Source organism: Sphingomonas sp. PEI4, assembly GCF_056679955.1.
Map to the genome: position 1 here is coordinate 3,322,501 of NZ_CM155258.1, position 57,671 is coordinate 3,380,171.

The window sequence follows — 57,671 nt, forward strand, 5'->3', positions numbered from 1 at the left end:
CAAAAGGGAAACAGCCCTGACCTACAGCTAAGGCCCCCAAATCGTATCTAAGTGGGAAAGCATGTGGGACTTCCAAAACAACCAGGAGGTTGGCTTAGAAGCAGCCATCCTTTAAAGAAAGCGTAACAGCTCACTGGTCTAAACAAGAGGTCCTGCGGCGAAGATGTAACGGGGCTCAAGATACGTGCCGAAGCTTAGGGTGTGCCATTTATATGGTACGCGGTAGCGGAGCGTTCCGTAAGCCTGTGAAGCGATCTGGTAATGGGTCGTGGAGGTATCGGAAGTGCGAATGCAGACATGAGTAGCGATAAAGAGGGTGAGATGCCCTCTCGCCGAAAGACCAAGGGTTCCTGCGCAAGGCTAATCCGCGCAGGGTGAGCCGGCCCCTAAGACGAGCCCGAAGGGGGTAGTCGATGGGAACCACGTTAATATTCGTGGGCCTGGTGGTGTGTGACGGATCATGTGTGTTGTCATCCCTTATCGGATTGGGATGGCTTCGAAATGGTTCCAGGAAATAGCCCCACCGTATAGACCGTACCCGAAACCGACACAGGTGGTCAGGTAGAGTATACCAAGGCGCTTGAGAGAAGTGTCCTGAAGGAACTCGGCAAATTGCCTCCGTACCTTCGGAAGAAGGAGGCCCTCACTATGCGCAAGCACTTTGAGGGGGCACAGGCCAGGGGGTAGCGACTGTTTAGCAAAAACACAGGGCTCTGCTAAGTCGGCTTCAAGACGACGTATAGGGCCTGACGCCTGCCCGGTGCCTGAAGGTTAAGTGGAGGGGTGCAAGCTCTGAAATGAAGCCCAGGTAAACGGCGGCCGTAACTATAACGGTCCTAAGGTAGCGAAATTCCTTGTCGGGTAAGTTCCGACCTGCACGAATGGCGTAACGACTTCCCCACTGTCTCCAGGACATGCTCAGCGAAATTGAATTCTCCGTGAAGATGCGGAGTACCCGCGGTTAGACGGAAAGACCCCGTGCACCTTTACTGCAGCTTCAGAGTGGCATTAGGAAGAAACTGTGTAGCATAGGTGGGAGGCTTTGAAGCATCGGCGCCAGCTGATGTGGAGCCATAGGTGAAATACCACCCTGTTTGTTTCTGATGTCTAACCTCGTTCCGTAAGCCGGAACAGGGACCCTCTGTGGCGGGTAGTTTGACTGGGGCGGTCGCCTCCTAAAGAGTAACGGAGGCGCGCAATGGTGGGCTCAGGACGGTCGGAAACCGTCTGTTAGAGTGCAATGGCATAAGCCCGCCTGACTGCGAGACTGACAAGTCGAGCAGAGACGAAAGTCGGTCATAGTGATCCGGTGGTCCCTCGTGGAAGGGCCATCGCTCAACGGATAAAAGGTACGCCGGGGATAACAGGCTGATAACCCCCAAGAGCTCATATCGACGGGGTTGTTTGGCACCTCGATGTCGGCTCATCACATCCTGGGGCTGGAGCAGGTCCCAAGGGTTTGGCTGTTCGCCAATTAAAGTGGTACGTGAGCTGGGTTCAGAACGTCGCGAGACAGTTTGGTCCCTATCTGCCGTGGGCGTCGAAATTTGAGAGGAGTTGACCCTAGTACGAGAGGACCGGGTTGAACATACCTCTGGTGTACCAGTCGTTCCGCCAGGAGCGCAGCTGGGTAGCTATGTATGGACGGGATAACCGCTGAAAGCATCTAAGCGGGAAGCCTCCCTCGAGATAAGATTTCATAGAGCCGTCGGAGACCACGACGTTGATAGATCGGATGTAGAAGTGCGGTAACGCATGGAGCTAACCGATACTAATTGCTCTATTCGCGCTTGAGAGTCTCACACCATCAATGACAACACTGGGTCACCAGCTAGCCATCAGATGCGTGCGGATGATTACCCAAGTCGAACGCCAGATTGCCAATCCCCTCGCCGTCGAGGGATTGGTTCAAATACACCAGCACTCGGTGTTCCGAGAGGCTGGCAACCAAAACGTGCACGGTATCGATTTTAAAACCCCACCAAGGCGAAAGCCAAAGTGGGGTACCCAAGCATTCCCCAACGTATCGTCGCACCGGCTCCATTGCCTGGTGGCTATAGCGTCGGTGTCCCACCCGATCCCATTCCGAACTCGGCCGTGAAACCCGCCTGCGCCAATGGTACTATCGCTCAAGCGATGGAAGAGTAGGTCGTCGCCAGGCATTGAAGCCCGTGCGACGATACGAACAAGGAACGCTCAAAACCCATTCACCATGTCTCATACCCCCTTCGCTAACGCGAATGTCGCGGGGTGGAGCAGCCCGGTAGCTCGTCAGGCTCATAACCTGAAGGTCACAGGTTCAAATCCTGTCCCCGCAACCAACCCCTCACATACCACAACCGCCGCCCTCACGGGCGGCGTTGTCGTTCACGGCAAACGCCAGCTGCTGTTGCCCTAAAGACCTGACGGAGTCTCGCAGGTTTGCGCGATGAATGCGCGTGGTGATTGATAGCGCAAAGCGCGGATGCACCTCGTTATCATGGGCGAACCAGCTGGGCAGTTGGTCGATAACGCTTTGCGCACTTGGCTTGGGGTTCACGCGGACATAATCGCGCTTGAGGACTGCTGACCGGGGGCCTTCGCAGGATCAATCCAATGCAGCCGTGTATTGCGTGCGGTATAGCAGCCGCCGTTGTCGGTGAGCCAATCGATCGGTTCGGGCACTCGGTTTACGCGGGCGTAGCGATGCTCGACCGTGGCGACCATCAAGTCCTGGGCGTCCTCGGCGGTGATGCCGGCCGTCGTTGCGACGTGTCCCATCGCCTCGCGGTCGCAGCAGTCTAGCGCGAAGGCGCGACGTACCCGCCCTTGTCGCAGGTGATCTCAGCGCGTTGTCATCGCTATCGGTGCATATCTTGCGAGGCGGGGTTGCGCGGTGTTTGGACGCCAGCGTCGAGGTGGGGGTGGCACTGTGCTGCTTGCTGCCACACTGCACGGAGCGATGGCTGATCGAGCTTTATCGGGATGCGGCCAGGCAGGCGGACGAGATTGGCAGGGCGCAGGGGGTAATGCCGCGTTCAACGGGATTGTCCGCCAGCCGCGCCGTGCAGGCTGTTATGAAGAGGTGCCTGAACCATGAGTATGAGACTACCGCGAGCGGCCGTTGCTCGCGTATTGAGCGGCGATCTGGATGAGACAGTAGCGGCGATCAGGATGAGACTCTGCGGCCGTGACGGGAGCGAGATTGTCGCGGCGCGACAGGCAATGCAAGGCCAACTTTGGTCTTGATCGCCGCTCCGCGACAGACGGTGTCTCAGCTTGATTGTCGCTGGAGGGCTGCGCGGCGTCGGTAGCTCTCGACGTTCATCTCGAAGATGGTGGAATGATGAACGAGGCGATCGACAGCGGCGAGCGTCATGGCGGGGTCAGGGAATACGCGCGACCAGTCGCCGAATGGCTGGTTGGCGGTAATGAGGGTTGATCGGCGTTCGTAGCGGGCGCTAATCAGTTCGAAGAGGACGGAGGTTTCGGCCTGGTCCTTGGTGACGTAGGCGAGATCGTCGAGCACGAGCAGGTGATATTTGTCGAGCTTGGCGATCGCACTTTCGAGGGCGAGCTCACGGCGCGCGATCTGCAGTTTCTGGACGAGATCCGAGGTACGGGTGAACAGGACGCGCCAGCCCGCCTCGATGAGTGCCATGCCGATTGCAGCGGCGAGATGGCTCTTCCCGCCGCCCGGTCCGCCAATCATGATGAGGTTGGCCCCCTTCTCGAGCCAGCTGTCGCCGGCGCAGAGCGCCATGATGTGAGCCTTCGAGATCATCGGCACGTTGGTGAAGTCGAAGGTGTCGAGGGTCTTGCCTGGTGGCAGGCGTGCTTCTGCCAGGTGCCGCTCGATGCGTCGCCGGTCGCGTTCGGCGATCTCATGCTCGGCGAGCGCGGCGAGGAAGCGGGTGGCCGGCCACGCCTCCTTGTCGGCGCGTTCAGCGAACTGGAGCCAGGCCTGCTTGATGGCAGGCAGACGCAGTTCGTTGAGGATGAATGCGAGGCGCTGGGTGTCGACAGCGGGGTTCATGCGGCCGCTCCCGTCAGCAGAGTGTCGTAGACGGCAAGCGAGGGCAATTGCACCGAGACGACCGGCAAGCTGGCCGGGTCTGGTGAGAAGCGTGCTCGTAGCTGCGTGAGGTCTGGCAGGCGCCTGGCGTCCAGATCCGCTGCCAGAACATCTGCCAGCTCTGCTTCGCAACCCCGCTCATGCGCGAGCGAGAGCAACTCGACCATGATCTTGCAGGCGACGCGCTCGGGCAGTTGTTCGATAAGACGGTCGAATGTCCGGCGATACGCTTCGCGCGGAAAGATCTGGTCGCGGTAGACGAGGTTCATCAGCGCCATAGGTTTGCGCCGCAGGCTGTGAATGACGTGCCGGTAGTCGACGACGTGTCCGTGCTTGCCGTCGCTGGGCGTTCGTCCGCGACGGAGCGTCATGAGACGCGTCGCGCCGAGGAAGATATCGAGGCGGTCGTCATACAGGCGGACCCTCAGCCTGTGGCCGATGAGGCGCGACGGGACCGTGTAGAAGACCTTCTTCAGCGTGAAGCTGCTGGTCGAGGTGACGGGGACAATGCTCTCCTCATAGTCGCCGGTGCGAAGCTGCGGGAGCGGCTGCAGCGTTGCGCGCTCGGCATCGATACGAGCCGCGTTGCGTCGGTTCTTGCGCGCGACGATCTCGTCGATGAAGGCGCGATAGGCGGTCAAATCGTCGAAGTCGCCGGATCCGCGCATCAACAGTGCGTCGTTTACGGCATATTTGAGATGGCCGTGGGGGCTTTCGATAGCGCCGTTCTCATGGGCGACACCGCGATTGTTGCGCGTCGGCTCCATCGCATAATGCTCGCAAAGCGCATCATATCGCCGCGTCAGGTCAACTCTGGCGTCAGCGTCGAGATTGCGGAATGCGGCCGACAGGCTGTCACTGCGGTGTAGGCGTGGCGCGCCGCCTACCGCCCACAGGGCGTTCTGCAGTCCCTCGGCCAAGGCGACATAGCTCTCGCCGCCGAGGATGACATGGGCGTGCTCGAAACCCGACCAGACCAACCGGAAGTGATAGAGGAGATGCTTGAGCGGCTCGCCGGCGACCGTGACGGGCACATCGAGGTCGCCCATATCGGTGAAGTCCGACAGGCCCATGTGGCCGGGCTCGTGGGTCTGACGGAAAATGACTTCCTGGTCCTGACCATGCCGCGCACGCCATGTCCGGATGCGCCGCTCCAGGGTCCTCCGGATACCGGGCGACAGATCCGAATGCCGGCGAAGCATCTCCTCAAATATGGCAACGGCCCGCAGGCCGGGAGCCGCCTGGAGAAGTGGGACAATCTCGGTGTCGAAGATCTCTGCCAGCGGGTCTGGTCGGCGCCGACCTCGCGGCTCCGCCTTCTGGGACGGGAGTTTGCCGCCCTTGAGCAGTCGATAGGCGGTCGCCCGGCTGATACCGGCCTTGGCCGCTGCCACGGGCACCGGGTCGCTTTGACGATGTTTCATAAAGAGCCTCGTTTGATGATCGTTGACGTGTCGACCGCTCACCTGCGCTCTTCCCCCAAGGAAAAGCCCAGATGTAGGCCGGTCACGACCACCAAAGCCCTTCGAAAGGGCTTCCGTTTGGGGCTGTCGGCTCCGGGCTACGCCCTACGCCGACAGCCCCAAACGGAGTCTCATCTTGATTGACGCTGCTGTCTCACCTTCATCGCCGCGCAGCACTCGCGTTCCTGAAGGCAGGCGGATCGTCAGTGTCGAACGCATGTCGAGGGCCTTCATCAAATACCATCTGGACGACGGGCGTGCGCTTCACCAGTTCAAGGCCGAGGAGCCGCACGCCACACCGCATGACCATCCTTGGGGGTTCGAGACGGAAGTCCTCGAAGGCGGCTATGTCGATGAAGTGTTTCATCTGGATTCGGGCGGGGGCTGGCATAGCGAGCTTGCGCACCGCCTCCCCGGCGAGCGGTATCATGTCGACGCTACGCATATCCACCGCATCGTCGAGCTACCGACAGGGGAATGCTGAACGCTCGTTCGTGCCGGTCCCCCTGCGCGGGAAACACGGTTCTGGCGGTTTGGGGACACGGTTCAGTCGCGTGCCTGGCATGAGCGGAATGGACGCTTAACCTTTGACGAACAGAACGGAAGTGTCGCCGTATTCATCACACGTCGGTGCTTATATAAAAATCCAGTCGACAACAGGAATGCCAATCGCGCCAGACAGTAATATACCCACGAAGCTAAAGGAGGTGATATACGTTAGCTCGACACTGTATATCGCGTTGCTGCTGGTTGGGAATGTGCAGTTTTACGATCTGTGGCTTTAGCTCGTTGCCGCGTAAACCTAGAGGTAGGCCAGTCTTGTCGGTTTGGAGCTGTGCTGCGCCGCTTTCGATACGCGCTATTCGTTTTCCGTCGAGGGTTAGCGTTGCCGATTGGCCCCTGTAGTCGATCGTTGCGACCCGCCCGTCGTCGGTCCGTCGGCTTAGCGTGGTACCTCGCGCCGCAGCATGATTGGGGCGGATGTTCCAGTATATGAAGTTCGCATCCTCGTGGAAGCCGACCAGGCGCCACGTATAGTCGACCATCACCAGCGCGGTGGGCGAATAGCCGGGTGCGTCTTCCTGCGTGAAGTGGCCGGTCAGCGGATCGAGTTGCTGGCGCATCGACGGGTCCGCCTGGATCGCGTCGCACCATGCGGTCATCATCGTCCCGAACTCGGCGGAGCGACCGTAATGATCGAACCAGCGCCCGGCGCGCAGGGCGGTGAGGGCCTGCGACGCGCCGCCCCAGCTGTTGGCGGGGTTTGGCCGGACGAAACCGGGATCGTCGAGCGCGATCGAGGCTAGCGGGACGGGAGCCCAGAACGCCTTTGGATTGCCGAGCTGCTGCTGCCAGATCCGTTCGAACATCGGCTGGTCGACAACGTGCTCGCCGCATACCCGGCTGATGACGTCGCCGCGCACGCGGACGAACCGGTCCTGCGGATCGCGGTCGTAGAAGGCTGCGTCGGTCACGTCGTACAGGCGTGCGAGGATTAGGCGACGGATCGTCTCGGCACGCTCCTCCCAGCGGTCGGCTTCGGCAGTGCGGCCCAGCGCGCGTGCCATCGCGGCCAGCGCGCGGCGCCCGCCGAACACGGTCGCCGACAGGTCCGGGCAGAGACGTGGCAGCGACGCGATCGGATGATGCGTGGCGGCGTCCTTGTTCGGGCACTGGTTCGGCATCCCGGCCCAGCGTGGGCTGTTGTCGTGTCCGGTGTCGTAGGTGCAGAACCCCTCGATCAGGCCTGTACCGCGTGTGTTGCGGTGGCGCACGAGCCAATCGTCCCACGCCGAACATGCGCGATACGCCTGTGCGAGCAAGGCCTCGTCGCCGGTGACGCGGGCGAGTTCCCAGGAGGTGGCAGCGATCGGCACGACCATCTGAATCTGGCCGAAGCTTGTTTCCGTGATCTTGTTGTTCGCGGGCAACTGGCCGTTTGCGCGTTGCAGATCGAAGAACGTCGTGTGGCTGTTCCGCGCGACGTCGGGACGCCAGTGGCGATAGACCAGCGCTTCATGTGGCCCGCATTCCTGCCAGATGCCTTGATAGGTCGCGCCTTCGATCAGGACCGGTGCGCTGACATAGGGCATGGTCCGGACATTGGCGGCCAGCACCGCCAGCGCCTTGTCGTACCCCGCCTGCCAGCGCGTGTTCGCTGTCTTGAAGAGCGGCGTGTCGGTCGGCACCGCCGAGACCGCGGCGCGGGGCAGGGCGAGCGTAGCGGCGGCGGCGGTCGTCCCGGCGAGGAAGTGACGGCGGTCCATCAGGATCTCCCGGCAGGAATGGGCGTGTCGACGGTCACGCGATCGACGTCGATCGATCCGCCGGGCCTGTCGCGCGTGAACGTGAACAGCGCGGGGCGTGACCCTTTCCACCAGGAGAAACGGGCGAGCGGTATCGGCGCGCCGATCGGTACGAAGGTCTTGCCGTCAAGGCTGTAACTGTACGTGACGCGCTGATCCTCGGCGACGTCGGCGCGCAGGTCGATGCGGGTGCCGGTGAGCACAGGTCCAGCGGTTTCCACGCCTTCGCGCGCGACCGTCACGCTGGTTTTCCCCTCCGCGCGGACGAGCCCGATCCAGCTGGCGCGAACGCCGAACAGCGACAGGCCGGCACGTTGCCCGTCGACCATCCGGCGCGGATCGATCCGCGCGGTGATCCTGCTCGACGGGCCTTGCAGGATCTGGGTCAGGGTATTGCGTGCGGTGACGAGGTGCTCGGCGGGCAGCGCGGTCAGGCGCAGGAAGCCGGGACGAGCGCTCAGGCTCCACGCGCGGTCGTCGGGATTGTGGTTCCACTCCCATTGCGGGCCGAGCGTGCGGGAGGAGAAATCGTCGGAGGCTTGCAGGCGGTACGGCGCGGGGCTGTTCCGCGTGTCCGGCACCGTATGGCGGTCGACCGGCTGGCCGGCGGTGGAGCCGGGTATCGGCGCGCCGATCAGCGGCCAGCCATCGACCCAGCGCAGCGGTTCGAGATAGCTGATCCGGCCGAATGCGCCGGTCGAGTTGAAATGCACGAACCAGCCTTGGCCGGACGTCGTCTCGACCCAGCCGCCCTGATGGGGGCCTTCCAATTTGGTCGTGCCTTGGCGCAGCACCACGCGCTGTTCGTAGGGGCCGCGAATGTCGCGTGCGCGCAAGGCGACCTGTGCGCCCTTCTCGACGCCGCCGAACGGCGCGAGGATGTAATACCAGCCGTCACGCTTGTAGAGCTTGGGCCCCTCGAGGATGGGGAGGTTGACCTTGTCCTCGACGATGGTCGTGCCGGGATCGAGGACGCGGGTGCCGTCCGCGCTCATCCGGTGGAGGATCAGCGGACCTGCGCCATGCCGCGAATGGACCAGCCAGGCGGTGCCGTCGTCGTCCCAGAACGGGCAGGGGTCCTCCAGCATCGGTTGGTCGATCACCTTGATTGGTGTGCTCCAGGGTCCTTCGGCACGCGTCGCGGTGGCCATGAAGATGCCCTCGTCGGGAGTTGCCCAATAGACGTAGAAGCGTCCGTCGTGATGGCGGATCGAGGGCGCCCAGACGCCTCCGGCATAGCGCGTGCCGCCGACCGGCTTCGAGATCGCGTCGGTCAGCGTGTGGGGGCCGGGCATGTCGTATTCGGGCGCGAACGGCAGGCGTGGCAGGACGTGGCCGAGGATCCGCCAATGCACCAGATCGCGTGAATGCAGAATCGGTATGCCGGGCGAGAAGTGGAAGCTCGACGCGACGAGGTAATAGTCGTCGCCGACGCGGATGACGTCGGGATCGGAATAATCCGCGAAGATTACCGGGTTGGTATAGGTTGCTGGCGCCGCGCCGATTGCCGGAACCGCGGCGATTGCGAGCGCGAAGACGAGTGCGAGACGCGTCATGCAGCGAGCCTGTTGCCATAGCCGATGATGACGGTCGCCAACACCAGCAGCGCGACGCCGCCCCAGACGGTTGCGCGGACCTTGGGTGCCGCATCCCGCCACTCGCGGAAGGCGAAGCCCCAAAGCGTGCCGAAAATGATGATCGAGGCCATGTGCAGCGTCCAGGACGAGAAGCCGAACCGCCCCATCTGACTCTCGCCCATCGTGTAGAAGAAGAACTGGAAATACCAGGCGAGGCCGGCGACCGCGCAGAGCAGGAAATTGGCGACTAGCGGCGTGCGGCCAGCGCCGCTGCCGACGTCGCTGGTCGGGCTCGCGCGCCCGATCCACTGGCCGGCGCTGCGATTGCGCGCGATCAGGATCATGCACCAGATGCCGTTGGTAACGAGGCCGCCGAACATCACGAGGCACAGCACCGGGAGGCCCGTCCAGAGCGGTCCGGTGCCGGCGGCGGCGGATAGCGTGCGAACCGGTTCGCCCGCCGCCAGCCCGAACGCGAAGCAGGACGACATGATGCCAGAGAAGATCGCGACGCCTATCCCCTTGCGGAAATCGAACTCGGCGACCGCGGCCTGCTTCGCCTCGATCGATAGTGCCGCATCCTTGCGCGCACCCGCCAGCGCGACGACGACGATCCCGAGCAGGGTCACGCCGAGGCCTAGCAGGACGATGCGCCCGCTGATCGTGTCGAGCAGTTTCGCCGCGAAATCTCCCTGGAACAGCGGCGGGATCAGCGTGCCGAAGACGGTGCACAGCCCGAGCACCACCGCCATCCCGAGCGACAGGCCGAGATAGCGCATCGTCAAACCGTAGGTGAGACCGCCGAAGCCCCAGAGCATGCCGAACAGGATCGGCCACAGGATCGCGGCGCGGGGCGCCGCGGCGAGGACGCCGAGCAGATCCTCGGTCTGCAACGCAGCGAACAGCCATGGCGCGATCAGCCATGAGACGATCCCGCCGGTGAGCCAATAGATCTCCCAAGACCAGCGCTTCACGCCGCGATAGGGGACGTAGAAGCTGGCCGAGGCGAGCCCCCCGAGCCAATGAAAACCGACGCCGAGCAGCGGGTTGGGGGTCATCGCACGTCTCCGTCGAGAGCGGGGGCGAGATCGAGCCCGAGGCGGTAAAGCCGGTTCGCGGTGCCGGCGAACAATGCGCGGCGTTCGCCTTCGGACAGATCGGCGACCGAGTCGTGGAGCATCGCCAGCGTATCGTCGAACGAGGCGAACAGGCGGTCGGTCGGGAAATCGCTCGCCATCATCGCACGGTCGGTACCGAACAGGTCGATCGCGCGGCGGACGCGGTCGCGGGCTGCGCGTGCGTTCCACGGACGGATTGCGAAACCGAGGCCGGACAGCTTGATCGCGACGTGTGGCAACCGGGCGAGCGCGCGCAGACCGTCGAACCAGTCGGCTTCGCCATCGACGCCCATGCCGGCATGGTTGAGGAACACCGGAATATCGGGGTGCCGTTCGATCGTTTTGGCGAGCGCCGCGAACTGGCCGGGATAGGCTTGCAGATCGAAGGACAGGTCGTGATCGGCGAGGCGGGCGAAGCCGTGCTGCCAGCGTTCGTCGGTCGGCATGTCCCGGGGCGTGTAGGTGTGGTTCGGATCGGGATGCCAGTTGACGATCTGGCGAACGCCGCGAACCGTGGGACGCTCGGCCTGTGCGGCGAGTTGCGCGTCGATATCGGGCGCGTCGAGTGCGGCGAAGGCGATGATCGCGGTCGGCAGGGGCTGCGCTTCGGTGACGGTCTGTACCCAATCGGTCTCCGCGATCGCCTGAGATGGCGCAGCGCCGGCCTCGACATGGACCGCACCGACGACGTTCCAGCGTGCTGCTTCCTCGAGATAGTCGGCGGGGCCATAGTCCTGCGCGATCGCCGATACATTGCCGTTCGGGCCATCGTCGGCGAAGGGCGGCGTCAGCCACGCATAATCGAGCCGACCGCGCTGCCAGAAATGGACATGGGCATCGACGAACGGAACGGGATCGAGCACGGCCATGCCGCTATCCTCTCTGAAACAAGGCGGCCCCGGTTTTTTACCGGTGACCGTAAGACGTCGGGTCGGGGTCGGCGGCGTGTCAGAAGGTCGTGCGGCCCCCCGACGTATCGAAGGTCGACGCGGTGGTGAAGCTGCACTCGTCCGACGCCATGAAGCAGATCATCGCCGCGGATTCGTCTACTTCGCCAAGCCGACCCATCGGGATCTTGCCGCGCATGTAATCCACCTGGCTCTGCGGCAGTTGCTCGAGGATCGGGCTTTCGAAGGTGGCCGGCGTGATCGCGTTGGCGACGATCCCGCCCGGACCGCCTTTGCCGGCGAGTTCCTTGCCAAGAGACTTGGTGAAGCCGATCACCGCCGCCTTCGACGCGGAATAGGCCGAGGCGTTGGGGTTGCCTTCCTTGCCTGCGACCGATGCGACGTTGACGATCCGGCCATAGCCGTTTGCCAGCAACAGCGGCACGACCGCGCGGTTGCAATAGAACAGCCCGTTGACGTTGATGTCGATCACGCGCTGCCAGCTGTCGATCGGATAGTCGTGCACGGGGGCGGTGGCGCCGGTTATTCCCGCCGCGCAGACCAGGATGTCGATCGCGCCCAGTGCTGCATGGGCGGCCGCTGCCGCCTTTTCGACTGCCGCCGCATCGGCGACGTCGAGGGCCTCGACATGCGTTGCGCCGATCTCCGCGCCCGCGCTCGCGAGCTTGTCCGCATCGAGATCCCAGAGCGCGACCCGGCCGCCTTCCGCGACGATCCGTGCCGCGACCGCCTTGCCGAGACCGGACGCACCGCCCGTGACGATCGCCGTCCGACCGGAGAAGCGCCCCGCGTAGAGGCTCACGCGGTCACCGCATTGCGCGGGTGCCGCCACGCCACGACCGTCTGCGTCTGCTCGCCGAGCCCGTCGATTGCCAGGTGCATCGTGTCACCGGCCTTCAGGAAGATCGACGCAGGCTTCTTGCCCTCGCCGACGCCGGGCGGGGTGCCGGTGATGAGCAGGTCGCCGGGCTCCAGCGTGACGTATTCGCTGACATACGAAATCAGTTCGTCGATCGCGAAGATCATCGTCTTCGTGTTGCCGGTCTGCATCCGCTCGCCATTGACGTCGAGCGCCATCGCCAGGCCCTGCGGATCGCCGATTTCGTCGGGCGTCACCAGCCACGGGCCAGTCGGGCAGAAGGTATCGTGCCCCTTGCCCTTGGACCATTGCGTACCGCGCTGCTTCTGGTTGAAGCGCTCGGACACGTCGTTGACGAGCACATAGCCGGCGACGTGATCCATAGCATCGGCCTTGTCGACATAACGGCAGGTCTTGCCGATTATGACGCCCAACTCGACCTCCCAGTCGCTATGCGTCGAGTCCCTCGGCAGCATCACCGCGTCGTTCGGGCCGGACAGGCTCGACAGCGGTTTCATGAACATCATCGGCTCGGTCGGGATCGGCAGTCCCGATTCGATCGCGTGATCGCGGTAGTTGAGGCCGATCGCGACGATCTTGCCGATCCCGGCGACTGGCACACCGTAGCGTGGCGCACCCTCGACCAGGGGCAACGTGGCGGGATCGATATCGGCGAGGCCCGAGATCGCATCGACGGTCAGGTCGGGGATCATCGCGGATAGGTCGCGGATATGGCCTTCGGCGTCGACCAATCCCGGTTTTTCGGCGCCCTTTGGGCCGTAGCGGCAGAACTTCATGGACAGATCCTCAGTGCGTATAGGGGCGGTGAAGCGGGATATCGGGGTTCAGCGCGACGCTAAAACCGGGCTTGTCGAGCTGGCTCGCCTTGATGCGGCCGTTGACGGGTACGGGCTCGCCGAGCAGTTGCGGCGCGAACATTGGCACGATTTCGGTCGGGCCGGGATGCATCATCAGGAACTCCGCGAACGGCGAGTTATGGCGGGTGATGACGAAGTGATAGCTGTACACCGACGAGCCGTGCGGCACGACCATCTTGCCACGCGCATCGGCCAGCGCGCTGATCTTGAGAAGTTCGGTGATGCCGCCGCACCAGCCGACATCGGGCTGGATGATGTCGCAGCAGTCCATCTCCAGCAGCATGCGGAAGCCCCAGCGGGTAGCCTCGTGCTCGCCGGTCGTCACCAGCATGCCCTTGGGGACGTTGCGCTTGAGTTCGGCATAGCCCCAGTAATCGTCGGGGCTGATCGCCTCCTCGATCCATTTCAGCCCGTGCTCGTGGCAGGCGATGGCGAGGCGCGTGGCGTAGTCGACGTCGAGCGCCATCCAGCAATCGTACATCAGCCAAAAGTCGGGGCCGCATTTCGCGCGCATGTCGGCGAGCAACACGACGTTCTTGCGGAGCCCTTCCAGTCCCTCGGCAGGGCCGTGATGGAGCGGCAGCTTGCCGCCGATGAATCCGAGCTCCTTGGCGATATCGGGTCGCGCGCCGGTCGCGTAGAATTGCAGTTCGTCGCGGACGGGGCCGCCCAGCAACTGGTGGACGGGCTCGTCGCGCAGTTTGCCGATCAGGTCCCATAACGCCAGATCGACGCCGGAAATGGCGTTGATGACCAGTCCCTTGCGGCCGTAATATTGCGTCGAGAAATACATCTGGTCCCAGATCTTCTCGGTCTCGGCGGGGTTTCGTCCTTCGAGGAAGCGGGCGAGATGCTTCTCGACGATGTAGCAGGCCGGCTCGCCCCCGGTCGTCACCGCGAAGCCGATCGTGCCGTCCTCCGCCTCGATCTCGACGACCAGCGTGCCGAGCACGTTGATCCCGAAGCTCTGCCGCGATTGGCGGTATTCGGGATAGCGCGCCATCGGCGTGGCGATGTGATCGTCGATCCAGTGGCCCGCGCCCTGATCGTGATAATCCGCACCACCGCCACGAACGGTGAAGGCGCGAACATGCTTGATACGAGGCAAACCCATGCCATTCCTCTCTATCCCGCCCTCGCGAAAGGGCGGATACGGTGTTCCATCATGCGGTACGCGTTTTCACCCGAATGCTTGCCAGATGCTACGCGATCTTCCATATTATGGGAATGGATGTTATTAAATGAGATATGATCCGTCAAACGCTTCTTCGCAACAGTCGCAGCCGGATGCCGCCGCGCGGGCTTCATCGGGAAGCCAGACACTGTTGCGCGGCCTCGACGTGATCGAGGCGGTGGTCGATGGTCCGGTGACGCTGGCGGAGCTGGCGAGCCGGCTCGGGCTGACGCGATCGACCGCGCACCGGCTGGCGACTGCACTGATCGAGCGCCGCTACATCACCTTCACGCCGCGTCTCGGCTATCTGTCGGGGCCCAAGCTGCTTGAGTTGGGTTTTGCCGCACAACGCCAGACCGATATCGTCCAGGTCGCGCGCCCGCATCTCGAAAGCCTGGCCGCGTCGACCGAGGACACCGTGCATATCGGCGTGCGCGACGGCGATCGTGCGCTGTATCTCGACAAGATCCCGGGGCGCCGGCGCGTAGAGATTAGCAGCCGGGTAGGGGACCGCCAACCGCTGACCGCGACCGGGCTCGGCAAGGCGCTGTTGCTCGACGACGCGCCGGAGGGCTGGGAGGCGATGGTGGCGGAGGATCGGGGCAGCGGCGCACGACCGATCGATTTCCCGACATGGCAGGCGCGGATGCAGGGCTATGTCGCCGGCGGTCATGCCTATGATCTCGAGGAGAACGAGGATCTGATCCGCTGCGTCGCGGCGCCGGTGCGCGATGCGAGCGGCCGGATCGTCGGCGCGATCAGCGTGTCGAGCGCGGCGCAGTACATGGACGACGAGCGGATGGCGCGGCTGACCGGCGAAGTGCGCGGAACGGCACAGGCGATCAGCCTCGACCTCGGCTGGTCCGAACCCGACCCCAGATAAGGAACAGATATGCGACTGCTCGACGGCAAGACGGTATTGGTGACGGGTGCCTCAGCGGGGATCGGTCGCGCCGCCGCGATCGGTGCCGCGCGACACGGCGCCGACGTGGCGATCAACTTCTCGCGCGACGAGCAAGGTGCAGCGGAGGCGGTCGCCGAGATCGAGGCGCTGGGGCATCGCGCGATCGCGGTGCAGGGCGACGTCGCCGATCCGGCTACCGCGAAGGCGTTCGTGGGGGCCGCGGTCGAGGCGTTCGGCAAGGTCGACGTGTTCGTCAACAATGCCGGCATCTGCCCGTTCCATGCGTTCCTGGACATGCCGGTCGAGACGTTCGAGCGAACGATGCGCGTGAACCTGCACGGTGCCTATTTCATGGTCCAGGCGGCGGCGAACCAGATGGTCTTGCAGGGACATGGCGGGGCCATCGTGGCAGTTTCGTCGATATCGGCGCTGGTCGGCGGCGAGTACCAGACGCATTATACGCCCACCAAGGCCGGGCTGCATTCGCTGATGCAATCGACGGCGATCGCGCTGGGGCGGTACGGTATCCGTTGTAACTCGGTTCTTCCGGGTACGATCCTGACTGATATCAACAAGGAGGATCTGGCTGACGCGGACAAGCGTGCGCGGATGGCCGCCCGCGTGCCACTCGGTCGGTTGGGCGAGCCGGACGATCTGGTTGGTCCGATCGTGTTCCTCGCGTCCGATCTCGCACGTTACGTCACCGGCGCATCGTTGCTGGTCGACGGCGGCGCGTTCGTGAACCTGCAATAGCGATGGGTCAGGCCGCCTCCACGCTGGATTTTCGCGAACGGGCGCGACGACGCCTGCCGCATTTCCTGTTCGAATATATCGATGGCGGTTCCTACGCCGAGACGACGCTGCGCCGAAACGCGGCGGATCTCGAACAGATCATGTTGCGACAGCGCGTGCTGCGCGACGTCGGCACGATCGATCCGTCCACGACGCTGTTTGGTCAGAAGATGGCGCTGCCGGTCGCACTCGCGCCGATCGGGCTGGCGGGGATGAACGCGCGCCGCGGCGAAGTGCAGGCGGCGCGTGCAGCAGCCACGGCGGGGGTGCCGTTTTGCCTGTCGACCGTATCCGCCTGCCCGATCGACGAAGTCGCGCGCGCCACCGAACGACCGTTCTGGTTTCAGCTCTACATGATCCGCGACCGCGGTTTCATGAAGGATCTCATCCTGCAGGCGAAGGCGGCGAAGTGTTCGGCGCTGGTATTCACCGTCGACATGCCGGTGCCGGGATCGCGCTACCGCGACTATCGATCGGGATTGGCCGGATCGGCGGGAAGGGCGGGTGCACTGCGTCGGATGTGGCAGGCGGCAAGGCGACCGCATTGGGCGTGGGACGTCGGCGTCCGCGGTCGTCCGCATCAACTGGGCAACATCGCGCCGCTGCTTGGCGACAGCACGGGGCTGGAGGATTTCTTCGCGTGGATGCGCGGTAATTTCGACCCCACCGTGACGTGGCGCGATCTCGATTTCATCCGCCAGAACTGGGACGGGCCGCTCATCATCAAGGGCATTCTCGACGCGGAAGATGCGTGCGAGGCCGCCGAGTTGGGCGCGGACGGCATCGTCGTATCCAATCACGGTGGTCGCCAGCTCGACGGCGTGCCCTCTACCGCGATGGCGCTGCCGCCGATCGCAGCCGCGGTCGGCGACCGGCTGACCGTGCTGGTCGACGGCGGCGTGCGGACGGGGCTGGACGTCGTGCGGATGCTTGCGCTCGGCGCCAGGGGCGTGATGCTGGGTCGAGCCTGGGCGTTCGCCTTGGCCGCGGACGGCGAAGCCGGCGTCGCGCGGATGCTGGCGCTGGTCGAAGCAGAGATGCGCGTCGCGATGGCCCTCACCGGCTGCACCGATCTGACGAAGATCACGTCGGACATCCTGGTCCGCTAACCGCGTCGCGCGGATAGCGGCACCGATCGCCCTTTCTGCGCACATGCGATGCCGGGCGGCATCGAACCGTTCAATCATTCGGCCGAGGCGGAAATAGGGTTTCGCCCGATTTACTCGACTCATCGTACCCGCTTGACTCAGTAAATCTCACAAGATAGATATTAGTCTCAATATACGGGATTTAATGGTAAGGCGATGATATCGCTACCATAGGATCGCGACAGAGCGGGCTACCCGCCGAGACAATGGGACGACAACGACACCGGTTGCGTAGCGGCAGGTGTTTTTAGGGGAGGATTGCGATGCATTTGACTGTTGCCCGCCGCCGGCTGCTTGGCGGTACCGTTCTCTCGGCGGTCGCCGGGATCATGCTCTGTGCACCCGCGAGCGCACAGACGGCGCCGCAACCAGGAGCCAGCGAGCCTGCCGCCCCGGTTTCCACACCCGCTGCCGCGGCCGATCTGCCCCAAACAGGCACGTCAAATGCGGGTAATGAAGACATCGTCGTCACCGGCTCGCGCATTGCCCGCACCGGTTTCGACGCGTCGACCCCCGTCAGCGTCGTCGGTGCCGAGGACATCAAGCTGTCGGGCAACGTGAACATCGAAAAGACGTTGTCGCAAATACCGCAGGCGGTCGGCTCGCAGCTCGGCAGCGCTACCTCGAACACCGTCCCGGGCGGCTTTGCCGACGTCAATCTGCGCGGCTTCGGATCGCAGCGGAACCTGGTTCTGGTCAACGGTCGCCGTTTTGCGATCTATGGCCCGGAACAGGTGGTCGATCTCAACACCATCCCGTCGACGCTGGTGCAGCGTACCGAGATCGTCACCGGCGGCTCGTCCGCGGTCTACGGTTCGGACGCCATCACCGGTGTCGTCAACTTCATCATCCGTGACGATTTCGAAGGTGTCGAGGGTCGCGGACAGCTCAACATAGACCGCGCGACCGGCACCCCGGTGTACAACGCGGATCTGACCCTGGGCGGCAACTTCGCGGAGAACCGCGGCAACCTCGTGGTATCGGGCAACTACCTCAAGCGCGGGGCGATCACGCGCGGCGATCGCGGCAGCTTTGCGTTCGATTCACTCAATGACGGCTGCGTGGTACGCGGCACGAGCAGTCCGGACCGCGCCGGTACGCCCTTCACGTCGATCGGTACGAACGGCTGCGTCGCAGCAGGCGGCGAACTCGGGTTCGTTCGCGGTGGCAGTGGCGACATTCCAAACGGTCGCTTTTCCGGCATACCGGCGGCTGGCGGCTCCAATGCAGCGCTAAACGCCGCCTATGCCGCGGCTGGCCTAGGCGCGCTTGGCTCGCGCGGGTTCACGTTCAACGATGGCGGCACCGCTGCCCGCCCGGCGCTCACCCCGCAGGACGATTTCAATCTGGGGCCGGACAACTACCTGATCCAGCCGCAGGAACGGTGGATGATCAACAGCTTCGGTCATTACGACTTCAACGATCACATCACCGGCTATACCGAGCTTCACTACAGCAACAACGAGGTGAACGCACGGCTGGCGCCCACCAACGTCGGCGTGCCGACACTGTTCAACGTCAACAATCCCTATCTGACGCCCGCATTGCAGGGTGTCCTCCAGCAACTCGATCTCGCCGAGACGGGTACGACCACCGTGTCCAGCGGTACGGCAACGCGCACGACGACGCGCGGCGACGGGTTGGCGGTACTGACCGCAGGGCGTCGTTATTCGGAGGTGGGCCCGCGTCTTGCCAGCGAACGGCGCAACGTTTTCCGCGGTGCATGGGGCCTGCGCGGCGATCTCGGCAGCGTATCCGACACCGTCCTGACCGATCTGAAATACGACGTTTATTATACCTACGCGCGCAGCGAGGACACGTTGGTCCTCCAGAACGCGATCTCGCGCAGCCGACTTCAGGCCAGCCTGTTGTCGGCCGGCGGCGCTGCACCGGTGTGCAACATCTTCGGCGCCAACGTGTCCGATGCCTGCGCCTCGGCGATCCGCATCGGCGCGACCAATTCGACGATCGCCACGCAGCAGGTTGCGCAGGGCAATCTGACCGGCACGTTGTTCAAGCTGCCGGCAGGGCCGGTCGGCTTCTCCTATGGCTATGAATGGCGCAAGACGAGCGCGCAGTTCACGCCGGATTCGTTCCTGTCGTCGGGCGATGTCGCAGGCTTCAACCCCGGCCTGCCGACGCGCGGCTCGACGACCGTCAAGGAGGTGTTCGGCGAAGTCCGGGTACCGCTGATCCACAACACGCCGTTCATCGAAAGCCTCGTCGCCAACGGCGCGTTCCGCTATTCGAAGTACAATCTGTCGGGTGTCGGCGGGCAATGGACCTATCTCGGCGGCGCCGACTGGCGGGTGAACCGGGATATCGCCTTCCGTGGCCAGTATCAGCGCGCGATCCGTGCGCCGAGCGTCGCCGAACTGTTCGGCGGCACGACTCGCGTCGTCGGCGCTGCGACTGATCCCTGTTCGAACCGGGGGGCGGCGGCGCAGCAGACCGCGGCCGTCCGCGCGATCTGTGCCGCGACCGGCGTTCCCGCTTCGCAAATCTTCACGGCGAGCGTGCAGCCCAACAACATCATTCCCGCCGATTTCGGCGGCAATGCAAACCTCGGCGCGGAGAAATCGGATACCTACACGCTCGGTGTCGTCGTCACCCCTGCCGCGCTGCCGCGGCTGTTCCTCAGCGTCGATTACTTCAACGTCGGACTGAAGGGCGCGATCTCGTCGCTCGGCGGCGGCCTGCAGAACACGCTCAACCTGTGCTACAACGTCATTCAGGACGCGAGCAGCGAATTCTGCCGGGCGATCAGACGCAACCCGTCGTCGGGTGAGATCAACGATCCGTTCGTGGCGCAGGTGCTCAACGCGAACACGGGCGAATTGAAGACGTCGGGTATCGATTTCGCGGCGCGTTATGCCTTCAACCTGGGCTTTGGCCTGCCGGGCCTGGGAACCAGCAGCCGTGTCGAGATCGGCACCAATTATACCTGGCTGGCACAGTTCGACTCTGTCCCCGTCGCGGCCTTGCCCGCGCTTGAGAACAAGTGCGCGGGATCGTTCGGCACCACGTGCGGACAGCCGCTGCCGCGGTGGCGCGGTACGTCGCGCGTGACGTGGACGACCGGCGATTTCGGCCTGTCGCTGCGGCATCGCTATATCGGACCGGTGACCAACGATCGCTACATCCTGCCACTGCGGCAGGGATCGGCGTCGGCGCCCACACTCGACAGCCTCGTCTATCCAAAGCTCGGGGCGGAGAATTACTTCGACCTGTCCTTCACGGCCGCGCTCCTGAAGAACATCGAGCTGTTTGGCGGCGCGAACAACCTTTTCAACAACAAGCCCCCGATTACCACGCAGGGGCCGAACGCCAACACCTTCTCGTCGACCTACGACGTGCTCGGCACTGAATTCTTCCTCGGCGCGTCACTCAAGTTCTAGATGTCCCCCCCTGAGAGGCGCAGGTCCTGTACCTGCGCCTCTTTTTTTCCAGATTCTCGGGAAGAGCCTTATGTTCGCCACTCCGCTTGACCGCCGTTCGCTGATCGTCGGGAGCGCCGCATTGTCGGCAATGGCCGCCGTGCCGGCCTTCGCGGCGGGGGAGGGGTGGACCAGCGTTCGCCGCTACGGCGCGAAGGGCAATGGCATCGCGATCGACTCCGATGCGATCAACCGTGCGATCGACAGCGTCGCGAACAAAGGCGGGGGTACCGTCTACATCCCGCCCGGCACCTATGCCTGCTACACCATAAGGCTGAAAAGCAGGGTCACGCTCTACATCGAAAACGGCGCGACGTTGCTCGCCGCGGCGCCGACGACGGCACGCGGTTACGACCATGCCGAGCCGATCGATCCGACCATCGCCGGTTTCCAGGATTTCGGTCACAGCCACTGGCGCAACAGCCTGATTTGGGGCGAGGGGCTTCACGATATCGCGATCCTCGGCGGCGGCCTGATCTGGGGCAAGGGCCTTGGACGCGGGGACGGCAAGGACAATTGGCTGTCCGACCCGACCGGTCCCGGGACGGCGAACAAGGCGATCGGCCTGAAAAACTGTCACGGCGTCACGCTGCGTGACTTTCGCGTGCTGGAGGGCGGCTGGTTCGCGATCCTCGCGACAGGCGTCGACAATATGACGATCGACAATCTGCTGATCGACACCAACCGCGATGGCATGGACATCGATTGTTGCCGCAACGTCCGCGTCAGCAATTGCACCGTCAACGCGCCGTGGGACGATGCGATCTGTCCCAAGAGCAGCTTTGCGCTCGGCGAGGCGCGCATCACCGAGAACGTCACGATCACCGGTTGCGTCGTGATGGGCAATTATCAGGTCGGATCGGTGCTCGACGGGAGCTGGCGCCGGATGCCGCCAGAGTTCGCGCCCAAGATCCACGGCCGTATCAAATGCGGCACCGAGAGCAATGGCGGGTTCCGCAACATCGCGGTCACCAACTGCATTTTCGAGGACAGCCGCGGTCTCGCCTTCGAGACGGTCGACGGAGGCGTGATCGAGGATATCGCGGTCTCCAACATGACGATGCGCGGGATCGTCGATGCGCCGATCTTCCTGCGATTGGGAAAGAGGATGCGCGGCCCTGCCGGTCGCCCGATCGGCAGCTTGAAGCGCGTGACGATCGACAACGTGGTCAGTTCGGGCGCGAACATGCTGCCCTCGGTCATCGCCGGCCTGGCAGATCACCCGATCGAGGACATCGCCATCTCGGACAGCCATTTCCATCATGTCGGCGGCGCCCCCGCCAGCATGGCGACGGTGCGCCCACCCGAAGCCGAGCTTGGTTACCCCGAAGCGACGATGTTCGGCGACCTTCCCGCGATCGGCTTTTTCGCGCGTCACGTGCGCGGACTGTCGATGCGCGGCGTGGAAGTGACCACGGCAGCGCCCGATCCGCGACCGGCGATCCGACTGGACGACGTCGCCGATGCCGATTTCGCCGGCATGCGGTTGCCCAACGGCATCGGCTATTCGCTCGAGAGGGTAAGAGGCTTTTCCAGCGCCGACGCGCGGGCGCGCAGCGATCGCCGTATCGAAGGGCCGTTCACCGGTACCGTTTAGGAAAATATGGGCTTTCGCGGCGCCGCCGCAGCGAACGCCGTGGTTCGCGCGAGATGTTTGATGCGTTCGACCATGTCGGTCGCTGGGCGCTACTCAAGCTTATCGCCGAGTCGTTGCGGACTGCGTCCCGGCACGGCTCGCCAAGACCGCCCTTGCGCAGGTCGGCGACCACGCTGTCGGCGATATCGAGGAGATTTGGCACGGTCTTACGCGCCCGTTCACCCCGCCCGCCGCGTGGCTGGAGAACCAGGGGCCGGCAAGGGCGGGGGTAACCCAGCCCTATTTTCGTTCCTCGATCACGACGCGGTTGCGCTCTAGCCGTTCGCGTTCTCCGCCGAAGGAAATGGGATGGCATCCGGGTCGACGCGGTGTCCAGCCAGTTCGGCAACGAGCCCGGCAAATTTATCGGGCGAGTTTCGACATCCCGCCTCAGCGCTCCTACGACCCGCTATTGTACGCCTCTGCGCATCCTACGATGGCTCGAAATCGTGAAAGATACCATCGCGGAGCAAACAGTGGATACGATCGAGCCGTCACATCCGCTGGGTCTGCGCGGCACGCGCGCCCATGGCGGATCACATCCCGTAGCTGATCAATGGGCCACCTCGCCACGTTCATCGATCCATGCGCGAGTCTGCACCAGAACTTCATCGGATAGCGCGGCATCGTCGACGGCTCGCGCGAGGATCACCGCACCCACCATCGCCGCCCAGTTCCCGATCGCAGCGCGTCGTTTCTGCGCGGTATCCGCTCCCGACACGACATCGGCGAGGCGCTCGATCTGGCTGCGCAGTCCCTTGGTCATGGCAGCGCGCGCCGCCGGCGATTGATGGCGCAACGGGCTGGCAAGGCTGGCGGTCGGACAGCCGGTTGCGGCGCGATCGCGGTGGTCTGGCGACAAATATGCGTCGAGATACGCGTTCAGGTCACCACTGACGCTGTCGGACGGGGTGAGCGCATGCGTGACCGTCTGCGCGATCAGATCGTCCTTCGACGCGAAGTGGCCGTAGAATCCGCCATGCGTGAGACCTGCCGCCTTCATCACCTCCGACACCGTGACGGCGTCGAACCCGCGGTCGCGAAACAGCGTGCTGGCGGCATCGAGGATGCGCGTGCGGTTCGCAGACATCTGCTCGCGACTGACCTTCATGGCGAAAACTCCGGGATCGGCATTGACAGTTTCATGATGACCATCATATTTGAGCAATCATGATGTTCGTCATGTATATAAGCGTCTATCGAAAGAGAGCAATCCCATGACCCGTCCGACCGTTCTCATCACCGGTGCCTCGACCGGCATCGGCGCGACCTATGCCGATCGTTTCGCCCGCCGTGGCCACGACCTCGTGCTCGTCGCGCGCGATACCGCGCGGCTCGATGTGCTTGCCGCGCGGATCGCGGACGAGACCGGCGTGGCGGTCGATATCCTCACCGCGGACCTGACCCGCGAGGACGATATCGCCGCGGTCGAACTCCGGTTGCGCGACGACGTGAAGATCGAGATCCTGGTCAACAACGCGGGCGCAGGGCTCGGCGGGAGCTTCGTCGATCAGTCCGCAGAGGCCGTCCGGGGGAACGTCGCGCTCAACACGACGGCGGTCGTCCGGCTCGCGCATGCGATCGCACCGCGACTGGTGGCGGCGGGCACGGGGGCGATCGTCAATCTGGGCTCGGTCGTCGGACTCGCGCCGGAGTTCGGCATGACCGTCTACGGCGCGACCAAGGCGTTCGTGCTGTTCCTGTCGCAGGGTCTAGCACTCGAACTCGGCCCCAAGGGCGTCTACGTCCAGGCCGTGTTGCCGGCGGCGACCCGGACCGAATTGTGGGGTCGCGCGGGTGCGGACGAAGCCGCGTTGCCGCCGATGATGGACGTCAACGAGCTGGTCGATGCGGCGCTGGTCGGCTTCGATCGACGCGAGGGCGTGACGATCCCGACGCTGCACGAGGGCGAACTCTGGGATGCGTTCGACGACGCGCGCAAGGCGATGGTGCCGCGGTTCGCCCAGCTTCTCCGCGCCGATCGCTACGCTGCCGCCTGACCCGGCACGCTCACGCCGGGCGCAGTCCCCGACGCCTCCAGAGGGAACGAAGCATCATGAAAGCCTATATCCTCGACGCTTACGGCAAGGGCAACCGACTGCGCCGCGGCGAGATGCCGGACCCGGTCGTCGGGCCGAACGACGTCCTGGTCGAGATCCACGCCGCCGCGCTCAACGTGATCGATTCGAAGATTCGCAACGGCGAGTTCAAGCTGATCCTGCCGTACACGCCGCCCTTCGTCCTGGGCGCGGATTTCGCCGGGATCGTGAAGCAGGTCGGTGCCGACGTGACGCGGTTCGCGGCCGGCGATGCGGTCTATGGCAGCCCGCGCCAGGGACGGATCGGCACGTTCGCCGAGTTCATCGCGGTGGACCAAGCCGACGTCGCGCTGAAACCCGCCAACCTCTCGATGGAGGAGGCCGCGTCGATCCCGCTCGTCGGTCTCACCGCGTGGCAGGTCCTGGTCGAGCGCGCAAAACTGAAGCGCGGGCAGAAAGTGCTGATCCACGCCGGATCGGGCGGTGTCGGGACGTTCGCGATCCAGCTTGCGAAACATCTCGGCCTGCACGTCGCGACGACCGCGGGGACGAGCAACCTCGATCTGGTTCGCAATCTCGGTGCGGACACGGTCATCGATTACAAGACGCAGGATTTCGCCGAACTGCTGTCCGGCTACGACGCGGCACTCAACAGCCTCGACGCGAAGACGCTCGCCAAGTCCCTCAAAACGCTCAAGCCTGGCGGCAATCTGATCTCGATCTCGGGGCCGCCCGATCCGGCGTTTGCCCGTCAACAGGGGCTCAACTGGGGCCTGCGTCTGGTGATGCGCCTGATCAGCGCGGGTATCCGCGGCAAGGCGCGGCGCCGCGACGTCAACTATTCGTTCCTGTTCATGCAGGCGAACGGCGAGCAACTGGCAACCATCGCCACGCTGATCGAGGGCGGCGCAATTCGGCCAGTCGTCGACCGCGTTTTTCCTTTCGCGGAATTGAACGATGCGATGGCCTACATCGATACCGGCCGCGCGAAGGGCAAGGTCGTCGTCAGCATCCGCTGATCGCGATCGCTCGAACAAGGTAGCCACATGACACATCCCGTATCGCGCACCCGCGCCACCGACGCCTGGATCGAAACGCCTACGCTAAGCGTCCGGGCGGCCGGCACGTCGTTCGCCTATCGTCGGCTTGGTCCGGAGCAAGGTGTGCCCGTCGTCCTGCTCAACCATTGGGGCGCCAATCTCGACAATTTCGATCCGCGCATCGTCGATGGTATCGCGCAGGATCGGCCGGTCTACGCGCTGGACTATCGGGGTGTCGGCAAGTCGGGCGGCGACGCGCCGACGACGATCGCGGCGATGGCCGACGACATGGTCTCGGTCATCGCCAGCCTGGGCCTAGACGCGGTCGACTTGATTGGCTTCTCGCTAGGCGGATTCATCGCGCAACAGATCGTACTCACGAGACCCGATCTGGTCGGCAAGCTGGTGCTGGCGGGTACCGGGCCTGCCGGTGGAGCAGGCATAGAGCGGGTCGGTGCGGTCGCGTGGCCGCTGATCGTCAAGGGCCTGCTGACGCTGCAGGATCCGAAAACCCGTCTCTTCTTCACGTCGACGGCGAACGGCCGCCAAGCGGCGAAGGCGTTCCTGCTCCGGTTGAAGGAGCGCGAGATCGACCGAGACGCCCCTGTCACGCCGAAGGTTTTCCTGCGCCAGTTGAAGGCGATCACGGCATGGGGTCGCCAGCCTGCGCAGGATATCGCGAGCATCGCCAAGCCGGTCCTCGTCGCGAATGGCGACCACGACGCCATGGTCCCAAGCGAAAACTCGGCCGACATGGCGCGCCGCATACCCGGCGCCGAGCTCGTCCTGTACCCGGACGCCGGCCACGGCGGCATCTTCCAGTATCACGAGGACTTTCTGCAGCGCACGCACGCGTTCCTCGCCGCCTGAGGCATCTTCCCTTCGTTATCGTCACCCCACTCGTCGATATTAAGACTGCAAATGGTGTCCGAACCGTTTTCGATAGTCGCTGGGACTAAGGCCCGTAATCTTGGCGAATATCATCCTGAACGAGGCCGGGTCAGCGTAGCCGACATCCTGTGCCACCTGGCTTATTGAACCCGTCGTATTTTCGAGAAGTTCTCGCGCCTTTTCAATTCGCAGGCACTGGTGATATTTATTGGGGCGTAATCCCGTGGCGCCGTAGAACCGACGGGCAAACGTCCGCATCTCAAGTCCCGACCAAAATGCCATGTCCGTTACAGTGTATTGAAAGGGGCCGGACTCATGTAGTTTTTGCTGCGTCTTGAGGATTGCAGCATCGCCGTGGTCCATTTTCGGTGAGAAAGTCTTGTAGAATCGCTGTTCTCGACCGGGCGGGTCGATCATCATGAAACGCGCGGTTTCCATCATCGTGACGGTGCCCAGCAATCGTCTCACGATCACCAGGCCGAGATCGGTCCAGGCCATGACCCCGCCGACCGTGATCAGATCGTCCTCCTCGGTCAGCAGCGCATCGAAATCGACCTGAACGGCAGGGAACATGTTTGCCAGATCCGGGGCACAGACCAGATGCGTGGTGGCGCGCCGGCCATCGAGCAGGCCGGTTTGCGCGAGCAGGAACGTGCCGCCGCAGATCGATCCCAGCACGGCCCCTTCGGCATGGCGCGCGGTGAGCCAATCCGACCATTTGCGATCTGCCTCAATGCCCAGCGCCGCGGTCTCGCAGGGCGGAATGATCACGACGCTCGGCCCGGCAAGATCCTCCGGCGCAGAGGCATCCGGCGCCGTGTCGAACGTCCGCATGATCCCGCCCGCGCCGGTATCTGCAAAATGGCTGAGCCGGATCACGGGCGAGTCCGTGCCGAGGCGTATGCGGCTCAAATCGTCGGTAATGCGAAACAGGTCGGTCAGGCCGTGCACGATGCCAAGCATCACCTTGTGCCGCAGGACGATCGCGATCTCTATCGGTCGGGACGAGGGGATGGGTTCGGTCGCCTTTGTCAATTAACCCTCGTGTTTTGTCAGTTTTGCCGATCACGCCGACGTTAGATCCAAGTTAATACACCAATGGCGGCAACAAAGCCGAAACTATTCGGGAATCGCACCATGCTGGAGCCAAAGCATTCGACAATACAGCCGCTTATCAGTGGCTCGCGGCGCGATATCCTGTTGGGAACCGCGATCATATCCGCGCTTGCGCTTGGTGGCGAAAGCGTGGCCGGTCCGCTGAAAAACGTCCAACACTCCTCGGGAGACAAGACCATGAGCACGATAACCGTCAAGGATGGCACCGAAATCTTCTACAAGGAGTGGGGCACCGGTCAGCCGATCGTCTTCCATCACGGCTGGCCGCTCAGCGGCGACGATTGGGACGCGCAGATGATGTTCTTCTCGGAGAAGGGCTACCGTGTCGTCGCGCATGATCGCCGCGGTCATGGTCGGTCGAGCCCGGCCTCCAAGGGCAACGACATGGACACCTATGCCGCCGACGTGGCCGCGGTCACCGCGCATCTGGGCTTGCGCAACGCGGTCCATATCGGTCACTCGACGGGCGGCGGCGAAGCGATCCGGTACGTCGCGAAATACGGCAGCAACGGCCGCGTCGCCAAGGCCGTGCTGATCGGTGCGATCCCACCGCGCCTGACGCGGTCGCCGAACAACCCCAACGGCCTGCCGCCCGAAGCGATCGAAGGCATCCGCGCCGGCACCGCCGCCAACCGCGCAGACTTCTACAACGGCTTCGCGACCGGGCCGTTCTACGGTTTCAACCGCCCGGACGCGAAGGTGTTGCCCGCGGTTTCCGCCAACTGGATGCGGCAGGCGATGGTCGGTGACATCAAGGCGCAATACGACTGCATCACCGCGTTCGCCGACACCGATTTCACCGCCGACCTGCAATCGATCGATCAGCCCGTGCTGATCCTGCACGGCGAGGACGATCAGGTCTGCCCGATCGACACGACCGGGCGGCTGGCGGTCAAGCTGCTCAAGAATGGCTCGATCAAGACCTATCCCGGCTATCCGCACGGCATGGCGACGATCCACGGCGACGTGCTGAACCCCGACATCCTGGCGTTCATCCGTAGCTGAACCGGACGGCGGACGGGTCTTCGTGCCCGTCCGTCACCCTTCAGAACCCATCCCGTCGATCACACCGCGGCGGCCTGCGCGCGCGGGGGAGACCAGTCATGTCCGACGCCGCCGTCCTGACCTCGGGATACATCGCCCTGTCCCATGGCCAGTTGCGCGATCGCTTCACCGATCTTGCCGAGACGCCTGCGACCCTGAAGGCGTTCGACTTCGCGCGCACGCGGATGTCGCCGGTGCTGTTCAACCACGTCACGCGGTCCTGGATCTTCGCGGCCACGCTCGGCGTGCGCCGCGCCGAACCGTTCGATGCCGAGATCGTCGCGGTGACGACGTTGCTGCACGACATGGGCTTCACCCCGCACGGGCAGGGGCCGCACCGGTTCGAGGTCAACGGCGCCAACGTCGCGCGCGCGTTCGTCCGCGATCTCGGTTTCGACGATCGCCGCGCGCAACTCGTCTGGGACGGCATCGCGCTCCACGTCACCCACTCGATCAGCCTGTTCAAGGAGACCGAGGTCGCCTTGTCCTCACGCGGCATCGGCGTCGATTTCGGGGTCGGCGACTATGCGGCGCTCGACCCGGCAGAGATCGCCGCAGTCATCGACGCGGTCCCGCGGCTCGACTTCAAGCACGAGTTCGCCGCCTGCGCGATCGGCATAGCCGCGACCCAGCCGGAATCGACCTACGATACCTTCATCCGCGATTTCGGCGAACGCTACGTCCCCGGTTACCGGGCTCCGTCCTGGGTCGATGCGATCGCTGCCGGCCCATTCGCGGAGTAACCGTCGCCCCAGTGCCGAACAGAGGTCTGACCACGACCGAAGCGAGGACTCCCGGCACGCCCGTCATCGACAATCTCAATCTCCAGACCGCGGGGCCGCGCGGACCGGCGCTGTTGCAGGACGGCTGGCTGCTGGAGAAGCTCGCCCACTTCAATTCATGCCCGAGGGCGCCGGCGCGCACGGCCACTTCACCGTGACGCACGACATTCGCGGGTCATCCGCGATCCGCCGTTGTGGGTGCGTCACCGGCATGCGACACGAAGTGTTCAGGTTTTTCGCTTTAGCATGAGCACGTCACTGACGGACGACATTCAAGGACGATCGATGCGCGCACCCCGGCTTTCCCGTCTGTTTCTCTCCAGTATCGCGGCAAGCTTCCTCGTCCCGGTACCGGCAACCGCAAGCGTCCTCCACCCTACCGAGCTTGAGCGCGTGCTGAGCATGTTGGTCGCGGGACGCTCCGGTGACTACGGCATCGCTGCGCTCGACCTTCGCGATGGCTCGACCGTTTCGATCAGGGGCGACATCCCGTTTCCCATGGCGAGCACGGTCAAGCTGGCCATCGCCGCTGCCTACCTCGCCGATGTCGATCAAGGCCGCCGTAGCCTCGGCGACATGGTTGCCGGCCGTCCCGCCGCGAGAGCCCTGGAGTTGATGATCGTCCGCAGCGACAACCAGGCAACCGATCAGCTGCTTGCCGCTCTTGGTGGCCCCGTCGCGATCCAGCAATGGCTGTGGTCGCACAAGATAACGGGCATGCGGATGGACCGGACCATTGCCCAGCTGCTTGGAGAGCCCGGTCATCTGGCCGACAGCAAGGATGTTGCCACGCCGGTTGCCATGGTCACGCTGTTGAACAAGCTCGATAACGGCACCGTTCTGACGGCTCAAAGTCGCACCTTTTTGCTTGAACTGATGAGCCGATGCCGGACCGGCACTCGCCGTATTCGCGCGCTGCTTCCCGCTGGCACTCGGGTAGAGGACAAGACCGGCACGCTGAACGGTATCACCAACGATGTCGGGTTCATTACCATGCCGGATGGCCGCCGCGTGGCGATCGCGGTGTTCGCACGCGGCGGCCGCGATCGCCAGCCCGTGATCGCCGAGGTGTCCCGCGCAATTTACGACTATTTCGCGGATGGCGCCCGCTCCGCACTCTCCCTTTTCATGCGAATGCGGTGATCAAGATAGGGCTGTCTCCGCTTTCCTTTTGATGCGGGCCTTTTCATGCGGGCCTTTTCATGCGGGGCGTCAGATCGATTCCGTTCGGCGTTGATTAGCCTCACCGCGCGGAGCCGTGCGCGTGTCACCCGATGCGGTCGAGCGCTGCCACCTCCTCGTCGGGAAGCTCCAGTGCCGCCGCGGCGAGGTTTTCGCGAAGGTGCGTCACCGACGATGTGCCGGGAATAAGCAGGATATTGGGCGAACGTCGCAGCAGCCACGCGAGTGCTACCTGCATCGGCGTCGCGTTCAGTCTTGCGGCCACGTCGGACAATGTCTGCGACTGGAGCGGGCTGAAACCGCCCAGGGGGAAGAAGGGAACATAGGCGATGCCGTCCGCCGCCAGCGCATCGATCATGGCATCGTCGTTGCGGTGGGCGAGATTGTACTGGTTCTGCACGCAGACGATTTCCACCATGCCGCGCGCCTGCTCGACCTGCGTGGTCGTCGCGTTGCTCAGCCCGATATGGCGGATCAGTCCCTGGTCCTGCAGCGTGGCGAGCGCGGTCAGTTGAGGTTCTACCGACCCTTCCGCGGGCCCATGGTCGTCTCCTCCACCCATGATGCGCATGTTGACGACGTCCAGCACGTCGAGACCCAGGTTGCGCAGATTGTCGTGCACCGCCGCCGTGAGCGCCGCTGCGTCCTGTGCGGGGTTCCATGAGCCATCGTCGCCACGTACCGCGCCGACCTTCGTCACTATCGTCAGGCCATCACGATAGGGATGGAGTGCCTCCCGGATGATCTGGTTGGTGACGTGCGGCCCATAGAAATCGCTCGTATCGATATGGTCGACGCCGCTCGCAACGGCTTCGCGCAGTACAGCGAGCGCGGCGTCGCGGTCGCGTGGCGGGCCGAATACGCCGGGTCCGGCGAGTTGCATGGCGCCGTAACCGAGCCGTTTCACGTCCCGGTCACCGAGCCGATAGCTGCCTGCCTGATCAATCGTCTGCATGTCGTTCTCCTCTTCTCTGACCAGATAGACATTGCCGAACCGCGCGATAATCCGGCATGATCCGTACGGGCTGTACGGATAATCGGACAATGGATGCTGACCTTGGAGATCTGACTGCGTTTTTTACGGTGGCGAAGGCGCGTGGCTTTCGCGACGCGGCGCGGACGAGCGGGACCAGCGCCTCGACGTTGAGCGAGGCCGTGCGGCGTCTGGAGACGCGGCTTGGGGTGCGCCTGCTTCATCGCACGACCCGCAGCGTCACGCCGACCGAAGCTGGCGCGGCGCTCATCGAACGGTTGACCCCGGCGCTCGATGAGGTCGCCGCGGCGTTGGAGGCGGTCGGCGACTTTCGGGAGGGATCGGCGGGCGCTCTTCGCCTGAACGTGCCGGTCAGCGCCGCGCGGCTGGTACTGCCCGCGATCCTGCCGGGTTTCCTGGCCGCACACCCGGGCATCAGGGTGGAGATCGTGGCGGAGGATAGTTTTGTCGATGTACTTGCCTCAGGGTGCGATGCCGGCATCCGCTACGACGAGCGGCTGGAGCAGGATATGATCGCGGTGCCGATCGGGCCGCGCGTCCAGCGCATGGCGACCGCCGCCGCGCCGGCCTACCTCGATCGACATGGCCGCCCGGACCACCCGCGCGACCTGCTGGATCACGCGTGCGTGCTGGGACGTTTCTCGAGTGGTGCCCTCACGAGTCCCTGGGAATTCGAGCGCGCCGGCGAGATCGTCCGGGTCGAACCGCGCGGGCCGTTGGTCGTGCAAGTCGGCGGCGCGACTGATCTCGCGGTTGACGCCGCCGTCGCGGGAGTCGGGATCATTTCACTGTTCGAGGACTGGCTGCGCCCGCGTCTGGACAGCGGCGCATTGGTGCCTGTGCTGGAGGAATGGTGGCAACCGTTTTCCGGCCCGTTCCTGTATTATTCCGACCGTCGGCTGGTGCCGCCCCCGTTGCGTGCCTTCATCGACTTCGTCAGGGCTACGGCAACTTGAGGCGGCTGCAAATTTGCGAGCAGATGGAGAAATGGGCGATGTCCGACGAATACGCACGCGGGCGGCGGGATGGACTGCGTCTGGCATTGTCGATCCTGGAGGCAGAGGAGGCCAAGTGGGAGGCGCTGCTTGGTGAGAGCCCGTCATGGCGGACCAACGCGACGCGCGCGATCCGGCACAAGGCATATCAGGTAGCCCGCAAGCGCATACAGACTGCGCTTAACCGGTTGTTGCCCACGTCAGAGTCCGCATTGCCGGTCGAGGTGGCATCGATGATCGATCAAGCCGGATTGTAGGCTGATCATTTTGGCGATCCATGCTCCTCAGCCCTACGCCCGCATCGAACCAAGCCGTTCAACCGAAACGAATACATGAACGGCAGGTTTTTGGGACGGGCAAACTGGCCGGGAACGACCAGAAGCGGGTCGAATGGTCCGTGCCTGGTCTTCGTATTCCGATCAGTCTGGGCGAGTGTCGAGCAGCACGCGTAGCCGCTCCGCATCTGCTGGAGAGGCCGGGTTGTACACAATCATCCCCAGTTCCGGCCGCCCCTCGACTGCGAACGTGGAGAACTCCATCCCGAGCAACCCTGCGTCGGGGTGATGGATGCGCTTCACGCCCTCGTTATGGGCGATCACGTCATTGCCTTGCCACAGCGCCGCGAACTCGGGGCTGAGCAGGGACAATTCGGCGACCAGCTTGCTGGCCGCTGCGGTGTTGTTGGCGCCCGCACGCGCGACGTCAGCGCGCGGCCCGTCAGCTGGAGTTCGCTCAGGTAATCGTTCTCGATGATCCAGCCGCCTTCGCGCACTGCCCACGCTACCAGCGCTTGCCGGCGGCGAGGTGACAGACCGACTCCGGTCGGCGCTTGCTGCCCGGCGGTCATCACCGCGATCGCCGCGTCGGGAGCGATCTCGATACCGCGGCCGACTTGGATACTCCGGGTCTTCCATCCAGACGGTGCGGCCGTCCGCCTGCAACGTCATGATCGCGAGGCTCAGGCCATTCTTGTCGCCGCTCGTCAGGATGATCTGGTCCGGCAGGCACCGAATGCCGCGTCATCGGCCCTTCGTACGCGAGGCGGGATGCGGCGACGGTGCGGGACCGTGGCTGAGGCAAGCAACGCGAGTGCCTCAGTGCAAAGCATACGGATCGAAAAGCCAAGTTAAATGGCAGGCTCGGTTGTGCGATCGAACGGAGCCAGGTGGGCGACGAATTCACCATGGCTCGGCAACGCCTGAGCATTGCGCAGCGTGGCGGCGCGGATCTGGCGGATCGCATCGGCGACGCGGTCGGCATCGAGCGCGTCGACGATCGGGTCATAGCCGGTCGGGATCACGTGCTGGCCGAGCAGGACCTGAACCCAGCTCGAGATGCCGAACAGTTCGTCGTCGTAGCGGAAGATGCGCCCTTTCTCGCGGAACAGCGCGAGCTTGCGCGTCAGGCTGTCCGGCACCGGCATCGTGCGGACGTGGCGCCAGAACGCGGAATCGTCGCGGCGAGTGGCGTGGTAGTGCAGGATGATGAAATCGCGGATCGACGTGTAGGCGTCGCCCATCAGCCGATTATATTCGTCGCGTTCGACGTCGGAGAAGCCGCGATCGGGGAACAGTGCGAACAGCTTTGAGATGCCGGTCTGAATCAGGTGGATGCTGGTCGATTCGAGTGGCTCAAGAAAGCCGCCGGCGAGACCGAGCGCGACGACGTTGCCGTCCCACATCTTCGCGCGCCGGCCTGCCTTGAAGCGGAGCTGGCGCGGATCGGCGGTCGGCTTGCCGTCGAGGTTGGCGAGCAGGAGCGCGGTCGCCTCGTCGTCTGACATGTGCGCGCTGGAATAGACGTGGCCGTTGCCCGTGCGGTGCTGGAGCGGGATCCGCCATTGCCAGCCCGCTGGGCGCGCCGTCGCGCGAGTGTAGGGCAGTATAGGCGTGGTCGGTTCGGTCGGCACGGCGATCGCGCGGTCGCAGGGGAGCCAGTGCGACCAGTCCTCGAATTCGACTCCCATCGTCTCGCCGAGCAACAGGCTGCGGAAGCCCGAGCAGTCGATGAACAGGTCGCCGTCGACCGCGGTGCCATCGTCGAGCCGGACCGCGCGGATGTGGCCGTTCGCAGGATCGCGATCGGCGCCGGTGATGCGGCCTTCGACACGGGTCACGCCGCCGGCTTCGGCGCGGCGGCGTAGGAAGGCGGCATACAGGCTGGCGTCGAAATGATAGGCGTAGGCGAGCGGCGCGGTTCCGCTTGGCTGGCCGAAGCGGCCGAGATGCGCCGCGACGGCGGACGGCGAATAGGCGTCGAGTCCGCCGATGCCGGGGTGGTTCCGCAGTTTCAGCCAGAGTTGATGGAACGCCAGGCCCTGGATATCGCGGCCGTGCGCGCCGAATGCGTGCATGTAGCGGTCGGCGCCGGTGTCCCAACCGACGAACTCGATCCCGAGCTTGAAGGTGGCGCCGGTCGCGCGGACGAAATCGCGTTCGTCGACGCCGATCAACTGGTTGAAGCCGAGGATCGGCGGGATCGTCGCCTCGCCCACACCAACCGTGCCGATCGCATCGGATTCGACGAGCACGACCTGGCGCTGGCCGTCGTCGAGGAACCGCGCGGCGGCGGCGGCGGCCATCCAGCCGGCGGTGCCGCCGCCGACGATCACGACCTTGCGGATGGGAGCGGTCATCGTCTGCGTTCCAGTTGCGCGAGATAGGCGGGGTAGGGCGGCAGGCGCGATGGCAGGGCGGCATTGGCCCCTGCGATCCGCGTCAGCGCCGGGCGGACCGTCTCCAGCGGCGTTGCCGAGGCGATAGGATCGGGGATACGCGGAATCATGCCGAGGCCAAGCAGCAGGCCGTGCCACTCGTCCGGCTCGAAGGTGTCGTCTTCGTAGAACGGCAGGCGACCACGGTGGGCGAACTGGTCGAGCGTGTGATGGAGGCTGTCTGGACGAGGCAAGCGACGGGCGTGCTTCCAGAAGTCGCCACCGGTTCGGGTCGCGCAATGATAGTGCGCGGCCTGGAAATCGCGGACGCGCGACGCCTGGCGGTAGGTGCGGGCGTTGTATTCGGCGAGTTCGCTGGCGGCGCAGTCGCGGCCGGGCAGGAGGTCGATCGCGCGCAGGATCGCAGCCTGCGCGAGATAAAGGTTGGCGTCGGCCAGCGGATCGAGCGCAACTGCCGCGTCACCGAGCGCAAGGACGTTGTGGACCCAGGGTTCCGGGCGGGCGCCGGGGGCGATGCAAACGAGTTCTTCGCCTGCGGGGAGAATGCGACGCGCGCTGGAGTCCGGTGTCTGGGCGGCGGCATAAGCAAGGCCGATCAAGGTGCGATCACGTAACGGTTTTTCGAACCGCCATCCCGCCGGGAGCGCGATCAGATCGTCGGTCGGCGAGGGCGCACGGGCCGGCCCTGTGCCGAGTAGCAGGCGGTCGACGGGAAGGTATTTGCGCCAATCCTCCCACCGCGTGTCGATCGCCGCGCGAAGCGGGGCCGAGGGGCCGGAGCAATCGAGATAGAGGTCCGCTACGAGCCGACGACCGTCCGTCAACATCAGCGCCTCGACGCCGCCGTCCGCACGGCGTTCGACGCCTGCGAAAGCGCCTGCGATCGAGACAATGCCGATATGACGCGCCAATGCGCGAAGCAGGTCCCGGTAGCGTGGCGGATCGAGGCGGAGCGCATAGGCAAGGCCGGAAAGCGGCGAAGCCGGATCGTCCGAGGGATGCACGAACCGGTCCACTGCCGCGAGAGCAGCGGCAGGCGAGAACGCGTCGAATGCGGCGACCTTGCCGGCGCGGCGGGCGTTCAGCCAATGCTGGTGGAACGCCCCCGCCCCGATCGTACCGCCGCGGTCGCCGCGTGCAAGGACGACACGCGCGCCGTCGGAACGCCAATCGGGCAGGCGCGTACCGATATTATGCAGCGTACCGGCCGCGACGAGATCGCGTTCGCTAAGGCCGATGCGGTCATGGAACATCGCGATCGATGGCAGCGTACCAGGCATGCGATCCGCCAGCGCGGCGGGGTCCGCCGGCGTCTCGACCAATGTGATCGCGAGACCGGGCAGCGCACGGGCGAAGGCAATCGCGGCGGACAGGCCCACGATGCCGGCACCCAATACTGCGATGCTGCGAATGGGAGCGCGCTCGGTCATGCCGGAATCGTCGCGTTGCGCTGCGCGAGGAACGCGGCGTGGTCGGGCATCGCTGCGGCGGTCGCGGCGACCTGCGCGCGCAGCTTGGCGACGGCGCGGTCGAGTCCATCGAGCGCGGGGCCGTCGGCGCGCTGGTCCCAGCCGTGCGGAACGATGCCTTGCCCCAGATACACTGCCAGCCAGCTCGGTTCGAGGAACAACCCCTCGCTATACTGGGCGACGCGGCCGGCGCGGCGGAACAGGTCCATCTTCTCGGCAAGCGTGTCGGGGACGTCCATCGTCCGGACATGGTTCCAGAAGTCGGAATCGTCGCGAGTGGTGGCGTGGTAATGGAGGATCAGGAAGTCGCGGATGCGGTCATATTCCATGTCGACCATGCGGTTGAACTCGGTCCGGTCCGTTGGCGAGATGCCCTCCGATCCGGCGCGTTGCGGGAACAGCTCGATCAACTGCGTGAGCGCCATCTGCGCGAGGTAGATGCTCGTCGATTCGAGCGGTTCGAGGAAGCCCGAGGCGAGCCCGATGCCAACGACGTTGCCGACCCAGGAATTGCGGCGGCGGCCTGCGCGGAACTTGAGAAAGCGCGGGTCGGCAAGCGGCTTGCCCTCGACCGAGGCGACCAGCGCGTCGGCGGCGACCTGATCGTCCAAATGTGCGCTCGAATAGACATAGCCGTTGCCGACGCGGTGTTGGAGGGGGATGCGCCATTGCCAGCCAGCCGGTTTCGCGGTCGCGCGCGTGTAGGGTTCGATCGGGCCTTCGGGTGACGCGCAGGGCATCGCGACGGCACGGTCGCAGGGTAGCCAGCGTGACCAGTCCTCCCAAGGCTCTGCCATCGCGTCGCCGAGCAGCAGGCTGCGGAACCCCGAGCAATCGACGAACAGGTCGCCTTCGATCGTCTCGCCGGAATCGAGGCGTACGGCGCGGACGTCGCCGGTCTCCGCGTGCTGATCGACGGAGACGATCCGGCCTTCGATGCGTCGTGCACCCTGCGCCTCGGCGAAGCGGCGCAGATAGGGTCCGAACAGCGTCGCATCGAACTGATAGGCATAGCCGAAGCTCGCCGCGAGATCGTCGGCGGGGCCGTCGGGGATGGCGAAGCGGTGTGCGTTGGCCGCGGCGACCGCGACCGAATAGTCGCCGATCGGCCCCGCGCGTCCGGCAGCGTTCAGCCTCAGCCAGTAATGATGGAAGCCGACGTCGCCGAGCGGGCGGCCGAACGTGCCGAACGGGTGGATATAGCTGTCGCCGATCGCGCCGAAATCACGAAAATCGATGCCGAGCTTGAACGTCGCATGCGTCGCCCGCATGAAATCCGCTTCGTCGAGCCCTAGCCGTTCCACGAACGCGCGGATGTGCGGCAGCGTCGCTTCGCCGACGCCGACGATGCCAATCTCCGCCGACTCGATCAGGTGCACGGAGCAGGCTGTAGGCAGCAGCCGGACGAGCGCCGCAGCCGTTATCCAGCCCGCAGTGCCGCCACCCACGATCACGACACGCGTTCGCTCCATTTCCGTCATCATCCCCCCGCGTCGATTAGGGCCGCTCCGAGACTGTCACCCTTGAGCAACACTGGAACGGCATCCTTTCGAATCTGTCTACCAAATTTCATTATTCAACTTGTGACCGAAAACATAGCTGAGTAATGCTCGGTTCGGCGACCGATTTATCGTTCGTTCCTAGGGAGAAAGCCCGGTTTGTACGTCTGCTTCAGAAGCGGCGGCAATCGTGCTTGTGGATGTATAAGGGGTCAATAATGCCAAGTGCTGGTGCGTCTGTGACGGTCCGTCTCGCTTCCCGTCTGTTTGGCGGAAGCGTATCCGTGCTTGCGATCGCGTTCGCCGCCACGCCGACCTTCGCGCAGGTCGCGGACCCCGCTGCCGCGGATGCGCAAGCCGTGCCAGCGCCTGCAGGTCCGGGCGCCGCGAGCACGACGTCGGGCGCGACCAGCCTCGATGCAGCGACCGCGGGCACCGCGCCGGGTTCGGCGAGCAACACCACCGGCACCTCGGGCGCCGCGCAGGATGCCGGCAACCCGACCCCCGATCCCGAGCGCGAAGAGATCGTCGTCACCGGCATCCGCCAGAGCCTGGCCAACGCGCAGAACATCAAGCGTAATTCGGATACGGTCGTCGATGCGATCACCGCGGAAGACATCGGCGCGCTCCCCGATCGCTCGGTCAACGAAGCGTTGCAGCGCGTTCCTGGCGTGTCGATCAGCCGCTTCGCCGCACCGAACGACTCCGCACATTATTCGGCGCAAGGGTCCGGCGTCGTGATCCGCGGCCTCAGCTACGTCCGCGGTGAGTTCAACGGCCGCGATGCGTTCGCGGCTGGTGGCGGTCGCGAGATCGGCTTCAACGACATTCCCGCGGAAATCGTCGGCTCGGTCGAGGTGTTCAAGAATCTCACCGCCGATCTGGTCGAAGGCGGCATCGCCGGCACCGTCAACATCAACACCCGCAAGCCGTTCGATTCGAAGAAGGACCTGTTGTTCCTTTCGGCAGGCATGAACCTCGGCGACCTTGAGAAGCGCGGCGCGCCGCAGTTCGTCGGGCTCGTCTCGAAGCAGTTCGACCTGGGCAGCGCAGGCCGGTTCGGCATCCTCGCCAGCGGCACCTACCAGAAGCTCTACAGCCGGTCGGACTCGGTGTTCGTCTCGTCGATGCTGCCGCGCTACAACGACGATAAGAACGGCAACGGTGTACAGGATGCCGGCGAGGGTCGCGTGCTGAACGCAGGTACGCCGTATCAGTCGACGCTGTTCGACACCTTCCCGCTGCCAGCGGGTCGCAATGTGGTGTACGCACCGCTGGGCGCAGGGTCGCGGTCGCAGGATTTCGACCGCACGCGCATCGGCTATTCGGGCGCTGCGCAATATGAGAACGCGTCGGGCAACCTGCTGATCACCGGGCAGTTCGTGCGCGCGGAGTCGACCGACGACTGGCTCGAGCAGACCGTCGAGCCGAACGTGTATTACCCCGACGCCAACACGGTCTTCCCGGTCGGCGGGTCGGACTTCACCTATGACGACAACGGCGTCTTCACGAGCGGGACGCTGGGCAAGCGCACCGGGCAGGTATTCGGCAACAATCCGGCGGGCTGTGGCAACAACCCCGATGGTTCGCTGAACACCTCCAATTGCGCGCTGACGCAGTTCTCGCCCGGCGGCATCTTCACGACCCAGTCGAACCGTCACTTCTATTCCAAGTCGATCTCGCAGGATCAGTCGCTCAACATCAAGTTCGAGCCGATCGATCGCCTGCACCTGAACTTCGACGGGCAATATGCCACGTCGAAGGTGAAGGTGCGCGACGACATTCTCGACACCGCCACCTTCAGCCAGACGTCGATCGACCTGCGTGGCAAAATTCCGCAGATCACCTCGCTCACGCCAGGCTTTGATACCACCAGCTATTTCGCCAACCCGAACTCGGTCTATTTCCGCGACGCCTTCAACGGGCGCCAGGATAACAAGGGTCACGAATGGGCGTTCCGCGGCGACGCGCAGTTCGACGTCAGCGACGACGCGTTCCTGCGCAACGTCCGTGTCGGCGGTCGCTACAGCGATCGCAAGCAGACCGTGAAGGCAGTTGACTACAACAACTGGGGCAACGTGTCGGAGACCTGGGCGGCTGCCGGGCCGGTCAGCTATACCGCGCTGAGCCAGCAGGAGCAGGGTCTCCACAACTTCACCAATTTCTTCCGCGGGGGAACGAACACGCCACCGAGCACGACGTTCGTCTCCGACGACATCCTGCGCGATCATGACGCGTTCACCGACCTGTTGCGCAAGGTCACCGCGCTCGGCGGTGGCAGTTATCGGCCAGCCGAGGATCGGGCGGGCGCAACGGTTGATGGCGCATACCTCCCGAGCGAAGTGTATCGCAATCGCGAGCGTAGCTTTGCAGCCTATGCCCGCGCCGATTTCGGCGTCCAGGATTTTGGCAACGGGATGAGCCTGACCGGTAACGTCGGCGTGCGTTTCGTTCGCACGAAGGACGATTCGAACGGGGCGATCACCTTCCCCCAGCAGAATACGATCTTCGATCCTACCAACCTGCCGGCCAATCCCGCTGGTGGCGCCTATCCGGCGACGCTGGCCGGGTTCTGCCAGTCACAGCGTGACGTGCCGCCGGCGTCGGGATCGATCAACCCGGTCTGCACGGTCCCGGCCGCGCAGCAGGCGGCGATCGTAGCCTATGCGAATGGATCGTCGACGCCCGATATCGCCAAGCAAAAGTTCAACTTCTGGTTGCCGAGCGCGAACGTCAAGCTTCAGGTCACCCCGACCTTGCTGTTCCGTGCGGCAGGATCGAAGGCGATCTCGCGCCCGAACTTCGGCGACCTGCGCAACTATGTCGGTGTCGGCACGTCGGGTGGGAACACCGCCGGCAACTTCCAGTTCGCCGCGCAGTCGCGCAATCCGTATCTGCGCCCGGTCAAAGCCTTGCAGTTCGACCTGACCAGCGAGTGGTATTTCTCGAAGGTAGGTTCGCTCACCGCGACGCTGTTCCAGAAGACCCTGTCGAACATCATCGTCGACAACTTCGGCTACACGCGCACCCTGACCAACAACGGCCAGACGTTCGACGTGCAGGTCAGCGGGCCCGCCAACGTGAAGGGCAAGTCGCGGATCAAGGGTGCGGAAATCGCGTACCAGCAAACCTTCGACTTCCTGCCCGGACCGCTCGGCGGCCTCGGCATGCAGGCCAACTATACGTACGTGAAGGCGGGCAAGATCCCCAACCCGGTGCCGGCCAACGGCGCCGCGGATGGCAGCCGTCCGCCGCAGGACGTCGCCGGTCTCTATGACAACTTGCCGTTGCAGGGTCTGTCGAAGCATACGGTCAACGTTGCTGGCTTCTACGACAAGGGCCCGTTCTATGCCCGTGTCGCGTATAGCTGGCGGTCGAAGTTCCTGCTGACCAACCGCGATTGCTGCTTCCCGTTCCTGCCGGTCTACTCGCTGCCGACCGGTCAGCTCGATGCCTCGGCCTTCGTGACGGTCAACGAGCATTTCAAGCTCGGCGTGACCGCGTCGAACTTGCTCGACACGACGACCAAGACCACCTTCCTGCTGAACGGCGCGGGGCTCGAAGCGCCGCGCAGCTTCTTCAAGAACGACCGGTCGTACACGTTGTCGGCACGCATGACCTTCTGAGGTAGCGGGATACAGGGCCAGGGATTACACGCACGCGATGAGTGAGATCCCTGGTCTTCCGGTTGCCGAAACCGGCGCGATCGACGCGGCGCAGTTTGAAGCCGAGGTCGCACACGGATACCGTCCTGTCGTCATGCGCGGACTTGCGGCGCAATGGCCGGCGGTGCGTGCTGCGAGCGCGTCCGATCGCGCGATCGCCGATCATATCGTATCGTTCGACGGTGGGCGCTCTGCCGACGTCATGGTCGCTCAGAGCGACGTGCGCGGGCGGTTTTTCTACAATGACGACCTCAGCGGGTTCAATTTCGAGCGCGCGAAGGCACCGATCGCGACGCTGGTCGATCAGTTGATCGCGCTGCAGGGCGTGCCAGGTGCGCCAGCGATCTATGCCGGGGCCGCAGCGGCGGGCGAGTTCCTGCCGGGCTGGGCTGAGGCTAATGTGCTGCCTCTGCCTACGCCTGACGCGGTCCCGCGCGTGTGGATCGGCAACGAGAGCCGCGTTTCGACGCACTACGACGTATCGAGCAACGTCGCGGTCGTCGTGGCGGGCCGGCGACGTTTCTGCCTGTTTCCGCCCGAGCAGGGGCCGAACTTGTATGTTGGCCCGCTCGACGTGACGATCGCGGGGCAGCCGGTCAGCCTGGTCGATCTCGAAGCACCGGATCTGGATCGTTACCCGCAGTTCGCGGCGGCGCGCGAGCAGATGCAGGTAACCGTGCTGGAGCCGGGCGATGCGATCTTCATCCCGTCGATGTGGTGGCACGACGTGAAGGCGCTCGGGCGGTTCAACGTGCTGGTCAATTACTGGTGGGGGGCAGCTGGCGCGGCGTCGCCTTTCCCCGCGCTGATCCACGCGATCCTGGCGATCCGCGATTTGCCGACGGGTGAGCGCGCGGCGGTGCGGGGTTGGTTCGATCAATACGTGTTCGGAGACGCGGCGCAGGACGCGGCCACGCATCTGCCCGAGGCGATGCGCGGCGTGCTCGGGTCTCCTTCGCCCGAGCGGACAGACACGATCCGTGGATATCTGGCGCGGGCGTTGGAGAGGCTGTAGAACCGTATCGCGCTCAGGGGCCGGCGGGGTGGCGCCGTATGCGCCGACCCGAGCATGCGATCATCGGCATGAGGATCAGCCGCGCTCGCCAATGCCAAACTAAGCGCCGATCCTGGAGCACTCGTCGTTGGTGCGGCCATTTCCGCGGATGGCGGCCGCTCGCTCCGATGGGTTCGCGACGGTTGGAAGGATCGGGTTCACGTAAAGCGAGTTTGCACGCGAAAGATATCGCTGATGGATGTGTCGAAATGTGATTCCATCAGCATCGTTGCATCTGCCGGCGCACGATCCGCGATCGCCGCGGCGATGTCTTGATGCACGTGGAACACCGCATCGCGCTGCATTTCGGTTTCTCGCGTGTCCCAGGCGGATCATGCCGGGATTTGGATACGGCGGGGAGGGGGATCGTTATGCACCGCGGTACGGATGCAATGCACGGCAGCCATGGCGACGTAGCGACAGCTTCGATCATAGCCGCGTATCGGCGCAGTCGCTACGATTGCGAATGCGTACAGCTGTGTCAGCATGACCCCAATCAAACTGCCCTGGGAAATCCGGGACGCAGCAATTTAACGTTTACTGCATCTTGTGATTCCAAGCGGCCTTCTGCGCCAACAACCACGAGAAATCAGCGGTGAGCTGCCCGGATTGGGTGGCCTTCTTCGTGGCCGGGTCATAGCTGGTATAGACCCCGGCGGAACTGTGGCAGCCTGTGCAGCTTTCGGTCATGAACACGGTCGGGCTCACGGCGGGCAACATCGTTTTTTTGTTTGCGTTGAGCACAGCATTCCACGTTGGCGTATTGGGGCAGGGGACGCCGGCGGGTCGTTCCTCGCCCCTGCAACCGGGTTGGTTCCCGGTCTGGAAATAGGTTTCCATCGTGATGTTGGTGAGCATCGCCGGCGTCGGATGGCCGCCGGGCTTGTTCGTGACGGACAGCGGCAGGCCGCTGTTCCACGGCGATGGCGGCGCACCTGGATCGGTAGGCCACTGCGTGTCGATCAACTGATAATATTGCCATACGCTGCCCAACTGCTTCAGCACGGCCTGCGCCTGCATGTTGAGCGCAATCTTGTCGCCGGGGATCGGGATCGCACGCCACGCCTGGGTGGGGATGCGCGGGTAGAGCCCATTGCCGCCCAGCACCGGTTGCACGTCGACCGCGCAGAGCGGGCAGTTCGGATCGGTGAAGGACGGCCGAAGCGTCGGATGCGCGACCGGGTCGACATCGAGGTTGTCGATCTGCTCGAAGGTCGACCAGATCCATTGCGGGGAGGTCGCGCTCTTGTGGCCGATATGCATGCCCACCAGGCCGACGGTAACCCGACGCTCGACCTGTTTGCCGGTCGGCCCCTGGTCGATGACGACGGCGTCCATCGTGTGGAAGCGGCCGAAATCGTCGGCGCCCTTTTTCAGGATGCGCCAGGCAAATTTCAGTTCGAACGATCCGCTCGCGTTCTCGGTCGACGTGCCGCTCGGCATGACCACCTTGCCGCCCTTCTTGGTGAAGGCGACCTGGCCGTTGATGTTGTAGAGGCCGTTGGCGCAGAGATAATCGGCTTCGTTTGGATCGATCATGATCTCGTAGAAGACGAATTCGCCATTCTGATCGATCAACGGACCGGTAAAGGCCTGCTGGATGTCGCCGAGATTGGCGGCGTTGAGTTCGCCCACGGCGGAGATGACGCCGAGGAAGCGCGTACGGCGCGTATCGGTGTTTCCCGTTGCCGCGCGCGAGAATGCCTGGAGCCCGCGGCTGACCGGGCGCGACACGTCGTGCGTCGTTGCCAGCAGCTTGGCCCCGCCGGACGAGGCGCAGGCAGCGGGCTTTGCGCCGTCGACCTGAAAGATCGAACTGCTGTTGTGCCACAGCGTCCAGCGCGGCGCGCCGAACGCCGTGTCGGTGATGTCCGGTGCGGGCTGTCCGCGATTGTTGGTCGGCCAATTGAGCGCGAGTAGCATCTGCCAGGAATAAAGATCGAACTCGCGCTGAACCTGCGGAAAGGCCTTCGCCGCTTCGAGCCGCGTCTTGAGCGCGACGTCGACATCGCCGGGCAGTTGCGGCGTGATCGCGGGAGCAAAATCGGGGAAGGACCGTAGATACGGCGCCGCGATCGGACCGGCGGCGTGCATCACGGCGGTGCCAAACACGGTTGCGGCGGCGGCGAGAGCGATTCCATTGGCGATTCGAAACGCCATGTGGCGCGGAACGGTCTTCGACATGCGCTTCCCCCTACGGTTGCGTGACGTTTCGTCGAAATGCTCTGCATGACGACGCCTTGCGTTCTCTTTGGTCAAATTCGCGGATGGTCTCGATCTAGATCGAACACTGTCGTGACAGGGTCTTTATTTCGATGGCGACATGGTGCGCGCAGATATACCAATATGCAACAGTAATAGATTCATGATGTACGACTCTGAATAATGAATGTCCTATCCGATCATTCTGCACTTTTTGAGATCGCAAAAGATGGTAATGGTTATGAAGAATGAAAGCGCCATTGCTGGGGGTAATCTATTTTAATCCATTTTAGATGGAAAAATATGAACGCTTTGGCATGCCGGTATGATCGGGGTTGTTATTGTGTCGGTCTTTGGGGGGAATGATATCATGTCGATAAGCGATAATGTGTCACGGCGGACGATGCTTGCAACTGGACTCGCGACAGGGGCGACCTTGATGGGGGCGACGCTTCTGCCGCAAGACTCGATCGCCGCGCGGGCGCAGCCGCCCGCCCGTTGGCGGCGCTACAACGTAAAAAGTGCTGAAGGGCAAAGGATGCTCGCATCCTACAGCATCGCGATCGCGGCGATGTTGAAATTGCCGCCGACCGATCCGCGCAACTGGTATCGCATCGCCTTGACGCATTATCTCGACTGCCCGCACGGTAATTGGTGGCTCTATCCCTGGCACCGCGGGTTCACTGGCCTGGTCGAACAGACCGTCCGCGCGTTTTCAGGCAACCCGAATTTCGCCTTCCCCTATTGGGATTGGAGCGCCGATCCGATTCCGGCGGTACCGGCAGCCATGTCGCAGGGGGTCCTGACTCCGACGAACCCTGCGTTCATCGGCGATCTGCAGACATTCGTGGCCACTTTCAGGGAGCCGATCGCCAGATCCGGCTATTTCGCGCCGGGTTCGGCGCAACTCCAGCAACTGGTCTACCGCGATATTCCGACCACGGACGTATTGTGGGCGCAATTGACCGATCCCACCAATCCGCAATTCCCGTCCTTTTTTCCCAGCAAGGGTTTGCCCAACGCCCGCAATCCAGATGCGCTGCTGGACTGTCTCGCGGCCAAGGCCGTTTCGCTTCAGACCGTCGCCGCCGGCATGGCGGCGCACGCCTATACCGCGAACCCGGTGACGCCGCTCATCGCGAATTTCTTTTCGAGCCCGAAAGCTGCGCATCACAGTCAAATGACCGGGTTCGCAGTGATCGAGGGGCATCCGCACAACAAGGTTCACAACAATGTCGGTGGCATCATCTACACGGAGAAGGACGGCGTGTGCAGCAACACCTCCGATACCGGTGGTTTTATGCAAGCCAACCTATCCCCGGTCGACCCGTTGTTCTTCCTCCATCACAGCAATCTGGATCGGTTGTGGACGGTCTGGACGCACAATCAGATTGCAGCGAGGCGACCCTATCTTCCGACCGGGCCCGACCTCCCGAAATGGTCCGCCGAGCCGTTCCTGTTCTTCTGCACCGCTGCCGGCCAGCCGCTGCTTCAGGCGAAGGCCGGCGACTATGCCGCGATCGGCGCCTTTGCGTATGATTACCAGCCTGGCACCGCGGGGGCGGTCGGCGGCGCGGGACTGCGGGCGATGACGCCAAGGCGACCGATCCGCATCGTCGGGCAATCGGCGCACGCAATGCTGGGCGCCGGGCAGGCAACGGGCGCCAACACGGTTCCGGTCGTGCCCGACCTTCTTACCCTCGCGACACCCGGTTACGCCGAAACCGCGGTCGTCACGGTCACCCTGTCGATCCCCCATGCCAGGCGCGGCCAGGCTTTCCCGGTCATGGTCGATGCCGGGGACGGAGCAATGATCGAGGTCGGGCAGATCGCCATGTTCGGCCACGGCATGCCGCACGGAACGATGACCTTCTCTTTGCCGTTCGGGCCTGCGCTCGACCAACTTCGCCAACGCGGCAGCCTGAAGGCGAAGCGGATCCTGCGCTTCACGGCTTCAAACCCCTCGACCAGTGCGCACGTCGGAATGACGGCGATGGCGCCGGCGGACATCCCGGTCCAGTCGGTCGTGATAGATGGCGGCTGATCGCTGCCTAACTGCAGTCGCAGGCGCTGATAATCGCGCCCGCCATTCCTTCCGGTTGGAAACCGGAAGGAGACAGCTGGTTCGATCTCGACTGGGATCGGGTTTTAGCAATGGCAAGGTCAGGTGAAAGCGGTCTGTAAATGTCAGCGCCGATCGTCACGGCTCTGTCAGAGCTAGGTGGCCTTCGAACATGTCTCTGCGCGCCGGTGCAATTGGGTGCGTGCCGGGCGGGCCGCCATCCCATATCCTGGATTTGGCCGATCCTGATTTAGCAACGTGCTGGGCCCGAGGTGAACCGAAAGCCGGACGGGGCGCGCCGCCGGGGATCGCATAACACCGTCGGTTCGGGGTTAGCCGAGTGAGGTCGGCACATCCTGCCGCCGTAATAGCATCGGCTGCAAGGCGCTAATCACATGACCAGGACCATTCTTGTCACAGGTGCCTCTAAAGGAATCGGGCGGACGACGGCCAAGCTCTTCCAGCAGCGTGGCTGGAACGTCGTGGCGTCGCGAAGTGCAAAGAATGGCTTAACCGCACGTTCCCGCCACGAGAGTGGTGGTTGGTGACCCCTACGGGAATCGAACCCGTGCTTCAGCCGTGAAAGGGCCGCGTCCTAACCGCTAGACGAAGGGGCCTGCGTGGTGGAGGCCGACTAAGGGGAAGGGGGCGGGGCGTCAAGCGTTTCGGTGCAAGAATTTAGTCCGCCCACGCCGCGTCCTCGACATGAAGTTCGGCCGATGGGCGCGAGGACCAGTCGTCGATCTTCGCGCGGCCGGCCAGCCAGAGTTTGCGATGGGGGGCGGCGCCAAGCAGCGCCTGGCCCAGCGCGCTCTCGGCTGAGCGGAAGGCCATCGCCTTGATGCTGCGGCCGTCGTCGCCCGCGACGATCGTACGGACGTGGCCGTTGCCGACGATATCCGCCTTGATGACGCGGACCGGGCCCATCGCCACTCTCGGTGCGGGCCAGCCCATGCCGTATGGGCCGCCGGCTTCCATCGATTCGACGAGACCGGGGTTGACGCCGCCCGCCGCCAGGACCGCGTCGAGCAACAGCGCCCGGTCACCGTTCGAGCGTTCGACCGCGGCGGCCAGGCGCTCTTCGAGGAAGTCGGTGAAGGCGGGGATCGCGGCTTCGGCGATCGTCAGGCCGGCGGCCATCGCGTGACCTCCGCCCGCCACCAGCAGGCCGTGTTCGCGCGCGGCCATGACAGCGGCGCCGAGGTCGACGCCGGGGATCGAGCGGCCCGAGCCCTTGCCCGACCCGTTCTCGTCGATCGCGATGACGATCGCAGGGCGGCCGAGCTTTTCTTTCAGGCGACCGGCGACGATGCCGATCACGCCGGGGTGCCAGCCATGCCCTGCGACCACCGCGACGGCGCGGTCTCGGCTGGAGAGGAGGTCGGCAGCGTCCTGCACGATGATTTCGATCGCGCGGCGTTCCTCGTTCAGGCGGTCGAGTTCGGTGGCGATCTCGCGCGCTTCGTCGGGGTCTTGCGTGGTGAGCAGGCGGACGCCGAGATCCGCGCGACCGACGCGGCCGCCGGCGTTGATGCGGGGCCCAAGCGCGAAGCCTAGGTCGGTGCAGGTCGGGTTGCGGGTCAGGCGCGACGCCTCGATCAGAGCGGCGACGCCGATATTCTTGCGCGCGCCCATGACCTTGAGGCCTTGCGACACGAACGCGCGGTTGAGGCCGCGGAGTTGCGCGACGTCTGCGACCGTCCCGAGCGCGACGATGTCGAGCAGGTCGATCAGTTTCGGCTCCGCGCGATCCTTGAAGAAGCCACGGGTGCGTAAGCTTCGGACCAGCGCCGCGGCGGCTAGGAAGCACATGCCGACCGCGGCGAGGTGGCCGTGCGCGGCGCCTTCGGTCTCGTCGAGGCGGTTGGGGTTCACCAGCGCCAGCGCGTGCGGGAGCGCGGTCGAGCATTTGTGGTGGTCGATGACGATCACGTCGACTTTCGCGTCGCGGGCGGCGTCGAGCGCGTCGAACGCCTGTGCGCCGCAGTCCACCGTGACGATCAGCGTGGCGCCTTCGCTGGCGAGGCGGACAAGCGCCTCGCCGGACGGGCCATAGCCTTCGAGCAGGCGGTCGGGAATGTACGGGCGCGCTTCGATGCCGAGATCGCGGAGGACCAGCACCATCAGCGCGGCGGAGGTGGCGCCGTCGACGTCGTAATCGCCGAAGATCGCGACCTGTTCGTGCGCCTGGACGGCGTCGGCGAGGCGTTCGGCGGCGCGGTCCATGTCGCGAAAGATCGACGGGTCGGGCATGAACGCGCGGATCGAGGGGGTGCGATGCGCGTCGAGCGCGTCGCGGGGGCAGCCTCTGGCGAGCAGGAGCTGGGTGACGAGGTCGTCGCCCGAACCGCCGACGCCAAAGCCGTCCCGGCCGTCGGCGGCGAGCGCGCGCCAGCGCCAGGGTTGGCCGAGGATGGAAGAGGTTACGCCGAGAACTGTCATGTCTCGGACGTAGTGGCTGTGGAGGGATTGTCGAGCGGGGAGGGGGCCGTTCCCTGTCTTGTTCTCCCGCGAAGGCGGGAGTTCAGTCTGGGTTGCCGCCTTCGCGAGGAAACAGTGTCGCGCTGGTTAGCTCTCCACCGTTCGTGCTGCGTAGCGACCGAGTAGCTTCGCCAGAAGCGTATCGAGGGTGCGTATCGAAGCATGAGGTTCCGCGCGCCAACCTGTCCTTTGATACGCCGTCTCGATACGCTGCGTTGCAGCTACTCGACGGCTACTCAGGGCGAACGGAGGTGGGGAATATCGCCACCCCAAGGCTCGTCACTTGATCCAGGGCCGCTCGCGGAACCACTTCGTCACGATATACTTCGTGCCCTCCATCACCGGCATGCCCTCGTGCAGCGTCAGTCCGTTCGGCGTCCCATCCGGGTTCATGTTGTTCCACGCGAGCAGCATGCCGCGCTTCGGTGAGATCTTCACGCCCGCCTGCGGGAACCACGTCGCGCCGCCCTCGGGCACGTCGTTGAGGAACACCATCGCGGTCCAGGTGCGCTGGCCGCCTTGCTCCTGCATCCTGGCCCAATAGCTTTCGGATTCGTGGAAATAATCATGGTGCGCGCGGAATTGCTGGCCGGGGGCGTAGCGCTGGCCCTGCATCGTCTCGCCGTGGAGCAGGTCGATCCCGAGCAAGGTCGCGATCGCCTCGTCGGTCGGTTGCACGTCGGGCGACCAGCGATCCATGTCGCAGCTCTCGCTGGTCCGGAAATTGCTGTTCGGGCGGTCGGATAGCAGGGTCGACGGCCGTCGCTTGGAGTCGATCACCGCGATCAGCCGCTTGCACGTCGGCAGGTCGAGGAAATCGGGTTGGTAATAGAACTGCACCGTGTCCATCGCGATGCGCTGCACCGCGGGGTTGGCGTCGAGACGCGCTGCGACCTGCGATCCGAAGGCTTGGCGAAGCGCCGCGGCCGGATCGACCTTCCTGGCTTTTGAAAAGATACCCACGGCGCAGGATTTGGCGAAACGCCTTCAAAACGCAAGGGGCCAGAAACACAAGAGCCCCGCGGTGATCTGGACCACCGCGGGGCTCTCCCCTGTTACCTCGTGCCGGTAAGCCGCAGCTTACCAGAAGATGTCGTACACCGTGTCGACCACGCGGCCGTTGTCGAGATCGACCAGCAACGCGTCGTTGTAATAACGGACCCAGCGATACGGGCCGTATGCCTCGGGCAGGCGGTAGGTGTACGGGTCCTGGATCCAGTAATTCTGGTTGTAGAGAATGCTGTTCAGCGAAAAGCCGACGTTGAAGCGACGATAGCCCGATCCCCAGCCGCTCGGCGCGTAGTAGCGCGGGAGGCGATAAGCGCCGCGGTTCGACGCGCGGTAATTGCCCCAGGCGTAGCGGTTGTCGTTACGCCAGCCACGGTTCCACGCGCCGCCCTGGTTGTAGCGACCTTGGTTATAACTGCCGCGGCCATAGCCCTGGACATTGCCATAGGCGCGGTTGGGCTGGCGGTTCTGGTAGCCATCGCGGCGCTCGTTGCGCCAGTCGCCTCGGTTGTCGTTACGCCCACCGTTGCGATCGAACTGGCCGCGGTCCGCCTGCTGGTTGCCACGGTCGAAGCCAGGGCGCGCCCGATCGCGGTTCCAATCGGGGCGGTTCTGGCCAGCCTGCGAGTCGGGCCGGGGTTGGCCGTTCCATCCTTGGCCGTTGCCGCGCTGGCCGTTCCAGGCCTGACCGTTGCCACGTTCGCCGCCGCGGTTCTGGCCGTTCCGGTCGGGGCGACCTTGACCGTCGGGGCGGTCCCCGCGGACCTGCGGCTGCGTGCCGAGATCGGCGCGTTGCGGGCGTCGGCCCTGGTCGGGCGCGGCGGGGCGATCGGGACGTTGTTGCTGGAACGCCTGCCTGTCCGGGCGCGGACCGCGATCGCCACGATCCTGACGCTGGCCTCGGTCCGGACGCTGGCCGCGGTCGCCGCGGTCCTGGTCGACCTGTTGCGCGGTCGCCGTCGATGCCATCGTGGCTGCCGGCACCAACGCGGAGGCTGCCATCAAGAGTTTGAGAAACTTGCCCGTCATCGCCGTCGTCCTCGACTGCCGGCGCACGAGCCGGCTCCTATGATGTGTTCGGTCTAGGCGTTGCGGTGTGTTGAGAGGCTGAATGGGTTCGTCAGCGATTAGACAGGTTTAGGTAGGGGAGACGCAACCTTGAACAGTGCTGGCTCAATAGGTGCCGCTTATTTATGAAAAGCATCCACCCCGGCGAAGGCCGGGGCCCAATTGGGGGCGGCAAGTAACGAAGCGCGAGACCCGTCACCTTGGACGTTCCAATTGGGCCCCGGCCTTCGCCGGGGTGGTGGGAATTCGTTTACTGCCCCTCCTTGTTCTCCCGCGAAGGCGGGAGCCCAGACTGGACTCCCGCCTTCGCGGGAGAACAAGGACCGCGAAAGAACAGCTTTGTTGGTCCGGGAAGAGCTAACGCGCCGGCGGCGGCACCAACGCAGGCACCAACCGCGCTGAGTCCGCCGGATCGATCCCCGGCCGCGGCCCTGCCGGGATCACCTCTTCCCCCCGCATCGCCCGCCCGGCGCGCTGCACCGCCTCGACCACCCGCGGATACACCCCGCATCGGCACAGGTTCGTGATCTGCTCGCGGATCAGCGCTTCGCTCGGGTCCGCATTGCGCTTCAGCAACGCCGCCGCCGCCATGATCATCCCCGAAATGCAGAACCCACATTGCGGCACCGCTTCGGCGATGAAGGCGAGTTGCACCGGATGATTGCGCTCGCGCGACAGACCCTCGATCGTCGTGACATACGCGCCCTCGATCGAGCCTATCGGTACGCGGCAACTCCGCGCCGCGTGCCCGTCGATATCGACCGTACACGCGCCGCAATGCCCTGTGCCGCAGCCATATTTCGTCCCAGTCAGGTTCGACGCATCGCGCAACGCCCACAGCAACGGCGTATCCTTGTCGAGCTTGTATTCGATCGGCTCGTTGTTGACGGTGAAGCGGCTCATGTCCGCCGTCCTAGCCCGCCGGGACGGATCGCACCAACCGGCATTGCCACGCGCTGCCGCCCCGGCTTATGTCGCGCGAATAATACCGCGAGAGGGCGCTACACGATGCACGTCGATACCAAATCCACATCAGCGGCGGGCGGCGATGCCAGCCACGGCTACGACGCGCCCGACCTGCGCGTGTTCGTGTTCGCGCTGTTCTTCATCTTCGGCGGCATCACTTCGCTGAACGACATCATCATCCCCAAGATGAAGGAGCTGTTCACGCTCGACCACGCGACCGCGATGCTGGTCCAGTCGGCGTTCTTCCTCGCCTATGCGCTGTTCTCGATCCCCGCCGCGGCGATCGTGCGCAAGGCCGGCTACATGCGCACCGCGTCGATCGGTCTCGTGACGATGACCGCGGGCTGCCTGTTGTTCATTCCGGCCGCGGGGCAGGCGAGCTTCGGCATGTTCCTGTTCGCGCTGTTCGTGCTCGGCGCTGGCATCACCGTGGTACAGGTCGTCGCCAACCCGCTGATCTCGGCGCTCGGCCATCCCAAGTCCGCCTCGAGCCGGCTGACGTTCGCGCAGGCGTTCAACTCGCTCGGCACGACCATCTTCCCGTATGTCGGCTCCGCGCTGATCCTGGGCGGGCTGGCCACCGTGGACTCCTCGAAGCTTACCGGCGCCGCGCTCGACGCGTACCGGACCGAGTCCTCGCGGACCGTCGTGCACACCTATATCGGCCTCGCGATCGCGCTGCTGGTCGTAGCCGCAGTGGTGTGGACCCGTCGCAACCGGCTCAACGAAGAGCAGGACCAGACCGGCAGCATCTTCCACGCGTTCACGCTGCTCAAGCGCCCGCGGTTCGCGATGGGGACGGCGTGCATCTTCCTGTACGTCGGCGCCGAAGTCGCGGTCGGCTCGCTGATCGTCAATTACCTGATGCAGCCGAGCGTGATGGGCCTGAGCGACGTCGCGGCGGGCAAGCACGTGCCGTTCTACTGGGGCGGCGCGCTGATCGGCCGATTCATCGGCGCATACGTGCTGAACAAGGTTTCGCCGGGCAAGGTCCTGGCGGGCGTTGCGACCGGCACGCTGGCGCTGATCCTGATCTCGGCGAACACCGAGGGCGCGGTATCGGGTTGGGCGCTGCTGGCGATCGGCTTGATGAACGCGGTGATGTTCCCGACGATCTTCTCGCTGGCGTCGGAAGGTCTCGGCAAGCGTGCGGCGGAAGGGTCGGGCGTGATCGCCACGGCGATCGTCGGCGGTGCGATCGTCCCGTATCTGACGGGTATGCTCGCGGACAAGTCGGGCAGCCTGCACTTCGCGCTGCTGCTCCCGGCGATCTGCTACGCGCTGATCCTGGCGTACGGACTGTACGCCCGGAAACCGGCGGTCGAAACGGTCGCCTAACCCTGTCCGTCATCCTGGGCTCGACCCAGGATCCAGAGCCACGCGGGCCTGCGCCAGTGGCTCTGGATCCTGACTTTCGTCAGGATGACGGACGTGGGAGCAACGGTGCCGCCCGCCCGGTAGCGAGATCGGCTTCTGAAAACCTGATCGGCGTGCGCAGCCCCGGGACCGTCGACCCGTCTGGCCGCTCGACTGAGATCGCCATCCCACGCGCAATCACCTGCGGATCATCGAACGCCTGAGCCACCGTGTTGATCGGTCCGGCCGGCACGCCAACCGCCTCCAGCCGCGCGAGCAACTCCAGCTTCGGCACCCGGGACGTTGCCGCCTCGATCCCCGCGAACAGAATGTCCTTGAACGCCAACCGCCCCGCATTGGTCGCGAACCGCGGATCGTCGCGCATCTCGGGCAAGCTCATCGCGTCGCAGAACCGCCGGAACTGCCCATCATTCCCGACCGCCAGAATGAACCACCCGTCGGCGCACGGAAACACCGCATACGGACACACGTTCATATGCGCATTCCCGACCCGCGTCGGCGACACGCCGCTCGCGAACCAGTTCATCGCCTGGTTCGCCAGCACCCCGGTCATGGTGTCGAGCAACGCCATGTCGATCTGCTGACCCCGGCCGGTCCGCGTCCGCATCGCCAGTGCCGCCTGGATCGCGATCACGGAATATAGCCCGGTCATGATGTCGGCGAAGGCGACGCCGATCTTCTGCGGCGCGCCGTCCGGTTCGCCGGTCAGGTCCATGATCCCGCTCATGCCCTGGACGATGAAGTCGTAGCCGGCGCGCGGGGCGTAGGGCCCGTCCTGGCCGAAGCCCGTGATCGAGCAGTAGACGAGCCGCGGGTTGATCGCGGCGAGGGTCGCGTAGTCGAGCCCGTATTTGGCGAGCCCGCCGACCTTGAAATTCTCGATCACGACGTCGGCATCGGCGATCAGGTCGCGGACGACGGCTTGTCCCTCGGAGGTCGTAAAGTCGGCGACGACCGACCGCTTGCCGCGGTTGGCGGCGTGGAAATACGCGGCATCGCGTGTGCCGTCGGGGTTGTCTATGAAGGGCGGACCCCAGGTACGCGTGTCGTCACCAGCGGGGCTCTCGATCTTGACCACGTCGGCGCCGAGATCGGCAAGAACCTGCCCCGCCCAAGGCCCTGCAAGGATCCGCGCGAGCTCGACGACCTTGAGCCCGGCGAGGGGAGTATCCTTCAACCTTGTTCTCCCGCGAAGGCGGGAGCCCAGTCTGGGTCCCCGCCTTCGCGGGGACACATGTTTGCGCGTGCAGCCTTCAAAACGCAGCGATACCCGTAATCGCGCGCCCGAGGATCAGCGCATGCACGTCATGCGCGCCCTCGTACGTGTTCACCGTCTCCAGGTTCATCAGGTGGCGCATCACCTGATACTCCCCCGAAATCCCGTTGCCGCCGTGCATGTCCCGGCTCATCCGCGCGATGTCGAGCGCCTTGCCGACATTGTTGCGCTTGACGATCGAGACCATCTCCGGCGCGAACCGGCCCTCGTCCATCAACCGCCCAACCCGCAACGACGCCTGCAACCCAAGCGCGATCTCGGTCTCCATATCCGCCAGCTTCTTCTGGAACAGCTGACGCCCGGCGAGCGGCGTCCCGAACTGATTACGGTCGAGCCCGTACTGCCGCGCCGCATGAAAACAGAACTCCGCCGCGCCCAGCGCACCCCAGGAAATCCCGTACCGCGCCCGATTGAGGCACCCGAACGGCCCCTTCAACCCCTGCACGTCGGGCAGCAGCGCATCGTCGCCGACCTCCACCTCGTCCATCATCACCATCCCGGTGATCGACGCGCGCAAGCTCAGCTTGCCCTCGATCTTGGGCGTCTCGAGCCCCTTCATCCCGCGCTCCAGGATGAAGCCGCGGATGCCGCCACCATGCTCGTCGGACTTCGCCCAGATCACGAACACGTCCGCGATCGGCGAGTTCGAGATCCACGTCTTCGCGCCCGAAATCACATACCCGTTCGCGGTCTTCTTCGCGCGCGTCGTCATCCCGCCCGGATCCGACCCCGCATCGGGCTCGGTCAGCCCGAAGCAGCCGATGAACTCGCCGGTTGCCAGCTTGGGCAGGAATTTCCGCTTCTGCGCCTCCGAGCCGAACGCGTTGATCGGGTACATCACGAGGCTCGACTGCACCGACATCATCGAGCGATACCCTGAGTCGATCCGCTCCACCTCGCGCGCGACCAGACCGTAGGAGACATAGGACGCGCCGACGCCGCCATATTCCTCAGGGATGGTCGGCCCGAGCAAGCCCAGTTCGCCCATCTCGCGGAAAATCGCGGGATCGGTATGTTCGTGCTGGAACGCGTCGATGATCCGTGGCGCCAGCTTGTCGTCGGCATACGCCTTCGCGGTGTCGCGGATCATCCGCTCGTCCTCGCTCAACTGATCGTCGAGCAGGAACGGATCCGCCCAGTCGAACTTGCCCATCCCGGCCATCGTCATCTCCTTCGTTGACCGCCGACTTCGTGCGTCGGTCAGCGAAAGTCCACCCCTAACGAGCGCATTAGCGTCGATCAGCGTCAGCACCGCGATAGTCACATGCTCCCGTTCGCCGATCGTCTCGACTCGGTCGACCGATAGATCGGCAACGATATGCCCGCGCATCGCGAACTGCGCTTCGGGCAGCTCGTCGATCCACTCTCGAAGACCGGGTACGGGATCGACCACGATCGTCAGCCGGTGCAACGTGCCGACGAAGGTGGCGCTCGCCCAAGGCGTGCAGGCGATCGTCGCGACCTGCATCGTTACGCCTGCCGCGCTCGCGTTGCTTCGGAGCGCGCGGATCAGAAGCGTACCGGCATCGGGGCCGCGGAGCGCATCCATCCTCATGCGCCGTGCCGTTCGATGAACGACTCTATCCTCGCCACCATCGGTTCGCGTGCCTGCCGCCCGCGGCGCAGGTCGTGCACGAGCCGCGGATCGCCGACCGCCAGCCGTCCGAACTTGGTCATCGGCATGCCTGTCTGCCGCAGATATCGATCGATCTTCATGAGAATCGTCACCGTCGTTCCTCCCGAGTCCCTTGCCTCGTTCTTGATCTGTTCTCGCAAATCCTACTTGTCTAGGAAAATTCCTACGCTACGGTCCGGGGGTGTCCAAAACCGTGTCCGATCCCGATCCAAGAACCGCTCTGGCAACGCTCGCCGCGGCGCGTGGCGACAGTCTGGCGGCGCTGTCGGCGATGCTCGGGCGCAACGCGGCGTATCTTCAGCAATATGTCCGCCGCGGATCGCCGCGGGTGCTCGGCGAGCGCGACCGGCGGTTGCTGTCCGAATATCTCGGTGTGAGCGAGGCGACGCTCGGCGCGCCGGCCGAAAGCGCGGCAGGGTTCCGCATCCCCAAGCTCGACGTCGCGGCCTCGGCCGGGCCGGGGGCGCTGGTCGATGGCGAGATCGTGCTCGGCACAGACTCGCTTGACCCCGGCCTAGCGCGCAAGCTCGGCCTAAGGGACGGGCAGGCCGCGATCATCCGCGTCCGCGGCAGTTCGATGGAGCCGGGGCTGTTCGACGGCGATCATATCGTAGTCGACACCGCCGACCGTACGCCGCGCGCGAAAGGCGGTGTGTATGTCATCCGCATCGACGACGCGGTGATGGTTAAGCGCGTCGCGCTAGTACGGGGAACGCTACTGGTGACGAGTGATAATCCGGATGCAGAGCCGGTGCCGACAGGGGCGATCGCGGTGATCGGACGGGTAGTCTGGCAAATGCGCGAACCGCGATGATGGGGCTCCCCCGTTCTCCCAAACCTTTCCCGTTCTCCCGCGAAAGCGGGAGCCCAGGGTTACAGGTGACAACGTCCGTGGTC

At 64.5% G+C, this 57,671-nt stretch carries 45 protein-coding genes, 2 tRNA genes, 2 rRNA genes and 2 pseudogenes (1 of these 51 running past the window's edge); 24 read left to right on the forward strand and 27 right to left on the reverse strand.

Annotated features, from left to right (window positions below; all coding sequences use genetic code 11):
* The 3 genes from AC1MLZ_RS15365 to AC1MLZ_RS15375 form a co-directional block, all read left to right on the forward strand.
* Positions 1 to 1,795: ribosomal RNA gene (locus tag AC1MLZ_RS15365) — 23S ribosomal RNA — on the forward strand; it begins 1,001 nt to the left of the window's first position.
* Positions 1,796 to 2,046: 251 nt separating this feature from the next.
* Positions 2,047 to 2,161, forward strand: a 5S ribosomal RNA gene (gene rrf / locus AC1MLZ_RS15370).
* Between the two features lie 83 nt (positions 2,162 to 2,244).
* Positions 2,245 to 2,321 (forward strand) — tRNA-Met (locus AC1MLZ_RS15375).
* A 297-nt stretch (positions 2,322 to 2,618) separates the two neighbouring features.
* Here AC1MLZ_RS15375 and AC1MLZ_RS15380 read toward each other — a convergent pair.
* From AC1MLZ_RS15380 to istA, 3 genes and pseudogenes are all read right to left on the reverse strand, one after another.
* Positions 2,619 to 2,805 (reverse strand): annotated as a pseudogene (locus tag AC1MLZ_RS15380) (IS3 family transposase); the annotation flags it as partial.
* Positions 2,806 to 3,259: 454 nt separating this feature from the next.
* Positions 3,260 to 4,015: pseudogene (gene istB / locus AC1MLZ_RS15385) on the reverse strand (IS21-like element helper ATPase IstB); the annotation flags it as partial.
* The gene (gene istA / locus AC1MLZ_RS15390) at positions 4,012 to 5,520 is read right to left on the reverse strand and encodes an IS21 family transposase (protein WP_151989758.1); all 1,509 of its coding nucleotides are present in this window, start codon (positions 5,518 to 5,520) and stop codon (positions 4,012 to 4,014) included. The gene istA and the pseudogene istB, both read right to left, overlap by 4 nt.
* A gap of 214 nt (positions 5,521 to 5,734) precedes the next feature.
* Between istA and AC1MLZ_RS15395 the strand changes: the two genes are divergently transcribed.
* Positions 5,735 to 6,001 carry a hypothetical protein gene (locus AC1MLZ_RS15395; RefSeq protein ID WP_480959227.1) on the forward strand — a complete coding sequence of 89 codons (267 nt, stop codon included), beginning with the start codon at positions 5,735 to 5,737 and terminating at the stop codon, positions 5,999 to 6,001.
* Positions 6,002 to 6,215: 214 nt separating this feature from the next.
* Here AC1MLZ_RS15395 and AC1MLZ_RS15400 read toward each other — a convergent pair whose 3' ends face one another.
* The 7 genes from AC1MLZ_RS15400 to rhmD all read right to left on the reverse strand — a co-directional run bounded on the left by AC1MLZ_RS15400 (position 6,216) and on the right by rhmD (position 14,277).
* Positions 6,216 to 7,784: an MGH1-like glycoside hydrolase domain-containing protein gene (locus AC1MLZ_RS15400; protein ID WP_480959228.1), complete on the reverse strand. Its 1,569-nt coding sequence runs from the start codon at positions 7,782 to 7,784 to the stop codon at positions 6,216 to 6,218.
* Entirely contained in the window at positions 7,784 to 9,379 is a 1,596-nt protein-coding gene (locus tag AC1MLZ_RS15405) for a glycoside hydrolase family 43 protein (protein ID WP_480959229.1), read from the reverse strand. The genes AC1MLZ_RS15400 and AC1MLZ_RS15405 overlap by 1 nt, the downstream gene beginning before the upstream one ends.
* Positions 9,376 to 10,458 carry an L-rhamnose/proton symporter RhaT gene (gene rhaT, locus AC1MLZ_RS15410; protein WP_480959230.1) on the reverse strand — a complete coding sequence of 361 codons (1,083 nt, stop codon included), beginning with the start codon at positions 10,456 to 10,458 and terminating at the stop codon, positions 9,376 to 9,378. The genes AC1MLZ_RS15405 and rhaT overlap by 4 nt, the downstream gene beginning before the upstream one ends.
* The gene (locus AC1MLZ_RS15415) at positions 10,455 to 11,387 is read right to left on the reverse strand and encodes an amidohydrolase family protein (RefSeq protein WP_480959231.1); all 933 of its coding nucleotides are present in this window, start codon (positions 11,385 to 11,387) and stop codon (positions 10,455 to 10,457) included. Before AC1MLZ_RS15415 ends, rhaT begins: the two co-directional genes overlap by 4 nt.
* 79 nt (positions 11,388 to 11,466) lie before the next feature.
* Entirely contained in the window at positions 11,467 to 12,228 is a 762-nt protein-coding gene (locus AC1MLZ_RS15420) for an SDR family NAD(P)-dependent oxidoreductase (protein WP_480959232.1), read from the reverse strand.
* The gene (locus AC1MLZ_RS15425) at positions 12,225 to 13,082 is read right to left on the reverse strand and encodes a 2,4-didehydro-3-deoxy-L-rhamnonate hydrolase (RefSeq protein ID WP_480959233.1); all 858 of its coding nucleotides are present in this window, start codon (positions 13,080 to 13,082) and stop codon (positions 12,225 to 12,227) included. Before AC1MLZ_RS15425 ends, AC1MLZ_RS15420 begins: the two co-directional genes overlap by 4 nt.
* A 10-nt stretch (positions 13,083 to 13,092) precedes the next feature.
* Positions 13,093 to 14,277 (reverse strand): L-rhamnonate dehydratase, encoded by a 1,185-nt coding sequence (rhmD, locus tag AC1MLZ_RS15430; protein WP_480959234.1) that lies wholly within the window; start codon positions 14,275 to 14,277, stop codon positions 13,093 to 13,095.
* Positions 14,278 to 14,404: 127 nt separating this feature from the next.
* Here rhmD and AC1MLZ_RS15435 point away from each other — a divergent pair, with 127 nt between their 5' ends.
* The 5 genes from AC1MLZ_RS15435 to AC1MLZ_RS15455 all read left to right on the forward strand — a co-directional run bounded on the left by AC1MLZ_RS15435 (position 14,405) and on the right by AC1MLZ_RS15455 (position 22,215).
* Positions 14,405 to 15,220, forward strand: coding sequence for an IclR family transcriptional regulator (locus tag AC1MLZ_RS15435; RefSeq protein WP_480959235.1), 816 nt, complete (start codon positions 14,405 to 14,407; stop codon positions 15,218 to 15,220).
* A gap of 9 nt (positions 15,221 to 15,229) precedes the next feature.
* On the forward strand, positions 15,230 to 15,994 hold the full coding sequence (locus AC1MLZ_RS15440) for an SDR family NAD(P)-dependent oxidoreductase (protein WP_480959236.1): 765 nt from the start codon (positions 15,230 to 15,232) through the stop codon (positions 15,992 to 15,994).
* Positions 15,995 to 15,996: 2 nt separating this feature from the next.
* Positions 15,997 to 17,142: an FMN-dependent L-lactate dehydrogenase LldD gene (lldD, locus tag AC1MLZ_RS15445; RefSeq protein WP_480959237.1), complete on the forward strand. Its 1,146-nt coding sequence runs from the start codon at positions 15,997 to 15,999 to the stop codon at positions 17,140 to 17,142.
* Between the two features lie 302 nt (positions 17,143 to 17,444).
* Positions 17,445 to 20,579, forward strand: coding sequence for a TonB-dependent receptor domain-containing protein (locus AC1MLZ_RS15450; protein ID WP_480959238.1), 3,135 nt, complete (start codon positions 17,445 to 17,447; stop codon positions 20,577 to 20,579).
* A gap of 70 nt (positions 20,580 to 20,649) precedes the next feature.
* Positions 20,650 to 22,215: a rhamnogalacturonidase gene (locus AC1MLZ_RS15455; RefSeq protein ID WP_480959239.1), complete on the forward strand. Its 1,566-nt coding sequence runs from the start codon at positions 20,650 to 20,652 to the stop codon at positions 22,213 to 22,215.
* Between the two features lie 592 nt (positions 22,216 to 22,807).
* Here AC1MLZ_RS15455 and AC1MLZ_RS15460 read toward each other — a convergent pair.
* Complete coding sequence (locus tag AC1MLZ_RS15460) at positions 22,808 to 23,365, reverse strand: TetR/AcrR family transcriptional regulator (RefSeq protein ID WP_480959240.1); 558 nt, start codon at positions 23,363 to 23,365, stop codon at positions 22,808 to 22,810.
* 106 nt (positions 23,366 to 23,471) lie between these two features.
* Between AC1MLZ_RS15460 and AC1MLZ_RS15465 the strand changes: the two genes are divergently transcribed.
* The 3 genes from AC1MLZ_RS15465 to AC1MLZ_RS15475 are packed head-to-tail and all read left to right on the forward strand — an operon-like array spanning position 23,472 to position 26,203.
* Positions 23,472 to 24,254, forward strand: a complete 783-nt coding sequence (locus tag AC1MLZ_RS15465) for an SDR family NAD(P)-dependent oxidoreductase (RefSeq protein WP_480959241.1) — start codon at positions 23,472 to 23,474, stop codon at positions 24,252 to 24,254.
* A gap of 56 nt (positions 24,255 to 24,310) precedes the next feature.
* Positions 24,311 to 25,312, forward strand: coding sequence for an NADP-dependent oxidoreductase (locus AC1MLZ_RS15470; RefSeq protein WP_480959242.1), 1,002 nt, complete (start codon positions 24,311 to 24,313; stop codon positions 25,310 to 25,312).
* A 27-nt stretch (positions 25,313 to 25,339) separates the two neighbouring features.
* Entirely contained in the window at positions 25,340 to 26,203 is an 864-nt protein-coding gene (locus AC1MLZ_RS15475; RefSeq protein WP_480959243.1) for an alpha/beta fold hydrolase, read from the forward strand.
* Positions 26,204 to 26,242: 39 nt separating this feature from the next.
* On the opposite strand, the gene AC1MLZ_RS15480 is transcribed toward AC1MLZ_RS15475, so the two are convergent.
* On the reverse strand, positions 26,243 to 27,259 hold the full coding sequence (locus tag AC1MLZ_RS15480) for a GlxA family transcriptional regulator (RefSeq protein WP_480959244.1): 1,017 nt from the start codon (positions 27,257 to 27,259) through the stop codon (positions 26,243 to 26,245).
* A 258-nt stretch (positions 27,260 to 27,517) separates the two neighbouring features.
* Here AC1MLZ_RS15480 and AC1MLZ_RS15485 point away from each other — a divergent pair, with 258 nt between their 5' ends.
* From AC1MLZ_RS15485 to AC1MLZ_RS15500, 4 genes are all read left to right on the forward strand, one after another.
* Entirely contained in the window at positions 27,518 to 28,345 is an 828-nt protein-coding gene (locus tag AC1MLZ_RS15485) for an alpha/beta fold hydrolase (RefSeq protein WP_480959245.1), read from the forward strand.
* Between the two features lie 98 nt (positions 28,346 to 28,443).
* Positions 28,444 to 29,127, forward strand: a complete 684-nt coding sequence (locus tag AC1MLZ_RS15490; protein ID WP_480959246.1) for an HD domain-containing protein — start codon at positions 28,444 to 28,446, stop codon at positions 29,125 to 29,127.
* An 11-nt stretch (positions 29,128 to 29,138) separates the two neighbouring features.
* A complete protein-coding gene (locus AC1MLZ_RS15495; RefSeq protein WP_480959247.1) occupies positions 29,139 to 29,324 on the forward strand; it encodes a catalase in 186 nt (61 codons plus the stop codon).
* Between the two features lie 127 nt (positions 29,325 to 29,451).
* Positions 29,452 to 30,309: a serine hydrolase gene (locus tag AC1MLZ_RS15500; RefSeq protein ID WP_480959248.1), complete on the forward strand. Its 858-nt coding sequence runs from the start codon at positions 29,452 to 29,454 to the stop codon at positions 30,307 to 30,309.
* 124 nt (positions 30,310 to 30,433) lie between these two features.
* On the opposite strand, the gene AC1MLZ_RS15505 is transcribed toward AC1MLZ_RS15500, so the two are convergent.
* A complete protein-coding gene (locus AC1MLZ_RS15505; protein ID WP_480959249.1) occupies positions 30,434 to 31,303 on the reverse strand; it encodes an aldo/keto reductase family oxidoreductase in 870 nt (289 codons plus the stop codon).
* 89 nt (positions 31,304 to 31,392) lie between these two features.
* Here AC1MLZ_RS15505 and AC1MLZ_RS15510 point away from each other — a divergent pair, with 89 nt between their 5' ends.
* Positions 31,393 to 32,298, forward strand: a complete 906-nt coding sequence (locus tag AC1MLZ_RS15510; protein WP_480959250.1) for a LysR family transcriptional regulator — start codon at positions 31,393 to 31,395, stop codon at positions 32,296 to 32,298.
* Between the two features lie 38 nt (positions 32,299 to 32,336).
* Positions 32,337 to 32,594, forward strand: coding sequence for a hypothetical protein (locus tag AC1MLZ_RS15515; protein ID WP_480959251.1), 258 nt, complete (start codon positions 32,337 to 32,339; stop codon positions 32,592 to 32,594).
* Positions 32,595 to 32,756: 162 nt separating this feature from the next.
* Here AC1MLZ_RS15515 and AC1MLZ_RS15520 read toward each other — a convergent pair whose 3' ends face one another.
* The 4 genes from AC1MLZ_RS15520 to AC1MLZ_RS15535 form a co-directional block, all read right to left on the reverse strand.
* Positions 32,757 to 32,984: an MmyB family transcriptional regulator gene (locus tag AC1MLZ_RS15520; protein WP_480959252.1), complete on the reverse strand. Its 228-nt coding sequence runs from the start codon at positions 32,982 to 32,984 to the stop codon at positions 32,757 to 32,759.
* Between the two features lie 479 nt (positions 32,985 to 33,463).
* Positions 33,464 to 34,972, reverse strand: coding sequence for a tryptophan halogenase family protein (locus AC1MLZ_RS15525; protein ID WP_480959253.1), 1,509 nt, complete (start codon positions 34,970 to 34,972; stop codon positions 33,464 to 33,466).
* Positions 34,969 to 36,441 carry a tryptophan 7-halogenase gene (locus AC1MLZ_RS15530; protein ID WP_480959254.1) on the reverse strand — a complete coding sequence of 491 codons (1,473 nt, stop codon included), beginning with the start codon at positions 36,439 to 36,441 and terminating at the stop codon, positions 34,969 to 34,971. Before AC1MLZ_RS15530 ends, AC1MLZ_RS15525 begins: the two co-directional genes overlap by 4 nt.
* Positions 36,438 to 37,961, reverse strand: a complete 1,524-nt coding sequence (locus tag AC1MLZ_RS15535) for a tryptophan halogenase family protein (protein ID WP_480961581.1) — start codon at positions 37,959 to 37,961, stop codon at positions 36,438 to 36,440. The genes AC1MLZ_RS15530 and AC1MLZ_RS15535 overlap by 4 nt, the downstream gene beginning before the upstream one ends.
* Positions 37,962 to 38,263: 302 nt before the next feature.
* Between AC1MLZ_RS15535 and AC1MLZ_RS15540 the strand changes: the two genes are divergently transcribed.
* On the forward strand, positions 38,264 to 41,605 hold the full coding sequence (locus tag AC1MLZ_RS15540) for a TonB-dependent receptor (RefSeq protein ID WP_480959255.1): 3,342 nt from the start codon (positions 38,264 to 38,266) through the stop codon (positions 41,603 to 41,605).
* Positions 41,606 to 41,642: 37 nt separating this feature from the next.
* A complete protein-coding gene (locus AC1MLZ_RS15545; RefSeq protein WP_480959256.1) occupies positions 41,643 to 42,659 on the forward strand; it encodes a cupin-like domain-containing protein in 1,017 nt (338 codons plus the stop codon).
* A 197-nt stretch (positions 42,660 to 42,856) separates the two neighbouring features.
* Here the strand turns inward: AC1MLZ_RS15545 and AC1MLZ_RS15550 are convergent, their stop codons facing one another.
* Positions 42,857 to 43,003: a hypothetical protein gene (locus AC1MLZ_RS15550; protein ID WP_480959257.1), complete on the reverse strand. Its 147-nt coding sequence runs from the start codon at positions 43,001 to 43,003 to the stop codon at positions 42,857 to 42,859.
* Positions 43,004 to 43,235: 232 nt separating this feature from the next.
* A complete protein-coding gene (locus tag AC1MLZ_RS15555) occupies positions 43,236 to 44,882 on the reverse strand; it encodes a hypothetical protein (RefSeq protein WP_480959258.1) in 1,647 nt (548 codons plus the stop codon).
* Positions 44,883 to 45,270: 388 nt separating this feature from the next.
* Here AC1MLZ_RS15555 and AC1MLZ_RS15560 point away from each other — a divergent pair, with 388 nt between their 5' ends.
* Both AC1MLZ_RS15560 and AC1MLZ_RS15565 read left to right on the forward strand, forming a co-directional pair.
* A complete protein-coding gene (locus AC1MLZ_RS15560) occupies positions 45,271 to 46,944 on the forward strand; it encodes a tyrosinase family protein (protein ID WP_480959259.1) in 1,674 nt (557 codons plus the stop codon).
* A 413-nt stretch (positions 46,945 to 47,357) separates the two neighbouring features.
* Positions 47,358 to 47,510, forward strand: a complete 153-nt coding sequence (locus AC1MLZ_RS15565; protein ID WP_480959260.1) for an SDR family NAD(P)-dependent oxidoreductase — start codon at positions 47,358 to 47,360, stop codon at positions 47,508 to 47,510.
* Here the strand turns inward: AC1MLZ_RS15565 and AC1MLZ_RS15570 are convergent.
* From AC1MLZ_RS15570 to AC1MLZ_RS15590, 5 genes are all read right to left on the reverse strand, one after another.
* Positions 47,505 to 47,579 (reverse strand) — tRNA-Glu (locus tag AC1MLZ_RS15570). The two genes, AC1MLZ_RS15565 and AC1MLZ_RS15570, sit on opposite strands and share 6 nt — an antisense overlap.
* A 61-nt stretch (positions 47,580 to 47,640) precedes the next feature.
* Entirely contained in the window at positions 47,641 to 49,404 is a 1,764-nt protein-coding gene (recJ, locus tag AC1MLZ_RS15575) for a single-stranded-DNA-specific exonuclease RecJ (RefSeq protein WP_480959261.1), read from the reverse strand.
* A 318-nt stretch (positions 49,405 to 49,722) separates the two neighbouring features.
* Positions 49,723 to 50,406, reverse strand: coding sequence for a prolyl hydroxylase family protein (locus AC1MLZ_RS15580; RefSeq protein ID WP_480959262.1), 684 nt, complete (start codon positions 50,404 to 50,406; stop codon positions 49,723 to 49,725).
* A gap of 117 nt (positions 50,407 to 50,523) precedes the next feature.
* Entirely contained in the window at positions 50,524 to 51,480 is a 957-nt protein-coding gene (locus AC1MLZ_RS15585) for an RcnB family protein (RefSeq protein ID WP_480959263.1), read from the reverse strand.
* Positions 51,481 to 51,876: 396 nt separating this feature from the next.
* The gene (locus AC1MLZ_RS15590) at positions 51,877 to 52,422 is read right to left on the reverse strand and encodes a (2Fe-2S)-binding protein (protein WP_480959264.1); all 546 of its coding nucleotides are present in this window, start codon (positions 52,420 to 52,422) and stop codon (positions 51,877 to 51,879) included.
* Positions 52,423 to 52,527: 105 nt separating this feature from the next.
* Here AC1MLZ_RS15590 and AC1MLZ_RS15595 point away from each other — a divergent pair, with 105 nt between their 5' ends.
* On the forward strand, positions 52,528 to 53,823 hold the full coding sequence (locus AC1MLZ_RS15595; RefSeq protein WP_480959265.1) for a sugar MFS transporter: 1,296 nt from the start codon (positions 52,528 to 52,530) through the stop codon (positions 53,821 to 53,823).
* 79 nt (positions 53,824 to 53,902) lie between these two features.
* On the opposite strand, the gene AC1MLZ_RS15600 is transcribed toward AC1MLZ_RS15595, so the two are convergent.
* The 3 genes from AC1MLZ_RS15600 to AC1MLZ_RS15610 form a co-directional block, all read right to left on the reverse strand.
* Complete coding sequence (locus AC1MLZ_RS15600) at positions 53,903 to 55,039, reverse strand: CaiB/BaiF CoA transferase family protein (RefSeq protein WP_480959266.1); 1,137 nt, start codon at positions 55,037 to 55,039, stop codon at positions 53,903 to 53,905.
* A gap of 76 nt (positions 55,040 to 55,115) precedes the next feature.
* On the reverse strand, positions 55,116 to 56,300 hold the full coding sequence (locus tag AC1MLZ_RS15605; RefSeq protein ID WP_480961582.1) for an acyl-CoA dehydrogenase: 1,185 nt from the start codon (positions 56,298 to 56,300) through the stop codon (positions 55,116 to 55,118).
* 389 nt (positions 56,301 to 56,689) lie between these two features.
* Positions 56,690 to 56,866, reverse strand: a complete 177-nt coding sequence (locus AC1MLZ_RS15610) for a hypothetical protein (protein ID WP_471813448.1) — start codon at positions 56,864 to 56,866, stop codon at positions 56,690 to 56,692.
* Positions 56,867 to 56,967: 101 nt separating this feature from the next.
* Here AC1MLZ_RS15610 and AC1MLZ_RS15615 point away from each other — a divergent pair, with 101 nt between their 5' ends.
* Positions 56,968 to 57,588 carry a S24 family peptidase gene (locus tag AC1MLZ_RS15615; protein ID WP_480959267.1) on the forward strand — a complete coding sequence of 207 codons (621 nt, stop codon included), beginning with the start codon at positions 56,968 to 56,970 and terminating at the stop codon, positions 57,586 to 57,588.
* The last annotated feature ends 83 nt before the right edge of the window (positions 57,589 to 57,671 follow it).

Bases quoted from the DNA above. Each gene is read 5' to 3' on its own strand.
- AC1MLZ_RS15395 (WP_480959227.1), top strand. From the start codon at position 5,735: ATGTCGAGGGCCTTCATCAAATACCATCTGGACGACGGGCGTGCGCTT.
- AC1MLZ_RS15400 (WP_480959228.1), bottom strand. From the start codon at position 7,784: ATGGACCGCCGTCACTTCCTCGCCGGGACGACCGCCGCCGCCGCTACG.
- AC1MLZ_RS15405 (WP_480959229.1), bottom strand. From the start codon at position 9,379: ATGACGCGTCTCGCACTCGTCTTCGCGCTCGCAATCGCCGCGGTTCCG.
- rhaT (WP_480959230.1), bottom strand. From the start codon at position 10,458: ATGACCCCCAACCCGCTGCTCGGCGTCGGTTTTCATTGGCTCGGGGGG.
- AC1MLZ_RS15415 (WP_480959231.1), bottom strand. From the start codon at position 11,387: ATGGCCGTGCTCGATCCCGTTCCGTTCGTCGATGCCCATGTCCATTTC.
- AC1MLZ_RS15425 (WP_480959233.1), bottom strand. From the start codon at position 13,082: ATGAAGTTCTGCCGCTACGGCCCAAAGGGCGCCGAAAAACCGGGATTG.
- rhmD (WP_480959234.1), bottom strand. From the start codon at position 14,277: ATGGGTTTGCCTCGTATCAAGCATGTTCGCGCCTTCACCGTTCGTGGC.
- AC1MLZ_RS15435 (WP_480959235.1), top strand. From the start codon at position 14,405: ATGAGATATGATCCGTCAAACGCTTCTTCGCAACAGTCGCAGCCGGAT.
- AC1MLZ_RS15440 (WP_480959236.1), top strand. From the start codon at position 15,230: ATGCGACTGCTCGACGGCAAGACGGTATTGGTGACGGGTGCCTCAGCG.
- lldD (WP_480959237.1), top strand. From the start codon at position 15,997: ATGGGTCAGGCCGCCTCCACGCTGGATTTTCGCGAACGGGCGCGACGA.
- AC1MLZ_RS15450 (WP_480959238.1), top strand. From the start codon at position 17,445: ATGCATTTGACTGTTGCCCGCCGCCGGCTGCTTGGCGGTACCGTTCTC.
- AC1MLZ_RS15455 (WP_480959239.1), top strand. From the start codon at position 20,650: ATGTTCGCCACTCCGCTTGACCGCCGTTCGCTGATCGTCGGGAGCGCC.
- AC1MLZ_RS15460 (WP_480959240.1), bottom strand. From the start codon at position 23,365: ATGAAGGTCAGTCGCGAGCAGATGTCTGCGAACCGCACGCGCATCCTC.
- AC1MLZ_RS15465 (WP_480959241.1), top strand. From the start codon at position 23,472: ATGACCCGTCCGACCGTTCTCATCACCGGTGCCTCGACCGGCATCGGC.
- AC1MLZ_RS15470 (WP_480959242.1), top strand. From the start codon at position 24,311: ATGAAAGCCTATATCCTCGACGCTTACGGCAAGGGCAACCGACTGCGC.
- AC1MLZ_RS15475 (WP_480959243.1), top strand. From the start codon at position 25,340: ATGACACATCCCGTATCGCGCACCCGCGCCACCGACGCCTGGATCGAA.
- AC1MLZ_RS15485 (WP_480959245.1), top strand. From the start codon at position 27,518: ATGAGCACGATAACCGTCAAGGATGGCACCGAAATCTTCTACAAGGAG.
- AC1MLZ_RS15490 (WP_480959246.1), top strand. From the start codon at position 28,444: ATGTCCGACGCCGCCGTCCTGACCTCGGGATACATCGCCCTGTCCCAT.
- AC1MLZ_RS15500 (WP_480959248.1), top strand. From the start codon at position 29,452: ATGCGCGCACCCCGGCTTTCCCGTCTGTTTCTCTCCAGTATCGCGGCA.
- AC1MLZ_RS15505 (WP_480959249.1), bottom strand. From the start codon at position 31,303: ATGCAGACGATTGATCAGGCAGGCAGCTATCGGCTCGGTGACCGGGAC.
- AC1MLZ_RS15510 (WP_480959250.1), top strand. From the start codon at position 31,393: ATGGATGCTGACCTTGGAGATCTGACTGCGTTTTTTACGGTGGCGAAG.
- AC1MLZ_RS15515 (WP_480959251.1), top strand. From the start codon at position 32,337: ATGTCCGACGAATACGCACGCGGGCGGCGGGATGGACTGCGTCTGGCA.
- AC1MLZ_RS15525 (WP_480959253.1), bottom strand. From the start codon at position 34,972: ATGACCGCTCCCATCCGCAAGGTCGTGATCGTCGGCGGCGGCACCGCC.
- AC1MLZ_RS15530 (WP_480959254.1), bottom strand. From the start codon at position 36,441: ATGACCGAGCGCGCTCCCATTCGCAGCATCGCAGTATTGGGTGCCGGC.
- AC1MLZ_RS15535 (WP_480961581.1), bottom strand. From the start codon at position 37,961: ATGACGGAAATGGAGCGAACGCGTGTCGTGATCGTGGGTGGCGGCACT.
- AC1MLZ_RS15545 (WP_480959256.1), top strand. From the start codon at position 41,643: ATGAGTGAGATCCCTGGTCTTCCGGTTGCCGAAACCGGCGCGATCGAC.
- AC1MLZ_RS15550 (WP_480959257.1), bottom strand. From the start codon at position 43,003: ATGCAGCGCGATGCGGTGTTCCACGTGCATCAAGACATCGCCGCGGCG.
- AC1MLZ_RS15555 (WP_480959258.1), bottom strand. From the start codon at position 44,882: ATGTCGAAGACCGTTCCGCGCCACATGGCGTTTCGAATCGCCAATGGA.
- AC1MLZ_RS15560 (WP_480959259.1), top strand. From the start codon at position 45,271: ATGTCGATAAGCGATAATGTGTCACGGCGGACGATGCTTGCAACTGGA.
- AC1MLZ_RS15565 (WP_480959260.1), top strand. From the start codon at position 47,358: ATGACCAGGACCATTCTTGTCACAGGTGCCTCTAAAGGAATCGGGCGG.
- recJ (WP_480959261.1), bottom strand. From the start codon at position 49,404: ATGACAGTTCTCGGCGTAACCTCTTCCATCCTCGGCCAACCCTGGCGC.
- AC1MLZ_RS15585 (WP_480959263.1), bottom strand. From the start codon at position 51,480: ATGACGGGCAAGTTTCTCAAACTCTTGATGGCAGCCTCCGCGTTGGTG.
- AC1MLZ_RS15590 (WP_480959264.1), bottom strand. From the start codon at position 52,422: ATGAGCCGCTTCACCGTCAACAACGAGCCGATCGAATACAAGCTCGAC.
- AC1MLZ_RS15595 (WP_480959265.1), top strand. From the start codon at position 52,528: ATGCACGTCGATACCAAATCCACATCAGCGGCGGGCGGCGATGCCAGC.
- AC1MLZ_RS15605 (WP_480961582.1), bottom strand. From the start codon at position 56,300: ATGGCCGGGATGGGCAAGTTCGACTGGGCGGATCCGTTCCTGCTCGAC.